The organism is Pseudomonas sp. BIOMIG1BAC, from assembly GCF_001705995.2.
In the GTDB taxonomy this organism is placed as follows: domain Bacteria; phylum Pseudomonadota; class Gammaproteobacteria; order Pseudomonadales; family Pseudomonadaceae; genus Aquipseudomonas; species Aquipseudomonas sessilinigenes.
On sequence record NZ_CP049045.1, the window covers coordinates 2,768,017 to 2,821,582 of the forward strand.

Sequence of the window (53,566 nt, forward strand, 5' to 3'; positions counted from 1 at the left end):
GAATGGATCATCTGCGGATACAACGTTGCCAGCCACTGATCCTCGCTGATCAGCACGATGCCTGGGGCTTCTGCCAGTTGTCTGGCGCGGGTCGATTTACCTGAAGCGATCTTGCCGCACAACAGGTGCAAGACGGCAGTGGAGGTGTGGTTCATGCTTCGTCTCCTTTTTTGTAGCCCCAGAAGAGTGGTCATGAGCCCCGCCTCCGAGGCGGGTTGATGCGGTCCAGCCGCTAGCCCACCTTATCGATGAAGGTGGTAATAATCGGGGTGCTATGGGGGTTGGGGCGCAGGTTCATGGAATGAAACTTACACAGCTGCCGGGAAAAAGAACAGGGCACTTGGGCAAAACAGGATGTTCAGAAACTGTGCTGCACCGCACATTTTCCTGTGTGTTTCTTGATACATGTGTAGGAATACTGTTCTAACCTGAATGGGAAAAATTCCCAGAACCCTCCACACAGGTCAGAAGGCCATGCTCTCTACTCGCGAGCTTTGTCACATACTGGAGTCCGGCTTTCTCCCGCTTTCCTGCATTTGCAGCGTTAACGCCAACGGGTCGTTGAGCATCAAGATCTACGATGCGGCTTCAGGCCGAGTGGACCTGCTGTTGAACGGTGTGTCCCAGGCCCAGCTCACTAGCGTGCGGGATGTCTCCAATCTCATTGGCGAGCTACGTACCGAGCTGCGCGCCGGGCGCAGGGCGTTTGCCGGTGCCGGCCAGTAACCAGGGCAAGCCGCGGTCCAGGTCAATTATTGCTGACAGTTGAACATCTCATGGCGAGCGCATAGCGTTGAGACGTTCGCCCGGTACCCGTGGCTCTTTACCGGTTCATGGATGGCGAGGCCATGGTGCTGGGCGAACTCTTCTGCTGAGTGCCAGGTGAATCTGCAAGGAATGTGCTGCCTGGTTGGATGGGCCACTGGCTGGCTTGGCGCTGCACTTTCTGGGTGATGCAAACTTGAAGGCCGAGTTGGCCTTGCTATAGGATTTGCCCCGGAGATGGCATTCCTCCTTGAACCGCTTCGTGCTGATGATGCCTACGCAAACCCTGGACAGGGTGCGTAGGCGTGCCTGCTTCCCTGTCCTCAATCCAGGACAGGACCATGACCCTACCGCCTTTATTGCCCTTATCTTGTCACTCCCGCTTGCAGCGCCCTAGGCCATCGCAATCACCTGGGGGCTGCCCATCATGCTGAAGTCACTGCTGGTCATCGCCATTGGCGCCTCTATCGGAGCCTGGTTGCGCTGGTTCCTGGGGCTCAAGCTCAATGTGCTGTTCCCGGCCATCCCGCCTGGCACTGTGCTGGCGAACATGCTTGGGGGCTACATCATTGGCCTGGCCATCGCCTTTTTGGCGGCCTCTCCCTCTTTGAGTCCCGAGTGGCGCTTACTGATCATTACCGGCTTCTGTGGAGGGCTGACGACCTTCTCGACCTTTTCGGCCGAGACGGTCTCCCTGATACAGGAGGGCAGGTTACTCTGGGCGCTGGGGTCGATTTCGTTGCATGTGGTCGGTTCGTTGCTGATGACGGCAGCAGGGTTGTTGTCCTTCCAGCTGCTGGGTGCCCGTTGAGGAGGGCTCTCCCTCCAGAAGTTCGCCGCTGTGCGGGGCGACGCTAGATGATGGGTGCCCATCGCAGCGGGCATGTTTCGATGAACCGGATATGATGTGTCCCGGTTTTCGTCGGGCCCACCCGCATCCAGCCCAGGTGCGGGCGGGGCTTGCTGATTCGATCATGAACAAGGATGAATTCGCCCATGGACCACTCAGCTCTGCGGATAGGGTGTGCGCTTTGCGTGCTGTGCATCGCCTCGTTCACCATGGTCACCTCCGAGTTCGCGCCCATTGGCTTGCTGTCGCAGATCGCTGGCGATCTTGGGCGGGCGCCATCCACCATCGGCTTGACGGTCACTGTGTACGCCTGGATCGGTGCTGCCAGTGGCCTGTTGTCCAATTGGCTGAATCGGTGGATAGGGCGCAAGGCGCTGCTGCTTGCATTGATGCTGATCCTGGCGCTGTCCAATGGCCTGGCGGCATTGTCTCCTGAGTTCTCGTTGCTGCTTGCCGCTCGTATCGCCGGGGCGCTGGCCCATGGGGTGTTCTGGGCAATCGTGGCGGCAACAGCCGCCCACCTGGTGCCGGTGCAGCATGTTGGACTGGCGACTTCGATCGTTCTGGGTGGCATCACGATCGCTACCGTGATGGGTGTTCCATTGGTCAATCTGGTGGGCCAGTATGCGGGGTGGCGCACGGCGTTCGCCTGCCTGGCGCTGATGTGCGCGGTCAGTGCCGCAGCCATGATGCTGGTGCTGCCCTCCATGACCATTCCCTCGCTGGCCAAGGGTGTTGGCTTTGGGGCAATCCTGCGCCGCAAGGATCTGTTGAGCACTTACTTCATCACCGGGCTGACAGCCGCTGCCCATTTCGGCGCCTATACCTTTGTCGAGCCCTTTATCGGCCAGGTACCCGGTATCACGTCATACATGATCGCGGTCCTGTTGTTCGCCTTCGGGGCTGCCGGTTTTCTGGGCAACCTGCTCAGCGCACTCTTCATCGATCGTCACTTGCGAGCCTTGATCTTGCTGGCCTTGGTCACCATGACCCTGGTGCTGGCCGTGCTGGGCATCCATGGCCCATTATTGGGCGTCGTACCTGTCGTCGTGCTGCTGGTGGCTTGGGGCGTGGCGATCTCTGCCTTGTTTACCGGCTTGCAAACCTGGGTGTTACGGATCGCTGGCAGCCATACCTTGCCAGCGACCGCCATCCATACGGCGGTATTGAACAGCGCTATCGGAGTGGGGGTGATCATCGGTGCACAAGCGTTGAAGGTGGCCGGGGTCGAAGGCGCGATGCTCGTGGCCAGTGCGGTGGTCGTTCCGGCCATTGTCTTGATGGTCGTCACTGGCTTTCGTGCCCGTGGCAACCCGCACACCCCTGGTGCTTGCCGAGCTGTTCAAGTGCGCTGATGCGCAAGCGGGAGACCTGGCAGCAGAGGTTGATCAAAGTCGGGGAAGGGGAGTGACGTGCGGGCAGGCCTATGAAGGCATCTCCAAGGGCTCGATCAGTTCCGCCCCGTGATTCCTAACGTTGCCGACGGCGGCACTTACCCTAAACCACTCGAACAGCTCGGACGGTTCGCCCTGGTGAAGAGCCATCTGTTCGGCGCGTTCCTTTGGCGTTGCTGGATTTAGCCATTCCCGGGCCAGGTCCGGGGCCAGGACAACTGGCCGGCGGTCGTGAATGTCGACCATGCCGCTCTGGGCGCAGATCGGAAATCCTTATTTTTATAGGATTTTTATCCATTCTTTAAAGATGTTTTTTTGCCTCTTTCTCTACATGCCGCTCTTCTTTGTGACGCTCTTTTTCGAGATGTTTGGCCTCCTTATCTACTTCATGATCATCGCGCTTAACATCTTTATCTGCATCACGAACATCATCTCTTACGTCTTTAGCCACATCCCCCTCGGCATTTACGAAGCCGACGTGAGGCATCAAGCCAATGGCCGTCATTGAGGCTAGGCAGATTGATTTAAGTGCTCGCATGTTTCGTCTATCCCTGTGTAATCACTGGCCCTTGATTAGGAAAGGGCTCTAATACGGTAGCCATGAAAAGTTCATAGCGCAAATTGCGCTGCATAGGTGGTAGGGCATTTTTGGCTTGCGTTGCTCCAACGTTGAACTATTCTTTCTGAAAAAATCAGTGAACGATGATATGAGAGCAATTATAGTCGTAGGTTTTTTTCTACAGCAAGCCTTACTAAAGATGATCGCCGCGAGTGTGAGGCTGTACTGAATAGTGCTAAAGGATTCAAGTGAACAGGACTTCACTAAAAGTGGCCATCATGAACATCAGCAGGCTAGGGAGGTCCACTCATCTAGGGATTATAAAAATACGCTGATCAGGCAACCAAGGCATTCAATAATTTAAAGAAAGTATAGAGCTAATTCATGAAGTATTTGCTGGTGGTTTTGTTATTCGTATTGGTGTCCGGCTGCCAGTATTTTAGCTATCAGGACAGTTGCGAGGATGATCCCGATCAGGCCAGTTGCGCCGGATTGAATACTCAGCAGCCTGCTAAGTCGCAGCACCGTCGATGATGAGTTGAGCTATTTAAATTCGATTAGTGCCTACGTGAGGAAAAATACAGATAATCTCACACCAGCTGAGGTCGCTGTATCCATCACAGGCACTGGGGCGTACTGGCACTCAAGGAGTTCTCATAAGCTGCTAATTCGTTGAGGCGTTTGCAGTGACTTTCTGCCGCAAACAGATTCAGGAAATTTAACATTTCCATCTCGCCAGTCCGAGTGTTGACTATCCGATAGTAGAAGCCGCTTGGTCCAGACTGCAGTGGTCTCTTTTGGATAATGAAAATTTCGTTCATAACGCTCTCCAGTTAATAGACTCACTTTAAATACCTCGGAGTGCTTATCAAGCAAGGAAGGCATCCGGCTCACCGTTTCCCCACGTTTCCGAATACGTTAAATCGCGGCGCAACTGAGATGTCTCGCTTGCATCGCAGGTATCGCGAAGCCGCATATGGTAAATAGCAGGCGCCAGATTCGAGCACAAAAATGCTCTGGCATTGCCAACTTCCTCAATAGTCAAGTTACGCCGCCATTGCACCATCCACTCGGCTTTCGCGTGTGCAGGGGGTGAGGATTGGTTCTTCATCGGATCAGACTACGTAACTGATACTGTGTTTATGCACAGTGTATGATGTGTAGCAAGTCCGCGATTCGAGGCGACGAGGTGTATAGGGAAGGGGATTGGTGTTCGGTCGGCACGACGTCGGGTGTATCGCTGGATGTGGAGGTGAGGGCGCTGCTGGTAGAGCGCCGGCAGCGGGTCGGGTATGAGCGGGAGCTTGTGACCAGTTCAACATCGTGCAGCTAACCACCGATGCCGGTGATCTGGGATTGATCGCTCTGGCGGCGTACCAATCCTATGTACAAGAAGTGTCCGCGACAAAGTAAAAAAGGGCGGCCAGCCTAAGGTGCATCAACATCCATGCTGGCCACCGAACGACAAACTATCCCTGGAAGTCCTGTAATGTTGATCTCTGTATATAGTCGAGTGTTATAATCCATTGATAGTTGATCATAATTATTACTCTTCTATTTCATAGCCGAATTTCATTATCACTGATAAGGTTGTGCCGCCACCGGATGTAGGTGTTTCTGGTTGCCAAACAATATTCCCATCTGGGCTCTCTGGCTTATGGTCATCGCTTGAGCTAGTGACGCACGTATTCTCTACTCCTGCTGCCCAAGGTACATTCCATGATGCTTTTACCCATCTGTCATCTTGGCCATAAATGGAATAACTAATATAACCCTCCGTGCCAGAGGATGCATTATCCCTGCCTTGAGCGACTAAGACTTGAACTGTTGTTTTTGGCGCGACTTGAGCTGCAGGATAAGAGCTAGATTCTACTCTTCCCCAATCGAAGTTTATGTCTTTGTAAATGAGGGTTTTAGTTTTTGAGTTATTAACAATGGTTAAATAGAACTTTTCAGATGCGCCCATGATAAAAATCTCCAATTGCATTAGAGTGAGTTGCTGTTGTTTTCTATTGTGCAATGCATAAGAAATACTAATGGTTACGAAGTCATGATAGGTTTCTCCTTCCTGGAGATAATATTTAATGATAGCGCTGCAATTCATTTGTTATCGTAGCAGCAGCTACCGTTTTTCCTTGGGCAAATAACAACCTATTGCACTACCTGAAGAGTTGTATTTTTTAGGCGTGTGGCTCTGGTTCTGATGGCAATATTTTAAATTTAAGAGTGTGGTTAAAGTTGTTTTGGGGGTAATTAATTGTATTTCGTTTGATTGATGGTCAATAAGGCCATCCCTGAAACTGCAGAAGGCGTCTGCTTGCGTTGGTTCTTGTTTGGAGGTTGTTGTGTGAGCGAGAGGTCAAAATAGCAGCGAAGGATAATGACAATTCGCTTAAGGTGAATTTTTTTGCGAAAGACATATTCTTACTCCTTTTGATAGGCGTTTGGCTTATGGTGAAAATCCACAACGAGGTGACTAGCTAGCTTCGTTGTTTTTTGTAACCGCCCAAACTTTGCCAGTATTACTCCATTTTATTTAAACTACATTCTGGGTTTTTCAACAGGCTTTAGCGAACTATAGATCCGAAAAATTGACTGTCAAAGCTGGCGGGTTGAAGCTGGGGAGAGATAAGACGAACGGTAGGATAGTCCTGTCTGGGGGATGATAAGCCAGAACTGAACCTCCAGGCTTGATCAGTTGTGAAGACGTCTTGTGTTTGAGGGGAAAGGTGTTCGGTCGGCAGGACGCCGGAAGGCAGGGACTTTTGCGGGGGATGGTGAAACCATGTTGAACATCGTTAGGCGTCGATTGCAGTGATCGCCTACATAATGTGCTGATATTTAAAGAATTTTATGGTTTCCGCCCGCATGTGGTGCCAGGTGCCGTGCCGCGCTCCGGATGTTGTTGTACCGCCCTGCGACTCGGCGGGCCTGCGCAAGACCGACAGCCTGGAAGTGAAGGTGCGGACGCTGCTGGCCGAGCGCCGGCAGCGGATCGGATATGAACGGCAATTGGAAGCTGTGGCTGGAGCTTGTAAGGACGAATAATTAGTTACGCGTATTCCACCTCGAGGGTCATTTTTCCGTTACTCCCCATCATCGCAGAGATGTTTACACCATCAATTGGAATATTGAGATTTGCGCCAGCCTGTTGATCAATAGTCACTTTGATTTTTTTGGCGCCACTTTCTTTTCCTTGCTTGATAATTTCAACAGCCGCTTTCCCTTGGTTTTCAACTGAAGTGCTCTCTGAGTTTGCTTTAAGCAGTTGCTCTCCTGCGAAGAGTGCAGTTGCTAGCGGATTTATGAACCAGGCAAGCACACTGCCTTCGCGGAAAAAGTCTGCGGCAGACTTAAGCCCATAGGATGTGGTGACGTCGAATTCATCTTTCATTTTTACTCCAGGCATTTTGCCATCCATTGATTTAGGGAAATTCTGAAAAAGACTTCCTGATTTTGGCAAAATGTCTGGACTTCCCCTTTCGAGCTTCCAGAGAGTTTCGATGGCGGTACCTCTCGTCCACCGTTCCAGTCAAAGGCTCGCCGAGCACAATCGATCACCATCCTTACGCCATCCGGTCCTGTCTCATGGCCACTAGGAGCCGGCCCAGACAGCCCACTACCAGATCAGTATCACCACAAAGCGAGGCCATCGGTTTTAGCCAGACGCCTTTGCGTAACCATCGGTCATAGTGAACGTACACGCGATGCCAATTGCCATAGAAATCGGGCAGATTACGCCAAGGGCTCAGGTTCGGGCCACCCAGCACAGCTTCTACAAACAGTCGATTATCACGGGTCGTGGCACCTCGGTCGCTGACTTTTCCAGGCAACAGATCCTTGATCCGTTCCCACCGATCAGCGCGCAGCCGATAGCGGCTCATCCCGCCCTCCAAAATAATTCAAGAGTATCGAGTGGCTAGATTTTCTTCAAATGAGAGTGTTCTGTAGTTTAATTTTGTAAATGCATTTACTATTATATTTCAACAACCAACACAGGATGCGGTCTATGCAATTCGAAGAGTCCATTGAAATTAGATCGAAGCCTGAGCAGGTGTTCCGGCTGTATCAGGACGCCGAATGCTGGGCCGATTGGGACCCGGAAGTGGCCAGTGCAAGCCTGCCCGACGGTCTCACGCTGGGAGCCAAGGGCTGGCTGAAGCCAAGGACTGGTCCTAAGGCCAATATACAGATCGTCGAAGTGACCGAAGGCAAGTCGTTCTCGGTCCAGAGTCGGTTGCCGTTATGCCGCATGTTGTTCGGGCACCGCCTAGCGGAGAGCGGTGGATGGACTGTGGCAACTCATTGGGTCGAATTCTCCGGACCTTTGAGCTTTCTATTTCAGTACTTGGTCGGGAAGTCCATTCAGGCATCGCTGCCCAATACAATGCGCGGCCTCAAACAATTTAGTGAAGCCCATGTAAGCACATCATGAGTACGAGCAAACCAGCCTTCGACGTGAACTGGAGTGGCTCTACTTACTCGGGACCGAGCGACAGCCCAGGATTCCGGCTATGGCGCGACTTCTTGGACTGGCAACGCCTACTCAATGCCCGCCTGAAACCCCTGGGGCTCACCCAGCCGCAGTTCGCCATCCTAGCGGTATGTGGCTGGCTAACTCGAGAATGCGAACTGGTCACTCAGCATGGCATCGCGGACTTTACCGGTATGGACCGGATGCATATTTCGCAAATCGTATCTCGTCTGGAAAGAGATGGGCTTCTCGAAAAGCGTACGAATCCTGAAGACCAGCGTGCGAATCTGGTGTCCCTCAGCACCGATGGCCACCATCAGTTGCGCATTGCCATGCCAATTGTCGAAGCGTTCGACAGAGAGTTCTTTCTGAAACGCAACGCTTGACTGTGCTAACAACAACGCATTGAAGGCCCATTCTCGACCGTAGTCTTTAATAATGGCTGGCTACAAGCTAAGAGAACCCTCAAGAAGACTCCTTGATTTTGGCAAAATACCCAGACGCCACCCGCCGAGTTTTTCCGATGAAGCAAATGACTTTCGCCGATGCCGAGTACGCGGGAAAACGCAAACAGACCCGTAAAGAGTTGTTCCTGATCGAGATGGATCGGGTGGTGCCGTGGAAGGGGCTGATTACACTGATCGAACCGCACTACCCGAAGGATGATGGTGGTCGTCAGGCCTATCCGCTGATGGCGATGCTACGTGTCCATCTGATGCAAAACTGGTTCGGCTACAGCGATCCAACGATGTAAGAGGCACTGTACGAGACTACTATTCTGCGCCAGTTTGCCGGGCTGAACCTGGAGCGCATTCCCGACGAAATCACCATCCTCAACTTCCGTCGCCTACTGGAAAAGCACGAGCTGGCGGCAGGGACTCTGGGCGTGATCAATGGCTACCTGGGTGATCACGGCCTGTCGCTGCGCCAGGGCACCGCGGCCAATGTGGCAGATGTCACGCAGGTCGATAAGCTGCTGCACGGCGGCGAAAACGTGGTCTGTGCCGATGCCGGTTATACCGGAGTGGAGAAACGCCTCGAGCATGAAGGTCGCCAAGTCATCTGGCAGATTGCCGCCCGGCGCAGCACCTACCAGAAACTTGGCAAGTGCAGCGTCCTGTGCAAAGCCAAGTGCAAAATCGAAAAAGCCAAGGCGCAGGTAAGGGCGAAGGTCGAGTATCCGTTCCGAGTGATCAAGCGCCAGTTCGGTTATGTGAAGACGCGTTTCCGTGGCCTAGCCAAGAACACGGCACAGCTGGTGACGCTGTTTGCGTTGTCGAATCTGTGGATGGCCCGCCGACATTTACTGGGCATTACAGGAGAGGTGCGCCTGTAATGTGGGGAATGGCCGCAGCGAGGTGTTCGCAGCGCCTAAAAAGACGGGAATGAGTGAGTGATCTGAGTGTTTTGGATAGGCCCGCCAACTTCCAAACCGGCGGTGACCGAAGTCAGCCAGAAATACGTGGCTACTTCAGACCATCCTTAGGTAGCTTATCGAAAGCCTCATAGGAGAGCCATGTGTCGTCCCTTGATCTCTTCAATCCGTAGGCAATGATAGTTATGCGGGCATGCTCAGGTCTGCAACGAAGTCATGAATGCCGCGGTACTGCGAGAGTCGTCCGCACATGGCGATACCCTCAGGCTGAGAAGGAAAGCATAGCTCCGCCTGTCGGCTTCTCTTCGTTGTGCGCTGAACGATGAAATACTGTATGTGTATACAAATTGATGTGATCCCCATGAATTTTCTAATCGTTCGCCGCAGGGAGCGTGGCGTAGCAATACCTGCCGAAAGGCTTAGAAAAGATCCAGCCCGTGAAAGGCGACGTTCATATTTTTGAGTCTCACAGCCAAGAGCTTGGGCGCTGCTGCATTCAGGCCTGGATCTTCAATAGTGGTCCGGGTCCTGATGTTTTCCCGAGACTACATGATGCAAAGATCAACGGTATGGCTCAGCTCGGGCTGAACATCAGTGGGCTTGAAGAAGTTGATGGAGCGCTGTACGCGCAGTCGTGGTGGTGTCGCATGAGTGATGGAGTTTGTGGCCGATCGACAGGACGCCGGAGGAGGGATGTAAATATCTAATTGCGGACCACGGTCGTTTTTGCGGACCAGAAACAACAAGGGCCTGCGAGAGGAAAACTCACGCAAGCCCTTGATTTATATGGTGCCCGAAGCCGGAATCGAACCGGCACGCCCTTACGAGCGGGGGATTTTAAGTCCCATGCGTCTACCAGTTTCGCCATTCGGGCGGTAGCGCGATAACGCGGCACTGGGGAGACAGTCACCCAGTGTTTGAAACAGGGTGTGGAATATATACATCCACTCCTCTCGAATCAAGGTCGAACTCGGCAAAAAGGCCGCTTTCCTGGCTCTGTAACCAGTAGAAAAACCAAGATAAATCAGAGAGCTACGATCATCCTTGGTTCGAAGCGACTTCAGCGTTGCCCCAACTCCGGCTGCACCAGGTGGCGCCAGGGGAATACCTGCTGGGCGAAATGGCTCACATAACCTCCCGCTGTGGCCTGGATCACCATGAACTGCAAGCCCGGGCGCATCCGCTGCAAGGTTTGCAGCTGCTCAAGGCTCAGGCAGGTATTGCGCAGGCGCAAGGCTCGCACTGAGTCGAAGGCTGGGCTGGCAAACAGCTTTTCATAGCTGGCAAAGGACGTGACGGTGCCAGGCTCGCGTTGCTCCGGCCAGGTTTGCTGCAGTTCGGTGGACTCGCTGAAGTCAAGGTTGAACAGCCGTGGCAGGTTGCTCGATGCGGCCAGGTTGTCGATAAAACCCTGGGTATCAGAGCCTGCGCCGATGTGGAGCTGTTCCAGGTACGGCAAATCGACCTCGAAGAAGTTGCCATCGGGGGCATTGGGCAGGGTCAATTCACTGAGGTAGGGCGTCTTGGCGACGAAGCGGGCGACTTCCCCGGCTTCCTCCATAATGCGGCCCGCTTTCTGCACCAGCGAGATGTTGTGGTGCTCAGGTTCGGTCGGGCGGATCACCAGTGACCTGAGCTGGCTAAAGGTCGCGTCGCTGTCCAGCAGCGCAGTGAACTCCCATTCACGGGTGCCGTTGGCCCCGGTATCGGGACCGGAGAACAGCAGCGAGCTGAGCGTACTGGCCACGGCTTGTTCGGCCAGGCACTCCAGGGTCCAGGCAAAAGGTTCGTCCCACAGTTCGCCGTGGTATTCCACATGCAATCCGCCGCGCATCGGGGCCAGGGCCAGGTAGTTGTAGTCGCTGGTCCACAGTGGGGTGGCAAGGTCATCGGGGTGGTCACCGCGCTCGGCGGCCTGGTCTTGGGTGAATTGATGAATGCGCTGCTGCAGGGCCAACAAGCGCAGATAACCAGGGGAGGACAAGGGATCGGGCATTGGGCAAATCCACAGCAAAAAAACACAGTTGGTCGTGTAGGGCGGCCGGATGATAACAAAACGGATGAGCACTGCCGCCAGGGTCGCGGGTACAGTTTTCCAACAAATAATGCCGGTTGCCAGGTCTTCGGCGGGCTAGGATCGCTCCTTCCAAATCATGCCTAGAACGTTCGGAACGGAGTCAGAACATGTCGCCGACAGTGTTGCCCCAGGTTGCCTCGATGGCACTGAGGGCCAGGGAAATCACCCTGGCCGATGAGGCTGCGTTGCAGTGTTTCTTTGTTGCCAATCCGGATTATTTCCACATTGTGCATGGCTCTGCGCCACAGCCGGACGAGGCCCGGGACGAGATCCAGGACAGCTTGCCCGCGGGCTGGAGTTTTACTCGTAAATGGAAGATCGGGTTTTTCGATGCCCGGGATGAGTTGGTGGCGTTCAGCAGTATCGTCAGCGACCTGATGGTCGTGGGGGTCTGGCACATCGGCCTGTTCATGGTAGCGACTGCCCGCCAGGGCAGCGGTATCGCCCGGCAACTGCATCGAGCACTCCAAGACTGGGCCGGCCAGCAAGGTGCGCGCTGGTTGCGGTTGGTGGTCGTGGAGGACAACCTGCGGGCCCGGGCGTTTTGGAGCGGTTGTGGTTACGTCCTGGTTCGCCGTCGCGACGATATCGAGATGGGCCTGTTGCGCCACCGTGTACATATCATGGTCAAGCCTGTGGTCCAGGCCGGGCTCGCCGACTATCTGGAACTGATGCCGTATGACCGAAGCGAGCCGGCAGAACCTGTCGCCACTACGCCACCCTCTGGAGCGGCAGGGGCGCCCGGTCGATGAAGCTGCCTGCCAGTATCGCCCGCTTCATCGGTGAAGCGACCCTGCTGCCTGATACGATCGGCGAGTCGCCGTGCCAGGTGCATGGCTTTCGCCGTGGGGGCGAGGGGTTTTTCCTCAAGTCGTCGCCCGCGATCTTCGCACCCACCACCTACAGTGTGTTGCGCGAGGCCAGGGTGCTGGAGTGGTTGGCCGGGCGCCTGAAGGTACCCGAGCTGGTGCTGGTGGCGCAGGACCAGGAGCATGAGTTCATGATCACCCGCCAGGTACCGGGAGTGCCGCTGTCCGAGTTGATCGGTGAACCGCGGGTAGCATTGGAACTGTTCCAGATGGCCTTGCAGCGGGTGCAGGCGGTGCCAACACAGGGTTGTCCATTCGACTCGGGGATCGCAGTACGCCTCGCGGAGCTGGACTACCTGTTGGCCAATGGACTGTGCGCCGTGGAGCATGACCTCGGGCAATGGCCGGGCCTGGCCAGCGCCGAGGACTTGCGGGCCCGCTTGCAGGACAACAGGCCCAGGGAAGAGCTGCTGTTCTCCCACGGCGACCTGGGCGACAGCAATGTCTTCGTCGATGGGCGCGATGAGTTGCACTTCATCGACCTTGGGCGCGGTGGCCTGGCCGATCGCTGGCTGGATATTGCCTTCGTCCATCGTGACCTGCGCGAGCAGATCGGCCTGGAGATTGCCGATCAGTACCTGCGCGAGCTGGGGGTGCCGGACCAGTCCCTGCAGCGCGAATACTTCGAGCAACTGGACGAGCTGTTCTAGGGCGGGGAATCGGCATGGCTGAACTAAAAATGGAGCTGCCAGTCCCATCAGGCGTCTTATTCTGTCTGGGGGAAACACCATGAAAAACCGTCTCGCACCGCTCTGCGCCGCTGTCCTGGCTGCGGCCCTGCCGATCCTGGGCCAGGCCGCGCAGCCTCAGCCGGAGGTCCAGGAGCCGTCCTACCAGAGCCAGGTTGCGCGCTATCAGTGCGAAGGCAAGGTTCGTGTCGATGCCGCCTACCTGAACATCGACAATGGCACCTCGTTCGCCACCCTTTATTACAAGGACCAATTGATCCCCATGCATATCGCCCGCTCGGCCTCTGGAGCCTTGTATGTGGCGGACGACGAACAGAACAGCTTCCGCTGGCACACCAAGGGCAAGGAGGCCGTGCTGTCGTTCCTGGAGGCCGACCACACCGCCAAGGAGCAGGTCCTGCTCAAGGATTGCCAGGAAGTCGAGCCCCAATGAGGCCCTGGGCCTCGGTGTTGCCGAGGCAAAAAAAAGCCCGCGGGAGAGCGGGCGAACAACGTAGTTGCTTGAATGAGCAGGGCGACTATACAAGGCTCAAGCGGGCGCCTGGGTGAAACAAGTTTCATCTTCGAGCAGGACGCCAGCGTTGTTTGGTCGGCTGACTGCGGATCGTTGCCAGATCTGTTCTAACCTGATTGGGCGACTCGAAAATCCCTTCAGGAAGAGAGGTGGGCATGGCAATACAACGGCAGCGCCCTTATGAGCATGAAAGCAGCGATGAGACGGAGCCCTGCGAGGTCGAGCACAAGGAACCGCCACCGCAGACGTGGAAGCATCCGGACGATGGCAAGAGCCTGTCGGAACTGGATGAAGAGCGTCCCCTGAAACCCTGATACCAAGCCCCGCCATCGAGCGGGGCTGTCGTTCGTGGCCATCCCTGCGGCGCTCACTGCCGCTCTGCTACCATCGCCAGCGTTGCCGTCCCGGGCTATCGGGATGGGTTGTCCGCTCAAGGGAGAAACACATGATTGTCACCACCACCGCCCACATCGAAGGTCGCGAAATTGCCGCTTACCTGGACATCGTCAGTGCCGAATCTGTCCAGGGCATCAATGTGGTGCGCGATATGTTCGCCGGTATGCGCGACTTCTTCGGTGGCCGCTCCCAGACCCTGGAGCGAGCCTTGAAGGAGGCCCGCATCCAGGCCACCGACGAAATCAAGGAGCGTGCCCGCCAATGCCACGCCGATGCGGTGGTCGGGCTGGACTTCGAGATCAGCATGCCATCCGGACGTGGTGGCATGGTGGTGGTCTTTGCCACCGGGACGGCGGTCAAGCTCAAGTAGTCTTGCCCGCCAGCTTCCAGCTTCAGGCCCCGACCGGGGTGCACAATTCCACCAGGGTTCCGTCCGGGCAGCGTACGTAGGAGACGATCTGCCCCCAAGGCTTGCTGTTGGGGGCGGCGAGCTCCTGGGCTCCATAGCGCAGGGCCCTGGCGTGGGCCGCATGAACGTCGTCGGTGACCAGGCCCAGTTCCATGCCCAGAGGTTGTGGTGAGGCATGGGCGGCAACATGGCCCGTCTTGAAGTTCATCTCGGCCAGTTGATGGTCGGCAAAAGCCAGGGCCGTGCTGCCGGTTTCCAGTTCGCCGTAGGTGCCGGATTCATGCAGGAAACGGCGTTTGAAGCCGAAGGCCTGCTCGAAGAACTGCAAGGATTTTTCGACCTCGGGTACATAGATGATGGTGTAGCCGAACTGCATGGGTTGGCGCTCCCTGTCCATTGATGAAGGGGACAAATCTAGCATGAAGGCTTGTCCCTGGCGGGTGTTGGCGGCGTGATTTCAGTTCATGGGTGCAGCTCCCTGAGGTGCCAGCCCTGGGGGGACCATTCCAGGACATGGGTGACAACCAGGGCCTGGAGAAAATCCTGATCGTGGGAAGCCACTACCAGGGCGCCGGGAAAGTCTCGCAGGGCCCGTTCGAACGCCTGCACCGATTCCAGGTCGAGGTGGTTGGTGGGTTCGTCGAGCAACAGCAGGCGGGCCGGGGTGCCGTTCCACAGAGCCAGGGCCAGGGCGGCTTTCAACCGTTCTCCACCGCTGAGCAGGGCGCAGGGTTGCTGTACCCGCAGGGCATCCAGTTGCAGACGCGCCAGGCGGGTGCGCAAGGCGCTCTCTTCAAGAGGGGTGTCGGCTGTACCCAGTTGTTCGAGCAGTGAGCGTTGTGGGTCCAGTTGCGCCAGGTGCTGGTCCAGGTAGGCGCTGCTCACCGCTACCCGGCAATCGCCGCTCACAGGAGACAACAAGCCAGCAAGCATCTTCAGTAAGGTGGACTTGCCGCAACCGTTGGGCCCCACCAGGGCGATACGGGCTGGTCCGGTGACGTTGCAGGTCAGGTATGAGGAGGGTGCCTGGCTGTCCAACCATGGCAGTTGGGCTCGTTGCAGGTTGAGCACTGCCTGGCCAGCCTGCAGGGTCGTCGCGGGCAAGGTGAGCAGGGTCGGTTGCTCCGGGCCGACCCGGGCAAAGGCTTCGCGCACCTGATCGTCAAGAGCGCCTTTGTGCCCCTGGTGGGCCTGGCGCACCTTGCCCATGATGTCTCGCGCGGCGCCAAGCATCTTGGCCCGCTCGAATCCCGAGACATTGGCGGACTTGGCGTATTTACGCGATGCCGCAGCGTGGCGCTGGATGGTGTCGTGCTCGCGTTGCAGGCGCTTGTGTTCACGGCTGCGCTGGGTGCGGGCATGCTCCAGGGCCGTCTGGGCCGCTTGGTGATGAGCTTCGCGCTGGGCCTGGAACAGTGCGTAGTTGCCACCGTAGGCCTGCACCCCCTGGGGGGTGAGTTCAACGATGCGCTGCACCTGCATCAGCAGCTGGCGATCGTGGCTGACCAGGATCAGGCCGCCGCGCCATTGTTGGAGCTGCTCCATCAGCCAGTGCCTGCCAGCGCGGTCCAGGTGGTTGCTGGGCTCGTCGAGCAGCAGGAGCTCGGCGCCGCTGAGCAGGGCTCCGATCAGCACGACCCGGGCCAGCTGGCCGCCGCTCAGGGTGGCGGCGAGGTCATGCGGCTCGACGCTCTGCAGCCCCGAGGCGTCCAGGGCTTGGCGCAGGCGTTCGGCCAGGTCCCAGCGCTCATCGACCTGTTGCAGGTCGTTCAGACTGGCGGTGCCGCCTGCCAGGCGCTCAAGAGCTTCCAGGGCCTGGGCAAGCCCCGCGACCTGGGCGACGCTCTGCTGCGGTTGTGGCGATGGGTCCTGGGGCACATAGGCCAGGCGAGCGTTGCAGTTGATGCTGCCGGACGAGGCGGGCAGTTCACCGGCGATCAGGCGCAACAGCAGGGACTTGCCCATGCCGTTGCGCCCAACGATGGCCGTTGGTTGGCGATCGAATGTCAGGTTCAGGGCGTTGAACAGGATCTCGCCATTGGCGAATTGATAAGTCAGCTGGTTCAGGGAAACCAGCGCAGGCAGCCGTGTGACGTGAGTCATCAGCACCTCCGGAAAATGTGAGAACAGATCAACGAGCGCTATCGAGGCTCGTTGCGAGTACATTTCTGGAAGGCTTAGTTGTTCACGTCGGCAATCGTCCTGGGACGGGAAAGAAGGCGCGTAGCCTAACGCCGGAATATTTCTCCTGACAAGCACTTTGCTGCAATGAGCATCGCCCTGGGGGTCAAGCCAGGACCGCCACTGCCTTGATCTGCGCCCAGAGTTGCTGGCCTGGGTGCAGTTGAAGTTGGTCGCGGGAATAGCGGGTGATGCGCGCCAGCAGGGCAGAACCCATGGCATCCAGGCGCACCAGGACATGGGCGTTGTTGTCGGCCGGTATTTCTTCGCGGACAGTAACCGGCAGGCGATTGAGGATGCTGCTGTGTTCGCTGGCCTGCAGGCTCAGGCTGACATCCCGGGCCTGGACCTTGAAGCGTACGGTCTTGCCCGGCGCTACCGGCTCGTGAGCTACGCGCACCTGCAGGTCGCTACCGGGCAATTGCAGGTTCAGTAGCTGGTAAACCGAGTCGTAGGCACTGACCTGGCCTTGCAGCACCACACCAGCATCGTCCCCCTGGGCCAGCGGCAGATCGAGACGGGCCAGGGTTTCACCAATGGGCCCGCTGGCCAGGGCCTGACCCTCGCTGAGCAGGACGATGTGGTCGGCCAGGCGCGCTACTTCATCCTGGGAGTGGCTGACGTAGAGGACGGGGATGTCCAGCTCGTCGTGCAGGCGTTCCAGGTAGGGCAGGATTTCGTTCTTGCGCTTGGAATCCAGGGCGGCCAGGGGTTCGTCCATCAGCAACAGTCGGGGGCTGGTGAGCAGGGCCCGGGCAATGCCGATGCGCTGGCGCTCGCCACCCGACAGGTGCTGGGGATGGCGTTGCAGCAAGTGGCCGATACCCAGGAGTTCCGTCGCCTGGATCATGTCGACACGGCGCTGTGGCTTGGGGATGCGCCGTAGGCCGAATTCCAGGTTGGCCTGCACCGACAGGTGCGGGAACAGGCTGGCTTCCTGGAACACATAGCCCAGGGAGCGCTTGTGGGGCGGGACGAATAGCTTGCGCTGGCTGTCTTGCCAGAGTTCATCGTTGACCTGGATGCGTCCGCGTCCAGCGCGTTCCAGGCCAGCAATGCAGCGCAGGCAGGTGGTCTTGCCCGAACCTGAGTGGCCGAAGAGCGCGGTCACGCCTCGCCCAGGCAATTGCAGGTCCAGATCCAGGGCAAATTGGCGATAGTCCAGTTGCAGTGTGAGTTGGATGCTCATGGGGTCAGCTCCAGCCGGCCTTGGTCTTGCGGCTCGAATACAAGGCCAGCAGTACCAGGAACGAAAACACCAGCATGGCTCCGGCCAACCAGTGGGCCTGGGCGTACTCCATCGCCTCTACGTGGTCGTAGATCTGCACCGAGACCACCCGGGTCTTCTCTGGAATATTGCCGCCGATCATCAACACCACGCCGAACTCGCCGACGGTATGGGCAAAACCCAGGATCGAGGCGGTGATGAAGCCCGGCCGAGCCAGGGGCAGGATCACGCTGAAAAAGGTATCCCACGGATTGGCACGCAAGGTCGCGGCCACTTCCAGGGGGCGGCTGCCAATGGCCGAGAAAGCGTTCTGCAGCGGTTGTACGACAAAGGGCATGGAGTAGATCACCGAGCCCAGCACCAGGCCGCTAAAGCTGAAGGTCAGGGTACCCAGGCCCAGGGACTGAGTGAATTGGCCGAAGAAACCGTTGGGACCCAGGGCCAGCAGCAGATAGAAGCCGATCACCGTGGGCGGCAGGACCAGGGGCAGGGCCACCACGGCACCGACAGGTCCGCGTAGCCAGGAGCGAGTACGTGATAACCACAGGGCTATCGGAGTGCCGACGACCAGCAGGATCAGGGTGGTCAGGGACGCCAGTTTCAGGGTCAGCCAGATCGCGGAAAAATCGGCACTCGATAGGTTCATTTACAGTTGGTAGCCATAGGACTTGATGATCGCTGCCGCCTTCGGCCCCTTGAGGTAGTCAACCAGGGCCTTGGCGGCCGGGTTGTCCTTGCCCTTGTTGAGGATCACTGCATCCTGCTTGATCGGGTCATGCATGTCGCCCGGTACGATCCAGGCCGAACCGCCGGTGACCTTGCCATCCTTGTAGATCTGCGACAGGGCGACGAAGCCCAGCTCGGCATTGCCGGTGGAGACGAACTGGTAGGCCTGGGTGATGTTCTGGCCTTCGACGATCTTGCCCTTGACCTTGTCGGTCAGGCCCAGTTTGGCCAGGACCTGGGTAGCGGCCAGGCCATAGGGTGCGGCCTTGGGGTTGGCAATCGACAGGTGTTGGTACTGATTGTCCTTGAGTACCTGGCCCTTGCTGTCGACGTAGCCGTCCTTGGCCGACCACAGGGCCAGCGTACCGACGGCGTAGGTGAAGCGGGAGCCCTTGACGATGTCGCCTTCGCTCTCGAGTTTTTGCGGAGTGCTGTCGTCGGCGGAAAGGAACACTTCGAACGGCGCGCCATTCTTGATCTGGGTATAGAACTGTCCAGTGGCACCATAGGCGGCTACCAGCTTGTGCCCGGTGTCTTTCTCGAAGTCGGTGGCGATGGCCTGGATCGGTGCGGTGAAATTGGCTGCGACCGCAACCTGGACTTCAGCGGCCTGGGCCGAACCGAGGGCGAAGACGGCGAGCAGGGTGGCGAGGCAAGTCGGGGCAAAACCTGGGACGCGAAGGTTCATCGAACAGCTCCATTGGGCAAGGAAAGCGTTGGGCGGTGGGTGGTTGCAAGGGGGCGTGCCAACGCGGGGGAATCGCTGTGTAGCGAAATATATAGCGATTTGCCGACGAACGGAACTGTGCCGCGACCTGGGTCGCGGCCAGGTTCCATCAACGCCTGCGCAGTTGGGCCAGGGCCTGTTCGGCCAGGCGCAGGGTCAGCTCGTAGGCTGGCAGTTCCACGCCCAGGCGCAGCGCTTGCCCGGACCAGAGGTTGGCGAAGTCCGCTTCGCCCTTGGCTCGCAGAGGCAGCAGCGCACCGCCGGCGCGAGGAAAGGCCGGGGCCAGGGGGCTGATGGGGCCGACTTCACGCATGATGCGGTTGACGATGCCGCGGGCCGGACGCCCGGTGAACAGGTTGGTCAGCGCCGTCTGGCTTTCCTTGGCGGTCCGCAGGGCCTGGTGATGAGCGGCGCTGACCTTGGCCTCTGGAGTGAACAGGTAAGCCGTGCCGATCTGTACCGCGGATGCTCCCAGGGCCAGCGCCGCGACGATGCCCCGGGCATCGCCAATGCCGCCAGCGGCAATCACTGGAACCTTCACCGCATCGGCAACCTGCGGAACCAGGGCCATGGTGCCGACCTGGGTATTGAGGTCGTCGCTGAGGAAGATCGCCCGGTGACCGCCGGCTTCATAACCCATGGCGATGATCGCATCGCAACCGCGAGCCTCCAGCCACAACGCCTCGTCCACGGTGCTGGCCGAAGACAGGATCTTCGCGCCGGTGGCCTTGACCCTGGCCAAGAGCGTGGGCTCCGGCAACCCGAAGTGGAAACTCACCACCTCGGGACGCAGCTCTTCCACCAGTCGGCAGCTGGTTTCATCGAAGGGCGCGCGATCGCTGACTGGTGTCGGCGCGTCGAAATCGACGCCCAGTTCGCGATAGTAGGGCTCCAGGGCGTTTTTCCAGCGCTCTTCACGCTCCGCATCGACCGGCTGCGGTTGATGGCAGAAAAAGTTGAGATTCAGCGGGTGATGGCTGGTCGAACGAATGACCTGCACCTCCTGGCGGATCTGCTCGGGGCTGAGCATGGCACAGGGGAGCGACCCCAGGGCTCCGGCACGGGCGGCGCCAATGACCATGGCGGAGCCGGCGGGACCGGCCATCGGTGCTTGAATGATCGGCAGGTCGATTCCCAGCAGGTCCAGGAGGCGGGTATCAGTCCATGGGCTCATTTGACGTGGTTCTCCAGCGGCGGTTTTAGACGATGCTGCGCAGGTTTTAGCAGGAGACGGCAGGCTGAGGCCAGTCGGATTTTCCTCTCGGAGGCAAGTGAGCCGTGCGGGCTGCGACTGCAAGAGGGGGGCTGGGCTGTCGAGGCCGCCAGACAGGCGCTAGACTGCGGCGATTTTTCACTCATCGCATTATCAAAGGAAGGCCGACCATGGATGTAAAACTGCGCCAAGTGCAGCCCTTCAGTGTGGCTGGATTGCAGGTACGTACCCTCAATGCCCATGAGCAACAGCCAGGCACTGCCTTGATCGGCCCGATGTGGCAGCGTTTCTACGTCGAGAATCTGTACGACAAGATTGCGCCAAGGCAGGAAGACTCGTTCGTCTATGGGGTTTATTCCAACTACGAGTCCGATGCTACGGGATACTTCGACGTGACCGCCGGTGTCGCGCTGGATGGGGCCTGCGTCGAGTATCCCGGTGTCCAGATCCAGGGCGGTGAATACCTGGTGTTCAGTGCCAAGGGGGCCATGCCGGAGTGCGTGATCCAGGCCTGGGGATTCATCTGGGCCTACTTCCAGGACAACCCCCAGGTGCGTCGTGCCTATGCCACCGATTTCGAGGTCTATACCAGCGCCGATTCGGTGGCGATCTACATCGGTGTTCAGGCCTCGGACGAGCCTTCGCGCTCCAGCAACTGACGCTTGCGCTCCACGCCCCAGCGATAGCCTGACAGGTTGCCATCACTGCGCACCACCCGGTGGCAGGGGATGGCCACTGCCAGGCTATTGGCGGCGCAGGCCTGGGCCACGGCCCGGCAGGATCGCGGGGCGCCTATGCGTCGGGCAATCTCGGTGTAGCTGACCGTGCTGCCGGCGGGGATGCTCCTCAGGGCTTGCCATACCCGCTCCTGGAACGCCGTGCCGCGCAGGTCCAGGGGCAGGTTCAGGCCAATGGCCGGCGCTTCGATGAATCCCACCACCTGGGCCACCAATCGCTCGAACGAGTCATCGGCGCCGATCAAGTTGGCCTTGGGGAACTTGTCCTGCAACTCTTCCACCAGCAGGTTGGGGTCGTCTCCCATGAGGATGGCGCAGACCCCGCGCTCGCTTTGTGCCACCAGAATCGCCCCGAGGGAGCATTGGCCCACGGCAAAGCGAATGTCGTTGTTGGGGCCGCCAGCGCGGTAGTCGCTGGGCTTCATGCCCAGGAGCTGGTCCGCAGCCTCATAGAAACGGCTGTTGGAGTTGAACCCGGCGTCGTACAGGGCATCGGTCACCGAGTGGCCGCGCTGCAGGTGCGAGCGTACCTTGCGCGAGCGCTGTGCATTGGCATAGCCCCTTGGTGTCAGGCCCGTGGCGGCCTTGAACACTCGATGGAAGTGGTAGCTGCTCATGCCGGCCTGTTGTGCCAGTTGTTCCAGGCTGGGTACCGACTCGGCGCTTTCGATCTGGCGACAGGCTGCGGCCACCACGGCCCCATGATGTGCTGCGACCTGGGTCTGGTCGCTGGCCAGTCGCTTGCTGGGACGGTAGCCCGCGGCTTCGGCCTGTTCGGCGCTGTCGAAGAACTCGACGTTCTCCGCCTTCGGCAACCGTGACAGGCTGCTGGGGCGGCAATACACGCCGGTGGTGCGCACGGCATAGACGAAGCTGGCGTCGGCGTTGGCATCGCGCCTGAGCACGGCCTGCCAGCGGGGATCCTGTTCGATGCGATGTTTACGTGACGTCGCGTTCATGGTCGATTCTCGATGGGTGATGCCGGCCAGGTTAGTCATTCGGACGCTGCCCGGCACTCCGGGTCTTGCGTTCGAATTCCTGGCCGGCCCCGGCCTGGCGAAACGTCAGGTTGATCCGCTGTTGGCCCAGCAGGGCGTGAGTCCCTTCCTTGATCGGCATCACGCCGTGGAAGCGCAGGCGGTCTACTCCACCCCAGACCACTACGTCGCCGTGCAGCAATGGCACTCGCTGGCTCTTGTCACTGCGTTGCTGGCCGCCGAATAGAAAGATCGCTGGCAAGCCCAGGGACAATGACACGATTGGGGCCCGGTAGTCGCGTTCGTTCTTGTCCTGGTGCAAGGACATCTTCGCCCCGGGCCGGTAGCAGTTGATCAGGCAGGAATCGGGAGAAAACCCGGTGAAGCCGGCCGCATCCGCCGCCGCCTGGGCCAGCTGTCGAAATACCTCGGGCATCGCTGGCCACGGGCGTGAGCTCTGCGGGTCCACCGGGCTGTAGCGATAGCCACTGGGGTCGGTGGTCCAGCCCAGCTGTCCGCAACTGCTTAGGCCGACCGACATGCTGAAGCCGCCTGGCGTCACCATGTGGCGAAAGGGCGCCTGCTCCAGAACCCGTTCCAGCTGTGGCAGCAGGTGCTCGACCCAGGGCAGGGCGAAGCCTCGCAATACACGAGACTGCGGGCCAAGTACCTGGATGTGCGCAGGCTGTTGCAGGTCCTCTTCGCTGAAGAGTCCGAGGCTTGCGGGCCCCAGGTCATCACAATGCATCGTGGAAAATCACTCCGAGGGTATGGCGCTGGCCACTGAGCACGCGGCTGACGCCGTGGCGCATGGTCACTCGATAATGGCCGCGAGAGCCTTTGACTGGTCGATGGTGCACGGCGAAGAGCAGGCCATCACCTTGCTTCAGACCAATGACCTGCGGACGCGATTGCATGCGTGGGCGCTGCTCGGTGAGCACCAGTTCACCACCGCTGAAGTCTGTTCCTGGTTGCGATAGCAGGAAGACCGCTTGCAGGGGAAATACATGCTCGCCATACACGTCCTGGTGCAGGCAGTTGTAGTCCCCGGCGCCGTATTGCAACAACAACGGCGTGGGGCGTTGCTGGCCGGCAGCGTGGCAACGCTGGAGAAAGTCCAGGTGTTCCCTGGGGTAGCGTGTATCGATGCCCAGTGTCTGGTTCCAGCGGTTGGCCAGGTCCACCAGGTAAGGGTAGATTCGCTGGCGCAACTCGGCCACGGGGTCTGGCAGTGGGTAGCGAAAGTACTGGTATTGGCCTAGCCCGAAGCCATGGCGGGCCATGAGGACCTTCGAGCGGAACCGGCCGGTGTCTTGATAGAGGCTGCTCATGGCCTGGCATTCAGCCTTGTTGAGCAAGCCTTCGAGCCGGGCGCAGCCATCCTGGTCGAGGGCCTGTTCGATGCAGGCCCAGTCAAACCGTTGCAGGCGTTCATGGAGAGGGGAGAGAGGCATGGCGAGACGGTCCTGGATGCGAATGACTCCAGCCAGTCTGCGGTTCACCTGCTCGGCAAACACTCCGATGCTTGCGCTGGAATCCGTTTACAGGGCCTTGCTCACACTGACATCGCTGATGACATCGGTACTCTGGCCATGCAGGGCCAGTAGCGCGGCATGGGCTTCTTCGGCGGTACCGTTCTGGAGTTGGGCGAATTCGAAGCGGCGCTCGCCGTTGAGCTTGTATTTGATGACGTACTTGGTGGTCTTGGACACGGGATTACCTGTTGGCGCAAGGAGCAGGCTGAGGGCTAGCGCAGTTTCGAGGTGGAGCGGCGGATGATGCGGATCGAATGCGTGAGGGTCGGCTTACGGGTGACGCTGATGGCTCGCCGACTGACGGTATCGATGGTGATGTTCCAGAATCCGGTGCTGGGCGCGGTGATCTTTGCCGGGAACTTGTCGAAGGCACCGCCGTGGTACGTATGGCGACCGCCGTTCTTGAAACTGCGGAAGTTGGCATCATTCATGAGGCGGATGTTGCAGACCTGGGAGCACTCGATGACGACAATGTCGTCCTCGTTCAGGTGCTCGCGCTGGTGGATGAATTTCATGGGCGCCTCCAGATGGGCTATTACAAAGCAAACAACGTTTGCGTGGGCGATGCTGCAGTTTATCAGGCCCAAGGGTTTATGATTCGGCCCCGCTGTCGGACTTTGACAATTTAAAACAGTTATTTGGATTTTTATCGGCGATAAAAGCCGTGCCTCCGGAGAAAAACAGCAGCTTTACTGTCGGAGGGATTTTATTGGAGATTTCATATTATGAAGCGGTGGGTATGGGTTCTGGCGTTGGCAATGGGTGGTTGCTCAACCGTTTCGGATATCAATCAGACGCCGCCGACCTTGAACGTCATTTCAGGCAAGAAGCCTGATGAGTACGCCAAGTGCTTGGCCGAGAAACTCTCCAAGAGCCGTGGAGCCTTGCAGGTGGAGCCCCACAAGGGTGGGTATCGGGTGATTGTGCCGCAAAGCCTGTCTTCGGCACCTGCAGCGGTTTTCTACATTGATGAGCGGTCCTCGGGTAGCAGCATCAAGTTGCACGAACAGATGTCCAACAACCCGTTGCGTCCTCAGGATGTGCTTACTGCTGGGGAAAAATGCATCTCGGGCTGACCTGCGCCAAGTTCAGTCCCCAAAAAAGCCAGTCGAGACTCTCATCGCTAGCGGCATGAGTCTCGACTGGCTTTTTTGTTGCTCCGAAGAACTCGGAGGGCTCATGTAGCGCGAATGGCGAAGGCTAATTTTGCGTTGTCGGTGTGGATCGATTGTCCTACTATTTGCTCGCTTATATCTACTAAGTCTAAGCATATAACTAGAATAATGGAGTTCATATGATCCCACTGGATCGAATGCTATTGAGTGGCCTGATGCTACTGTTTGTGCAAACTGCCCATGCCGTGGATGGACAGAAAATCTTCACCCAGGGAGGCTCCCAGCCAGGGGCGGCGGCTTGCATGGCTTGTCATGGTGCGGATGGAATGGGCCTGGCGCCTGCCGGGTTTCCGCGCCTTGCCGGGTTGCCGGCCAGCTACCTGAGCAAGCAACTGCATGATTTTCGCAGTGGCGCCCGCACTAGCCCGGTCATGCAGCCGCTGGCCAAGGCCCTGACTGAAGACGAAATCACCGCCATCACCAGCACCCTGGCTTCCATGCCCGCCCCGAAGACTCCCCTGAGCAATCGTGGCCAATTGGCCGAAGGTGTCGGTGAGCGCCTGGCACTGCGAGGAGCCTGGGACCGACAGGTTCCGGAGTGTGTCAGTTGCCATGGTCCTGGTGGTGTAGGTGTCGGCCAGGCTTTTCCGCCTCTTGCCGGGCAGCCTGCCACTTACCTGGTGGCGCAGCTGAACGCTTGGCGCGAAGGTGGGCGGCACAATGATCCCAACAACCTGATGGGGCATATCGCCAAGTCCCTGAGTGCCGAAGAAGTGACGGCCGTGGCGGATTACTTCGCCAGTCTGGGCCAGAAGGAGGCGCATCAATGAAGCTGTTGATTGCAGGGGGACTGATGAGCCTGCTGGCGGCCCAGGTACAGGCAGCCAATATCGCCATGGAAGATCAGTCGCAGATTCCGGCGCCGAGCGCTACTGCCCACACCGAGTATTTCAAGCCGCCAGCCGAGAGCGAATTGCCTGACAATGCCTATGGCAAGCTGGTGCGAGAGGGGCATGCGCTGTTTGTCGATACCAAGCGTCTGGCACCGCAGTATGTGGGCAATGGACTCAATTGCAGCAATTGCCACCTCGACCAGGGGCGCCTGGCCAACTCCGCGCCGTTGTGGGGCGCCTACCCGATGTATCCCGCTTATCGCAAGAAAAACGACAAGGTCAATACCTTCGCCGAGCGTCTGCAGGGGTGCTTCCAGTTCAGCATGAACGGCGGCAAGCCGCCTGCGGCGGACAGTCCGGAAATCACTGCGTTGTCGGTGTATGCCTATTGGCTGGCGAGCAAGGCCCCCTTGGGCGTCGAGTTGCCCGGTCGCGGTTATCCTGATGTGCCGCCGCCTGCCAAGGGGTATGACCTCAAGCGCGGGGCTGCGGTCTATCAGGCGCAGTGCTCGATCTGTCATGGCGACCAGGGGCAGGGCCAGAAAGCCGGTGCGGACTATGTCATGCCGCCGCTTTGGGGCAAGGACTCCTACAACTGGGGGGCGGGAATGCACCGGATCAATACCGCCGCGTCTTTCATCAAGCACAACATGCCTTTGGGTAAAGGGGGCAGCTTGAGTGATGAGCAGGCTTGGGATGTCGCCGCTTTCGTCAATAGCCATGAGCGGCCCCAGGATCCGCGGCTGGTGGAAGGCTCCATCGAGAAGACCCGCCTCAAGTTCCACGCCAATGATGGAGTGAATCTGTATGGCCAGACGGTAGATGGGGTGCTGATAGGCCAGGGCATCCGATAAACTATGCTCTATCGTCACCGATGCCGCCCGGGTCCGCGCCCGGGCGGCATCGTTTTTTTGGGAGAGAGCATGAAGCGGGAACACGTCAGGGAAAAGCATGCAGAGGGCTTGATCTCTGCCACCCATGTGATCCAGAACCCGGCCAACTCGGGAGAATGGATCGTGTTTTTCAAGAAGAGTGCCGGGCGCAGCTACTTCCTGGTAGATGACAGCGACGAAGTGGAGTCCTTTACTCGCCTGGACGACTTGATCGAGACCATCCGTGGCCTGGGTATCAAGTTCGCCGAAATCCACATGTAGCGAATTTTTCCTCTTACTTGCAGACCACCACTACGCTACGGCTCTTGTAGTTGCCGACGTCGGCACCCAGCGTCTTTTCGCTGTCGCTGGGGGCTGGAGTGCCTTGGGTACCGATGATCCGATAGCCCGTGCCGGCGCAGGAGGCTTCGGCTTTCTCATAGCAGCTGGCCCAGGAGCCGGCCTCGCCAGAGCAGTCGATGCTCAACGCCTGCTCGCCATCGGCCAGGTAGGTGTCGGTGATGCTGGCGCAACCGCTCAGGGCTAGGGCGGTGGTCATTGCGAGGATTTTTTTCATGGATACACCTGGCGGGAGCAAGCAGAGATCTGATGGCGATGCTATAGCTAATGGCCATTTCGGTATAGCGCATCCTGGGGCTTCTGGTCGGCACGAGCCGATGCATTGCGCTGGTGGCCTTGATCCTGTCGGCCATACTGTGTCGAGTGCCGAGGGGTGGCTACGGGTAGGCTGGAGTGGGGTGAACAGGCCTGATCGTGATTGTTCAGGATTGGCTGAAGGCCCCGGCCAGCGGGCCTCATCGTGTTGAGAGTGGTTCTCTTGCAAGCTATCTGGAACTCGCGGTGGAACTATCTGGCGCTTTATTTCTCTATGATGGCAGCGGATAGCCAGTGTGGGGCATTGTAAGGTGCTCGCCGCCTGATTAGACTGCGCCGAAACTTGTAAGCACAGCCTTTTTAAGGACTCATATGATCAAGAAATGCTTGTTCCCAGCAGCCGGTTACGGTACTCGCTTCCTGCCAGCGACTAAGGCCATGCCCAAAGAGATGCTGCCGGTGGTGAACAAGCCACTGATCCAGTACGGCGTAGAAGAAGCGCTGGATGCCGGATTGAATGAAATCTCCATCGTGACTGGCCGCGGCAAGCGTGCGCTCGAAGACCACTTCGACATCAGCTACGAGCTGGAAAACCAGATCAAGGGCACCGACAAGGAAAAATACCTGGTCGGTATCCGCAAGCTGTTGGACGAGTGCTCGTTCTCCTACACTCGCCAGACTGAAATGAAAGGTCTGGGTCATGCGATTCTCACTGGCCGTCCGCTGATCGGCGACGAACCTTTCGCTGTGGTGCTGGCCGACGACCTGTGCGTCAACCTCGAAGGTGACGGCGTACTGACCCAGATGGTCAAGCTGTACAAGCAGTTCCGTTGCTCGATCGTGGCCATCCAGGAAGTCGATCCGCAGGAAACCAACAAGTACGGCGTGATTGCCGGCGAGATGATTCGCGACGATATCTACCGTGTGCACAGCATGGTCGAGAAGCCGAAGCCTGAAGATGCACCTTCGAACCTGGCGATCATTGGTCGCTACATCCTGACTCCGGACATCTTCGATCTGATCGAGCAGACCGAGCCGGGCAAGGGTGGCGAGATCCAGATCACCGACGCGCTGATGAAGCAGGCGCAAAATGGCTGCGTAATGGCCTACAAGTTCAAGGGCAAGCGTTTCGACTGCGGTGGTGCCGAAGGCTACATCGATGCGACCAACTTCTGCTTCGAGAACTTCTACAAGACCGGCAAGGCTTACTGATAGCCGCTGTGCGGACCTGTCTGGAAAAGCCACCTTCGGGTGGCTTTTTCATTTATCGCCCTTATGTCCATCCTCTGCGCTGACCCGCTCGCCAACTGAGGTTATGCTTGTCAGCCTGCCTGGGAGAGTGAAATGGCCTACGATTTTGATCTTTATGTAATAGGTGCCGGTTCCGGTGGTGTACGTTGCGCGCGATTCGCCGCAGGCTTCGGAGCCAAGGTTGCGGTGGCTGAAAGCCGGTATCTGGGAGGCACCTGCGTCAATGTCGGCTGCGTGCCGAAAAAACTCTTGGTGTACGGTGCCCACTTCGCTGAAGACTTCGAGCAGGCCTCGGGTTTTGGCTGGAATCTTGGCGAAGCGAACTTCGACTGGGCGACCCTGATCGCCAACAAGGATCGTGAGATCAACCGCCTCAATGGCATCTACCGTAATTTATTGGTCAATAGCGGTGTGACCCTGCACGAGGGCCACGCCAGGCTCATCGACCCGCATCAGGTGGAAGTCAATGGCCAGCGCTACACCGCCAGGCACATCCTGATCGCCACCGGTGGCTGGCCGCAGATCCCGGATATTGCAGGGCGCGAACATGCCATCAGTTCCAATGAGGCGTTCTACCTCAAGGAGCTGCCCAAGCGCATCCTGGTCGTAGGTGGTGGTTATATTGCGGTGGAGTTCGCCGGGATCTTCCATGGCCTGGGAGCCGATACCCAATTGCTGTATCGCGGGGATCTGTTCCTGCGGGGCTTTGATGGTGCGGTACGCAAGCATTTGCAGGAAGAACTGACCAAGCGCGGCCTGGGACTGCAGTTCAATGCCGATATCGAGCGTATCGACAAGCAGGCCGACGGCAGCCTCCAGGTCACCCTCAAGGACGGTCGTACGCTGCTGACCGACTGTGTGTTCTACGCCACCGGGCGTCGGCCGATGCTCGACAACCTGGGCTTGGAAAACACTGGGGTCAAGCTCGACAAGCGCGGTTTTGTCGAGGTCGATGACCTGTACCAGACCAGCGAGCCATCAGTCTTGGCCATTGGCGACGTCATCGGGCGCGTCCAGTTGACTCCGGTCGCCTTGGCCGAAGGCATGGCGGTGGCACGCCGCCTGTTCAAGCCCGAGCAGTATCGCCCGGTGGATTACCGGATGATTCCCACTGCCGTGTTCAGCTTGCCGAATATCGGCACCGTTGGCATGAGCGAAGAGCAGGCCCGTGAAGCGGGGCATGAGGTGCAGATTTTCGAAAGCCGCTTCCGGCCGATGAAGCTGACGCTCACTGAATGCCAGGAGCGTACGCTCATGAAGCTGGTGGTCGATGCGCAGACCGATAAGGTGCTGGGCTGCCACATGGTCGGCCCGGATGCCGGTGAAATTGTCCAGGGCCTGGCGATCGCGCTGAAGGCTGGGGCGACCAAGCGCGACTTCGACGAAACCATTGGCGTGCACCCCACGGCTGCCGAAGAGTTCGTAACCATGCGTACCCCTGTCGCGGGCTGATCAGGAGCCCGCTGTAGCGCCTGGCTGTGCCTTGCTGCCAGCCAGGCGCAGCGCCTCCAGGCTGGCTTCAGCCTTGGCGGCGCGTAGCTCCATGTCCTTGCTGGCCTGGGACTGTTTGTCGTGGTTCTCCTTCAGAGCCAGGATTTCCTCCGAGGCCACGCGCAGGCGTTCCTGCAGTAGGGCGCCTTCGCTGTCCAGTCGCGCCAACTGCTCGCTGAGTTGGGATTGTCGGGTTGTGCTCTTGTTCGCCATCTCCTGGGCTTGCTTGAGTTCCTTGCCGGTTGCTCGCTGTTCGCTGAGCAGGCGTTCATTATCGCGATGCAGCTGGGTGATTTCATCCTGGCGTACCAGGGCGCTCTGTTGGGCCTGGCGCAGTTCCATCTGTACCTGTTGCATTTGCCCTTCGTGGCGACGCAGTTCCTGTTCGCGCTGCTCCTTGCTGGCGGCACGGTAGTGCTCCAGGGCATCACGGGCATGCAGGTGCTTCTCTTCCAGCGAGTGGATTCGCTGTTCTTTGTCCGCAAGGCGCAGGTCGGCGTCCTTGAGTGCCTGATTGAGCTCGGCGCTGCGGGTCTGCTCCGCATGCAGCATGGCTCGGACGTCCTGTAGCGCGGCGCTTTCACTGGCCAGGGCATTGGCTTGGGCCTGCAGTTGTCCTTGCAGTTGCTCCTGATGCTGGCGCATTTCATCCAGCTGCTGCTCAAGGGCCTGCTTCTGCGATTCGAAGTGGGAGAGGGCTTGTTCCAGAGGCTCTTGCGCCTGCTCCTGGAGGCGCTGGGCCAGCCTTCCTACCAATTCTCCCAGTTCTTCATCCAGGGGTACGGGGCCTATATCGCGACGGCCAGCACCATCATCCAGCTCTTTCAGGTAGCGATGGATGGTGGTCTTCGAGCCGGTATTACCCATTTCTATACGTACCGCATCGATGCTCGGGTGACCGCCGCGGGCAAGGATTGCCTGGCGTGCTTTTTTCACCACCGCTTTATTGATGCCTCCACGAGCCATGCTACCTCCAACGATTTAATACTGTGTTACGTGGTATGTAATTTAGCATTATTGTACAGCTTGTTTTGCTTGCTTGATAACTGGAATCTAACATGGAATATTTTAATATTATTCCTTGTGATTAGGAGTGAAGATGCCTTTCACCCCACAGCCTTGTATCTGTTAGAGCCTAGAAGCCATGAGTGAGCTGGATCGTTATCTGCAAGCCGCCACCCGCGACAACACCCGGCGCAGCTATCGGGCGGCCATCGAGCACTTCGAGGTCCAATGGGGTGGGTTTCTGCCGGCGACGGCTGAGGGGGTTGCACGTTACCTGGTGGCCTATGCCGGTGAGCTATCGCTCAATACCCTGAAATTACGCCTGTCAGCATTGGCTCAGTGGCATAACAGCCAGGGCTTTGCCGATCCCACCAAGGCGCCAGTGGTACGCCAGGTGCTCAAGGGTATTCGTGCCGTGCACCCTGCCCAGGAGAAGCAGGCCGAACCTTTGCAGCTGCGGCATCTGGAGCAGGTGGTCGCCTGGCTCGACGAGGAAATTGCAAGCGCCATCGCCGAACAGCGCCAGGCTGATCTACTGCGCGCCCGGCGTGATCGGGCGTTGATCCTGCTGGGTTTCTGGCGCGGCTTTCGCAGTGACGAGTTATGTCGCCTGCAGATCCAGCACGTAGAGGCCAATGCTGGCTCCGGTATCAGCCTGTACCTGCCCCGTAGCAAGAGCGATCGTGAAAACCTCGGGCGCACCTATCACACCCCGGCCCTGCAGCGTTTGTGTCCGGTACAGGCCTATATCGAGTGGATCAACGGCGCCGCGTTGGTGCGTGGGCCGGTGTTCCGCGCTATCGACCGTTGGGGCAACCTGGGCGAACAGGGGCTGCATGCCAATAGCGTGATTCCCTTGTTGCGCCAGGCGCTGGAACGCGCAGGCATAGCCGCCGAGCACTACACCAGCCATTCCCTGCGTCGAGGCTTCGCCACTTGGGCCCATCGCAATGGCTGGGATCTCAAGTCATTGATGACCTATGTCGGCTGGAAGGACATGAAGTCGGCCATGCGCTACATCGATGCCGAGCCTTTCATGGGCATGGCAGTCCTTCAGGACCCGCGGGCGCGCTCGTAGATTTGAGGTTCTTCTATTAATACAGCGGGCTGATAGCCAAAACCAATCGATAGCATCAGGTTTACCAATGAGCCAGATGGCGACTCATTGGCTAGGATTCTCCCCATCAAGTTTTTACCCAATGTCTTCAACCACTGATGGAGAGTCAACGATGCCTATCATCAACAGCCAAGTTAAACCGTTCAAAGCCACTGCATTCAAAAACGGTGAGTTCGTCGAAGTATCGGATGCCGACCTGAAAGGCAAGTGGTCTGTCGTATTCTTCTACCCAGCTGACTTCACCTTCGTCTGCCCGACCGAGCTGGAAGACCTGGCCGATAACTACGCCGAATTCCAGAAGCTGGGCGTTGAAATCTACAGTGTTTCCACCGATACCCACTTTGCCCACGCTGCCTGGCACAACACCTCGCCAGCCATTGGCAAGATCAAGTACACCATGATCGGCGACCCGACCCTGGCTATCTCGCGCAACTTCGACGTGCTGATCGAAGAAGCCGGCCTGGCTGACCGCGGTACCTTCGTGATCAACCCTGAAGGCCAGATCAAGATCGTTGAAATCAACGATGGCGGCGTAGGTCGCGATGCTTCCGAGCTGCTGCGCAAGATCAAGGCTGCCCAGTACGTTGCTGCCCACCCAGGCGAAGTTTGCCCAGCCAAGTGGAAAGAAGGTGAGGCCACTCTGGCTCCGTCCCTGGACCTGGTCGGCAAGATCTAAGTCCATGCGTCATCCAGGGGCGGTCATCCGCACTTAAGTAAGCCGCACCGCCCTCAAATAACGCCCGGGCGAGATTCGCCCGGGCGTTGTTTTTTTACCGAATCAAAGGAAATCGCCCGTATGTTGGACGCCAATCTTAAATCTCAGTTGAAGTCATACCTGGAGCGGGTCACACAGCCGATCGAGATCGTTGCCTCCCTCGACGACGGTGCGAAATCCCAGGAAATGCTCGCGTTACTCAAAGACATCGTCAGTCTTTCCAATCAAATTACCTTGCTCGACAACGGTACCGATGTGCGCAAACCATCGTTCTCGTTGAATCGCCCGGGGAGTGATATCAGCCTGCGTTTCGCTGGTATCCCCATGGGGCACGAGTTCACTTCCCTGGTACTGGCCCTGCTGCAAGTAGGTGGTCATCCGTCCAAGGCCAGTGCGGAAGTGATCGAGCAGGTCCGTTCGCTCAAGGGCGAATTCCACTTTGAGACTTACTTCTCGCTGTCGTGCCAGAACTGCCCGGATGTGGTCCAGGCGCTGAACCTGATGGCGGTACTCAACCCCAATATCCGCCATGTCGCTATCGATGGCGCCTTGTTCCAGGCTGAAGTGGACGAGCGCAAAGTCATGGCGGTGCCCAGCATCTACCTCAATGGTGTGAACTTCGGCCAGGGCCGCATGGGCCTGGAAGAAATCCTCGCCAAGCTCGACACCGGCGCGGTGGAGAAACAAGCGCAGAAACTCAGCGCCAAAGAAGCCTTTGATGTGCTGGTGGTCGGCGGTGGCCCGGCTGGCGCTGCAGCTGCCATCTATGCTGCCCGCAAAGGTATTCGTACGGGGGTTGCTGCCGAGCGTTTCGGTGGCCAGGTCCTGGATACCATGGCGATCGAGAACTTCATCTCGGTACAAGAAACAGAAGGCCCGAAACTGGCAGCGGCCCTGGAAGAGCATGTCCGCCAGTACGACGTCGACATCATGAACCTGCAACGTGCCAGCGCCCTGGTTCCTGCTAGCGAAGTCGGTGGGTTGCATGAAGTGCAGTTCGCCAATGGGGCCAGCCTCAAGGCCAAGGCGCTGATCCTGGCCACGGGTGCCCGCTGGCGGGAAATGGGTGTGCCGGGCGAGCAGGAGTACAAGGCCAAGGGCGTGTGCTTCTGCCCGCACTGCGATGGCCCGTTGTTCAAGGGCAAGCGCGTGGCGGTGATCGGTGGTGGCAACTCCGGTGTCGAAGCGGCTATCGACCTGGCCGGTATTGTCAGCCACGTCACCCTGCTGGAGTTCGATAGCAAGCTGCGCGCCGATGCGGTGTTGCAGCGCAAGCTGTTCAGCTTGCCGAACGTCAAGGTCATCACCAGTGCCTTGACCAGCGAAGTGAAGGGAGATGGCCAGAAGGTCACCGGCCTGGTCTATAAGGACCGCGACACGGGAGAGTTCAATACCGTCGACCTGGAAGGCATCTTCGTACAGATTGGCTTGTTGCCTAACACTGATTGGCTCAAGGGGACGGTCGAGCTGTCGCCGCGGGGCGAGATCATTGTCGACGCACGTGGTGAGACTTCGCTGCCGGGGGTCTTCGCAGCAGGTGACGTGACCACGGTGCCGTACAAACAGATCGTGATTGCGGTGGGCGAGGGGGCCAAGGCATCCCTGAGTGCCTTCGACCACCTGATCCGGACCTCTGCGCCGGCCTGATAGCCAGCCCAGGTAAAACAAAACCCCATGAGCCAGGCTCATGGGGTTTTTTATTGTCCCTGGAAAGGGCGGGGTGCTTACAGCTCAGCAGGCTGGATGATCTCGACCCAGTAGCCATCCGGGTCCTTGATGAAGGCCAGGCTCTTCATGCGACCGTCGGTCAGTCGTTTCTGGAAGTCGCAGCCCAGTGCTTCGAAACGTTCACAGGCAGCGACGACATCCGGTACCGAGATGCAGATGTGGCCGAAACCGCGTGGGTCGGTGTTGCCGTTATGGTAGGCGAACTCAGGATCGTTCTCGGTACCGTGGTTGTGAGTCAGTTCGAGAATGCCGGGGATCGACTTCATCCACTCGGTGCGCGCAGCGGCCTCTGTCGGAATCTGTGCCTTGTCCACCAGCGCAAGGAAATACAGGCTGAATTCGGCCTCAGGGAAGTCACGTTTTTCTACCAGGGAAAACCCCAGGACACGGGTGTAGAAATCCAAGGAGCGAGTGATGTCCTTGACTCGCAGCATGGTGTGGTTGAAGACGAAGCGGGCAGTAGCGGCATCGGGCTGGGCTGTCACGCCGGGAAAGGTATTGAGTTCGTTGAGGCTCATGGGCCCTCCTGAAAAAAGTGCAAGGAGTTGCTCGGGCTCGGGCAACTGCTTGCCAGGCAATGGTTCGGACATCCTTGGGATGGGGCAATGATACGCAACTGCCTGGGATGGCGCCAAACCCAAAGCTCCTGATGTATTGCCCATTCCTGGCGCCAGGCTCAGACTTCCAGGTTCGTTCCCTTGGTGTGCGTTCACATGATCAAGTCGTTTAAATGCCGGATCGCTTCGCTGTTCCTGGTCATGCTGGCCACTGGAGTGCAAGCCGATCCAGAGATCGCCTGGCCCCAGGGTTGGATCGTGGAGCCGATACCTTCCCAGGGTGAGGACCCGACGACCAAGGTTTCCCGGCAGCGGGCGGTGAAGAATGACGCAGCAGGCAATCCGCAAATGGTCATGGAGTTGACCATGACTCAGGTCGCTAGTGGGCATGTGGTCAATCTTCAGGGGGTGTTGTTGGAGATGCGCAAATCGGTGCAAAAGGATTTTGCCCAAGGTGGTTATCAGAGTGTGTGCAACAAGATCCACGCTGCGCAGTTGAGTCGCCTCGATGGATTGGAGACCACTTGCACCATTACCCAGAACGGCCGGCATGTACTGTCGCAAACATTGGTGGCGGCGTTGGATGGAGATAAGGCCTATGTACTTTCATACGCCGGCCAGGCGACTGCTTATACCGATAGTCGGGAAGAAATACTCGCGATACGAAATAACCTGAAACTTTAAATGGGTTTCCAAGGTCAGGGCTTTGATTTTCGCGTGTTACAGGTTCGTTATCGAAAAGGTACTAAGCAAGAAGTTGCTCGCCGCCTGGCCTTATTGCAGGCCGCTTGTAGCGCGGCCTCGAGGCAGTAGGGCGGGGTGATGTGCAGCCGATATTTCCTTAGATGCAGATAGCAATAAGAATATTCTGATGAATGTAAAAAGCCCCGCATATGCGGGGCCTTTGACAGAGTGCGGCTTTGTTCAAGCGCGCAGCCAGGAGTCCACAGTGGCGGCGCCGTACTGCTCTTTCCAGGCTTTCAGGCCGCGATGATTGCCACCCTTGGTTTCAATCAGTTCACCGGTGTGCGGGTTCTGGTAGACCTTGACCACACGGGCGCGGCGCTGTTTAGGCGCATTGGCCTGCGGCAAGCCGGCCTTGCCCAGGTTTGGATCGAGGATCGCGATGATGTCACGCAGGTTCTTGTCGTAGGACTTCATCAGGGCCTGGAGTTTTTCCTCGAACTCGATTTCCTTCTTGAGGCCGGCGTCGTTCTTCAGCGACTCAAGCTGGGCGAGCTGTTCTTGAAGTGCTTTTTCAGCAGCACGAAATTCAGCAAGTCTGGACAATATCTTCACTCCAATAGTCTAGGCGGCGGCAAAAACTGAGTGCAACACCTGACCTTTCCGGTACGGTGCTGCCCCTATGTCATATACCGAACTCAGCGTTGAAGAACGCGCCACCATCCAAATCGGCCACGCCCAGGGCTTCAGCCTGCGCAGGATTGCTCGCCTGATCAATAGGTCTCCTTCGACCATCAGTCGAGAGCTGCGCCGCAATCGAGATGTCTGTGGCAGCTACTCGGCCCGCGCGGCCCAGGAGCAGATGAAGGCCCGCCGCCAAGTCTGTCGACCGAGCCGAAAGCTGCTGCCGGGGAGCGAGCGCTTCGAACTGGTGGTTCATATGCTGCGTGAGCGTTTGTCTCCCGAACAGATTGCCGGCAAGCTGCGCCACATGAACATACCTAGCCTCAGAGATGCCTACGTCTGTCGCGAGACGATCTACAACGCGATCTATGCCCTGCCAGTGGGTGAGCTGCGTAAGGAGCTGATCATCTGTCTGCGCCAAGGCAAGACGACGCGCCGGCCGCGCTCTGGTGGCGTGGATCGGCGCGGCCAGATCCCCGAGATGGTCAGTATTCATGTGCGCCCGCCGGAGATTGAAGACAGGCTGATGCCGGGGCATTGGGAAGGCGACCTCATCAAGGGTAAGGCCAACGCCTCGTCCGTCGGTACGCTGGTGGAACGCACCAGTGGGTACCTGATGTTGGTGAAGATGAACGACGCGACGGCGACTTCGGCGCTGGAAGGCTTCAGCGCCGCGCTCAATAGCATGCCGCTGGAGATGCGCAAGAGCATGACTTACGACCAGGGCCGGGAGATGGCGCGACACGCCGAGATCACCCAAAGAACCGGCGTGGCGATCTACTTCTGCGACCCGCACAGCCCCTGGCAGCGCGGCAGCAACGAAAACATCAACGGCCTGATTCGCCAGTACTTGCCCAAGGGCACAGACCTGTCGGTACATAGCCAGGAGGAGCTGGACGCCATTGCGCTGCAACTGAACATGCGACCGCGTAAGCGCTTCGACTTCAAATGCCCAATCGAAGTTATGGACGAGGTGATGCAGAAGGCCATGGCTATGCGGCATGATGCTCCAGTTTCAATTCAATGACCGTGTTGCACTCAGCTCCTGCAACCGCCCTATTTTTGGCTGATACAAACCACAAACAAAGCTATAAGCCATGAACTGGTTAAGGTTCGATTAAGTGGCCTACCTGTGAATTTTGTACAGGCATGAAAAATTGTAGTAGTTAATGCGCCGAGAGTAAATCATGTTGTTCTTGCTCATCGACTATTTGCCAGTTGATACAAATCGGTGCAGGTCTTGAGTTGTGTGTCGAGCGTTATTTTCAGGTATGGCTATTTAATGGCGCGCGATGCTCCTAACAAACTCCTTGCTGGGCATTGGCCGTCCAAACAAGTAGCCCTGGAGAAAATGCACGCCTTTGTCCAGCAGATAGTCACGCTGTTCGGGAGTTTCAACTCCTTCGGCGACTATACCTAGATCGAGTTTGATCGAGAGTTCGATAATGCTGTCCAGTATATGCAGCGACAGCGCGTCGGCGCCGATCATGGCAACGAAGCTCTGGTCGATCTTCAAATAATCGACATTGAACTTGCGCAGATAGCCCAGGCTGGAGTGCCCGGTGCCGAAATCGTCGATGGCAATCATCACCCCCAGTTCGTGCAGCGCGCTGAACAATTGCTGGGTGACGGGAGTGGGCTCGATCAGCTCGCGTTCGGTCAGCTCCAGCACCAGGATCACCTTGCCCGGCGCGAACGCGGCGAGAAACTCCCGGCAATCCTCCAGTAATTGCAAATCCTGGCAATGGCGGGCGGTGATGTTGATATTGATATGGAAACCATCGATGAAGTCGGCGGCGCAGGGCACCAGGGCCTCCCGAGTCTGTTGCAGCAACGAGCGCGTCATGGGCACGATCAGCCCTGTGTGCTCGGCGAAGGGAATGAACAGGTCCGGACGCACCAATCCCTCCCTGGGATGCTGCCAGCGCATCAACACTTCGATACCCGCCCATTGCAGGCTATCGCTACGCACCACCGGCTGGAAGTACGGGATGAACTCCCGGGCCCCCAGCGCCCTGCGCAGTTCATGGCTAGGGGAGACGGCACGTTTTTGCAGCCAATGGGCGAGGGCGCCTGCGGCGGTTCCGAGAAAGATCAGCAAGCTGAACAGCGCCGGGTACTGGCTCCTCATGTAGTGCCAGACACTGCCTTCGGCAAAGCCGGCGTCGACACTATAGGGGTAGCGCGACGACTCCAGGTATTGATTGGCCACGGCGGCCCGGGGCGCAATGCCATCGCGCACCTGACCGTCGCTGGACAGCCAATGCTGGCCCACTTGCAAATGCAATTGGGCGAAGCGGTTGAGCATGCGCAGGGTATTGGTCGGGTGATAACCGTTGATGGCCGCCAGCGCAGCACCTTCCCCGTCACTCAAGCGATAGACCAGTAGCGGGGTGTCGGGAGTGAGATGGTTGCCGTCCATCAGTTGTAGCCGGCCATCCACATAGTTCCCGGGGTCGAGGGACGCGGCGTAGTTGCCCAGGTAGGAACTGCAATAGTTGTTGTTGCGCCATACCAGGTTGGTAGAGCGCACCCACGGCAGACGGGTGACTTGTTCGCGCAGCGCCAGTTGCTGCGCAGCGTTGCAATCTTGCCCGGCCAGGGGCAGCAACGCGCGGGTGGCGCTGTCGGTGTGGTCCAGCATCTGGTCGAACTGCTCGATGGCCTCCTCGGCGGTTTCCAGGCTGGAGCGCAGCAGCGTACGTTGCGCCTGGAAATAGAGAATGACGGCACCGAGCACGATTGGCAGGAGTATCGCCATCAGGGTCCAGAAACTGCGGGTGGCGTGTGTAAGTGGACCTTTGGCGGTCAGCGGCATGGGTCGGACCTGTGGCAGGAGAGGGGCGCGACGCGATGCCGCTTGGGAGCCGGTATTGCAATCATCGCAGGATAGACGGCTTTGCCTGGCCATAGAGACGTTGGGCAAGGTCGATGAAGGCCAGCGTTGCAGGTGAGGACTGGCGTCGGTCCAGCACCGCGATGGCGATCCTGCGTTGCACTGTCGGTTCCAGTGGCCGGTTTGTATAACGTGGATCTGTCCCTTGGGGCAATGACAACTGGGCGACGATGCTCAAAGCGTCGCCTCGTGCCACGGTTTCCAGGGTGCTGAGCAATTGTGAGCAGCGATAGCGGATATTGGGTTTGAGCCCGGCACCGATGAACAATCGCGAAACCAGCTCTGAGGACCCCGCCTCGGTCAGCACGAATGGATCGTTGCACAACTGTTCCAGACGTACCTGAGGTTCCTGGGCCAGCGGGTGCTCGGCTGGAAGCAGTGCCACCAACTGGTCCTCCGCCAGGGCAAAGGTATCGAAGCGTTCCTGGGGCTGCACGACGAAACCCAGATCGATGCGCCGCTCCTCCAGCCACTGCAGGACCTGTCGATCCGGCCCCTCGTCGATGTGCACCTCGATGCCCGGGTACTGGCTGCGAAATTGCGCGAGGATCGGGGGTAGCAGCCGGATGGAAGAGCTAGGGCCGAACGAACCGATGCGCAAGGTGCCACGCTTCATGCCCCGGGCATCGGCTGCCTCCTGTTCCAACGTCGCTGCCAGGCCGAGCATGCCCCGGGCACGTGTCAGCAATTGCTGGCCAATATCGGTGAGTTCGACCTGGGCCTGGTGCCGGTGGAACAGCTCGACCCCCAGCTCCTGTTCCAGGGCGCGAATGGCATGGGACACGGCCGACTGGCTGATGCCCAGGCGCGTTGCAGCGCTGGTGAACCCTTGGAGTTCGGCTACCCGGGAGAAGATTTCCAACTGGGTCAGGGTCATGAGTAAAAGCTCATTTTACGATGATTGGATATTAGACAAAGAATGCGCTGGCAATACAAACCCTTCTCCCGAGTGCGATGAATATGAGTGAAAGCAGCGTTCATGATTCCCTGGTGGCCAGGCATAGCGACCTGACGGTGTACTGCAAGCTGGCGGCGGTCACCATGATTTGGGGCGGCACCTTTGTGGCGGGACGTTACCTGGCCTCGGGGCTATCGCCGTTGCTGGCCGCCAGCCTGCGGTTTCTCCTGGCCAGCCTGGCCCTGCTTGGCTTCATGGCCATTGCACGCATCCCGCTGGCCCGCCCGAGCCTTCGGCAACTGGGCCAGTTGGCGGTGCTGGGCTTTTTCGGAATCTTCTTCTACAACCTGTGTTTCTTCCTGGGCCTGCAGCAGATCAACGCCTCGCGGGCCTCGTTGATCGTCGCGCTGAACCCGGCGGTGATCGCCCTGGCGTCCTGGGCGTTGTTCAAGGAGCGCTTGAGTCGACGCAAGCTGCTGGGGGTCTCCCTGTGCCTGGGGGGCGCGGCCCTGGTGATCTGCAGCCGTGATCCCTCGGCCTTGATCAGCCAGGCAGGGAGCTGGCGGGGCGACCTGCTGATCCTTGGCTGTGTCTTGGGCTGGGGAGTGTACTCGCTGTTTTCCAAGGGCTTGAACCAGAGCCTGGGGCCCTTGCAGACGGTGACCTACTCGGTGGTGATGGGCACCTTGATGTTGTGCGCCGCGACCCTGGCCCGCGGCGAGTTCGACCTGCAGGCAGTGCTTGGCCTGGACCTGGCCCAGGGCTTGAGCCTGCTGTACCTGGGCGTATTGGGTTCAGCGCTGGCCTACATCTGGTACTACGACGGTTTGCGGCGAATCGGAGCAACCCGCTCTGGGGTGTTCATCGCCCTCAATCCACTGACAGCGGTGATCCTCGGTGCCGTGCTGCTCGGGGAGCAACTGAGCCTGGTGATGGCGTTCGGCGCAGCGTTGATCCTGGGAGGCATCTACCAGTGCAACAAACCCCTTGCGAGCGGGGCAAGAAAGGCGATTTTATAAAGAGTGCGGACAAAGGCTTTTACGCTGTGTAGAATCTGGTTACGCATACAATAATAAAGTCTTCTGGCAGCAGAAGCCTGGCCAGCCGGCAAGACAGGACCGATATGAAGATTCTCGGATTCCAACTCATCTATGGTGACTTCCTCGCGCGCAGCGTGCGGGGCATTTCCTGCGCACCACCTGCCTTCCTCAGCATTGATAGCAACTAACGTTCCGTTAATTCTAAAAATATGATGAGGCGCCAACCATGGCAGATATCTTTGAAAACCCGATGGGCCTGATGGGCTTTGAATTCATCGAATTCGCATCGCCCACCCCCAATACCCTCGAGCCGATCTTCGAGATCATGGGTTTCACCAAAGTCGCGACCCATCGTTCAAAAGACGTGCACCTGTATCGCCAAGGCGCGATCAACCTGATCCTCAACAACGAACCCCACAGCATCGCTTCCTACTTCGCCGCAGAACACGGCCCGTCGGTATGCGGCATGGCGTTCCGCGTCAAGAACGCCCAGCAGGCCTACGCCCGTGCCCTGGAACTGGGGGCGCAGCCGATCCACGTCGCCACCGGCCCGATGGAGCTGAACCTGCCGGCGATCAAGGGCATCGGCGGCGCGCCGCTGTACCTGATCGATCGCTACGGCGAAGGCAGCTCGATCTATGACATCGACTTCGTGTTCCTCGAAGGCGTGGACCGCAACCCACCAGGTGCGGGCCTGAAGATCATCGACCACCTGACCCACAACGTGTATCGCGGGCGCATGGCCTACTGGGCCGGTTTCTACGAGAAGCTGTTCAACTTCCGCGAGATCCGCTACTTCGACATCAAGGGCGAGTACACCGGCCTGACTTCCAAGGCCATGACCGCTCCGGACGGCATGATCCGCATCCCGCTGAACGAGGAATCGTCCAAGGGCGCAGGCCAGATCGAAGAGTTCCTGATGCAGTTCAACGGCGAAGGCATCCAGCACGTGGCGTTCCTCACCGACGACCTGGTCAAGACCTGGGACGCCCTGAAGAAGATCGGCATGCGCTTCATGACCGCACCGCCTGATACCTACTACGAAATGCTCGAAGGTCGCCTGCCAAACCACGGCGAGCCGGTTGATCAACTGCAATCGCGCGGCATCCTGCTCGACGGTGCGTCGGATAAAGAAGACAAGCGCCTGCTGCTGCAGATCTTCTCGGAAACCCTGATGGGCCCGGTGTTCTTCGAATTCATCCAGCGTAAAGGCGACGATGGCTTCGGCGAGGGCAACTTCAAGGCGCTGTTCGAATCGATCGAACGCGACCAGGTACGTCGTGGTGTGCTCGCTACCGAGTAATCCCCACAAGGCCTGAATCCAGAGCCCGGCCAGGTCTTTCCTGGCCGGGCTTTGTTTTGCCTGTCGGTTGGCGATTGTGAATGTGTTAATGTTCTCGCCTTTGTTTCCCAGCCCTGACCTGTGCCGCGATGAAAACACCCAGACCTTCCCTGACCCTGACCCTGCTACAGGCCCGTGAGGCCGCCATGGCGTTTTTCCGTCCTTCCCTGAACCAGCACGACCTGACCGAGCAGCAATGGCGGGTGATTCGCATCCTGCGCCAGAACGGCGAACTGGAGAGTCACCAGTTGGCGAAGATGGCCTGCATCCTGCCGCCGAGCATGACCGGAGTGCTGACCCGCCTGGAGCGTGACGAATACGTCAGTCGGCGCAAATCCCCGGAAGACCAGCGCCGCCTGTTCATTACCCTGACCGAGAGGGGCCACACCTGCTTCGAGTCGATGAGCGACGACATGGAGGTCAACTACCAGAGGATCCAGCAGCAGTTCGGCGAAGACAAGATGCAGGCCCTGCTGGCCCTGCTCAACGAACTGAAGCAGATCAAACCCTGACGAAGCTTGGCACGGCCGTGGCCGTGCTTCAGTCAGGGGGCGGCTGCACTCAGGCCCTCGGGGCCTTGCCCCAGGCTCTTTTACCCACCTTCAAGAGCATCACCTGCGACGCTGGCGCAGCAGATGGCGTGCGCCCTCGATGATCAGCACCACTACCGCCAGCCAGATCGGCACGTACGTCAGCCATTGCCCATCCTTGATGCTTTCTCCCAGCAGCAGCGCCACGCACAGCAGGAGCACCGGCTCCACGTAGCTGAGCAGGCCGAACAGGCTGAAGGCCAGCTGGCGGCTGGCGATGATGTAGCACACCAGGGCCGAGGCGCTGATCAGGCCCAACAAGGGAATCAACAGGTACAGGCGGGGGTAGGCCTCCAGCACGGCGAAGCCTTGTTCACCGCTTTGCACGAACCACAGCGCCACCGGTATCAACAACGCCATGTCCAGCCACAGGCCGCCCAAATGATCGCTTTGCAAGCGCCGGCGCAAGACGAAATACAGTGGGTAACCCACTGCCACCACCAGGGTCGCCCAGGAGAAACTGCCCACCTGGTACAGCTCGTTGAGTACGCCGACGCACGCCAGGAACGCGGCGACCTTCTGCAACCAGGACAGGTGTTCGCCGTAGACGATGCGTCCGGTGAGGATCATCGTCAGCGGCAGCAGGAAGTAGCCTTGGGACACATCCAGGCTGTAGCCGTTGAGCGGTGCCCACATGAACAACCACAACTGCACACCCACCAGGGCCGAGGACAACAGCAGCGCCAGGGCCATGACTGGAGTGTCGCGTACCCGGCGCAACACTTCGCCGACCCGTCGCCATTCACCGGTCAACAGCATGAACACGGTCATGCAGGGGAGGGTGAGGAGCATTCGCCAACCAAAGATCTCCACCCCGGTGAGGGGAGCCAGCAGCGACGTATAGAAATACATGACGGCAAACAGCACCGACGCCAAGACCGATAACGCAATACCTTTCGACACACTGTCCTCGTAAGACCCGGATGCGCAGCGCGCACGGAGTAGGGGAAATAAGCGAGGGCAATATAGAGGGTTTGGCGCGAAATTTTTGCTCTGTTTGCGACATCCCCGAGGGATATTGTTTCGTTTGTGCCACAGGCAGCGCTCGGAAGCCGCCGGTGGCGACCCTTGCGCTGCCACTGGCGCGGCTCAGTCCAGGCGGGCGAAGCGTCCCGGGACGAAGTGGCTGACATCGTTGAACCCCGGGGTCGAAGCGTGCCCCGGAGTGACCAGGGAATCGATGAAGACCTCGTCCTCGGCACTGATCTGTACGGCCAGGGCCTGGGTATAGGTATCCCACTGGGCCTCGGTGCGAGGGCCGACGATGGCTGAGCTCACGGCCTGGTTGTTCAGCACCCAGGCAATGGCGAACTCGACGATCCCGACCCCTCGGCCCTGGGCGTATTGCTGGATCTGCTGGGCAATGCGCAGGGATTCCACGCGCCATTCGGTCTCCAGGATGCGCTTGTCCTGGCGCCCGGCCCGGCTGCCGCTGTCCGGGGCCGCATCGGGTGCGTACTTGCCACTGAGCACGCCGCGGGCCAGCGGGCTGTAGGGCACCACCCCCAGGCCATAGGCACGGGCTGCTGTGATCTGCTCGGCCTCGGCCTGGCGATTGACGATGTTGTACAAGGGTTGGCTGACGATCGGGCGCTCCACACCCAACTGGTCGGCAATGCGTACCGCGTCGGCGATCCGCCAGCCCCGATAGTTGGACAGCCCCCAGTGGCGGATCTTGCCCTGGCGCAGCAGGTCGCCAATGGCCGCGATGCTCACCTCCAGCGGCGTGCCGTGGTCCTCGCGGTGCAGGTAGTAGATATCCAGGTAATCGGTACCCAGTCGCGTCAGGCTGGCTTCGATGGCATTGAAGATGTGCTTGCGGCTCAGGCCGCTGCGGTTGGGCACGCCGTCCGTGGGGCCGAAGCCGACCTTGGAGGCCAGGACCCACTCATGGCGATGCCTGGCGATGGCTTCACCGACGATTTCCTCGGAGCGGCCCTGGGTATAGACGTCAGCGGTATCGATGAAGTTGATCCCTTGGTCCCAGGCCTTGTCGATGATGCGCAGCGAGTCTTCGGTGCTGGTCTGCTCACCGAACATCATGGTGCCCAGGGTCAGGCTGGAAACCTTGAGGCCGGAGTGGCCGAGGAGGCGATAGCTCATGGTGCGAAGTCCTTGTGCTAGAGAGGTGGCCGGAGTTTTGGCCGTTGGGACCGAGCATCAAATACCAGAACCACCTACCAGGGCAATGCCTGTCATGGACACAGTTCACGACAGCGCTGGACCAGGAACCCGTGCAGCAGGCGCACCCGCTCGGACACCTGCAAGCGATGCGGGCACAGCAGGTTGAAGGGCAGTGGCTCCCCTTGCCAGTCCGTGAGCAGCGGCACCAGGCGCCCGGCGCGAAGGTCCTCGGCCACATCCAGTCGGGCCTTGTAGACCAGGCCATGGCCGGCGAGGGCCCAGCGACGGGCCACCTCGCCGTCGTCGCACGCGTAGTCGCCGCCCACCTGGATCTCTCGCACCTGGTCGTCCCGGCTGAAGCGCCAGAGGTCGTAGCGCTGGCCATCGCGCAGGTAGAGCAGGGCGCTGTGCCCGGCCAGGTCCTCGGGCACTTGCGGTGTGCCATGGCGGGCCAGGTACTGCGGGCTGGCGCAGACCACCCGGTGATGCACGGCCAGGATCGGCAGGGCCACCAGGCTGGAATCCCCGGGCACGCCAAAGCGCAGGGCCACATCCACGCTCTCGCGGAACAGGTCGGCATGGCGGTCGTTGAGCTGCAGTTGCAGGCGCAGTTGCGGGTGCTGGTTCTTGAACTCGTCGAGCCAGGGCAGCAACGCGTTGCGCCCGAAATCCGAAGGGGCCGATAGCTGCAGCACGCCGCATAGGCCCTGGCCCTGCTGCCTGAGCGCCTGTTCGCCATCCTCCAGGGTGGCCAGGGCCAGGCGCACGCTGTCCAGGTAGCGGCGGCCCTCCGGGGTCAGGCGCAGGCTGCGGGTGGAACGGGCCAGCAGGCGACTGCCCAGGCGGGTTTCCAAGCGCTTCAAGGCAATGCTGGCGGCCGCCGCGGTGATGCCGAGGCTGCGCGCCGCTGCGGAAATACTGCCTTCGTCGGCGATGCGAACGAAGGTTTCCAGGTCGAGGATCGAGCTCATTGATAAAAATCCTTTAAAGATCTTTGCGTTTTAAGCGGATTTTTCTCCGATTGGCAAGCTGTGAAGATGTAATTCCTTTCCTTCACAACAGGTGATCGCAATGACTCTTTCCAATCCAGGCTTGCACCAACAGACCGTCGTGGTCATCGGGGCCGGCAGTGGCATCGGCGCCGCCGTGGCGCACCAGGCCGCCGCCCGTGGCGCCCGGGTAGTGCTGGCCGGGCGCGATCTTAAGGCCTTGCAGCGCCAGCAGGCACGCCTGCCGGAGTCGGCCCGGGCGCTGAGCGTGGACATCACCGACAGCGCCAGCCTGGAGGCCTTGTTCCAGGCCGTGGGCGGCTTCGAGCACCTGGTGATCAGCGCCGGCCCGGCCATCGTTCCCAACCCCTTGGCCGACACCGACCTGCACGATGCCCAGCGGGCTTTCGAGGTCAAGTTCTGGGGCGTATGGCGGGCCGTGCAGGCTGCACTGCCGTACCTGGCGGCCCGGGGCAGCATCAGCCTGACCTCGGGCATGTTGTCGCGCAAGATGGTCCCCGGGCAGGTACTCAAGACCACCCTCAATGCCGCCCTCGATGCCCTGGGCAAGCACCTGGCCAAGGAGCTGGCGCCACGGCGGGTGAACGTCATCAGCCCGGGGATCACCGATACCGAGGCCTACGCTGGCATGTCCGCCGATGCCCGCGCGGCGATGTTCGCCAAGGCGGCCGCGAGCTTGCCGGTCGGCCGGGTCGGGGAGCCGGGGGAGGTGGCGGCGGCTTTCATCCTGGCCATGGAGAACGGCTTCATCAACGGCAGCCTGATCGATGTCGACGGCGGAGGCCTGTTGTGAACTGGCGCTTCGACCACCTGGCCTTCAACACCGATGGTGGCTCGACGCTGCCTGAGGCCTTTGCCGAACTACTGGGGCTGCATGCGGGCCGCCGTCCGCCGTTTCCGTTCCCCGGGCGCTGGCTGTACCAGGATGATCAGGCGCTGGTGCATGTCATCGAGCAGAACGCTTGCCCCACGCCACAGCTGAGCCATATCGCCTTCAGCACCCAGGAGGCCGCCGCAGCGGTCTTGCTGCGGGTGCAAGCCAGCGGTCTTGAGCACCAGGTGGCGCAGGTGCCGGAAGATGGTCTCTGGCAGATCTTCGTGCGCCTGCCCGGGGGCCTGGTGCTGGAACTGGATGCCCCGGCATCGGGGGCGTTGGCCAGCAGTCATGATTACGCCCTGCACCCTGGCGCACCGGACTGACCCCCACCACGAAAAAAGCCCGTTCCAGCCGATGCTCGAACGGGCTTTTGCCGCAGCCGGGGCTCAGCGATGCAAGGTACGGGTCATGCGCAGGGCCAACAGGGCGCCGGCGACGATCACGGCCGCCAGCAGGTACAAGGCGGCATCGGTGGAACCAGTGCTGTCCTTGACCCAGCCGACGATGTAGGGGCTGAGGAAACCGGCCATCTGGCCCATGGAGTTGATCAATGCCAGGCCACCGGCAGCCGCCCCGGCGCTGAGCAGCGCCGTAGGCACTGGCCAGAACATCGGCAGGCCGGTGAGGGCACCCATGGTGGCGATGCTCAGGCCGAGGATGGCGATGGCCGGGTTGGCGGCGAAGTTCACCGCGATCAGCAGCCCCACGGCGCCCATCAGCATCGGCACCACCAGGTGCCAGCGGCGCTCCTTGTTCAGGTCCGCCGAACGTCCCACCAGCAGCATGAACACGGCCGCCAGCAGGTAGGGAATCGCGCTGAGCCAGCCGATCACCAGGTTATCGGCAAAACCCAGGTTCTTGATGATTGACGGCAGCCAGAAGTTGATGGCGTAGACCCCGCTCTGGATGCAGAAGTAGACCAGGCCGAAGGCCCAGATCGCCGGGTTCTTGAACACCTGGGCCAGGGAGTCGCTGGCAGTCTTGGGCTGGTTGGCGGCGTCTACGGCCTGGTCGGCCTCCAGCACCGCACGCTCGGCCGGGCTCAGCCACTTGGCGTGGGCGAAGCCGTCGCTGAGCAGGAAGTACGCCAGGGCACCCAGCACCACCGTCGGAATGCCTTGCAGCAGGAACATCCACTGCCAGCCGGCGAGGCCGCCCTGGCCTGCGGCGAAGTGGTTGAGGATCCAGCCGGAGAACGGGCTGCCCAAAAGGCCCGAGACCGGGATCGCCGACATGAACAGGGCCATGATCCGGCCACGGCGGAAGGTCGGGAACCACTGCGACAGGTACAGCACCACGCCAGGGAAGAAGCCGGCTTCGGCAGCGCCGGTGAACAGGCGCAGGGTGTAGAACTGGGTCGGCGTAGTGACGAACAGCAGGCAGGTGGACAGCGTGCCCCAGACAATCATCATCAGGGCGATCCAGCGCCGCGGACCGAAGCGGGTCAGCGCCAGGTTGCTGGGCACGCCGCACAGCACGTAGCCGATGAAGAAGATCCCGGCGCCCAGGCCGTAGACCGTTTCACTGAACTTCAGGGCGTCGAGCATCTGCAACTTGGCGAAGCCAACGTTGACCCGGTCCAGGTAGTTGAACAGGTAGCAGATGAAGATGAAGGGGATCAGGCGCAGGGTGATGCGCTTGTAGACGGCATTCTTGTCGTCAGCCTGGGCCAGTGCGGCAGCGGCTCTGTGTGACATGGTGTGTCTCTCTTTATTATGATTTTTCACGGTGCAAGGGTAACGTTGACCGCCCTGAGAGTCTCGGCCACCCCGGTGCCGCTGTCTTTGTGCCGGCGCACAGCGAATGGTTTCAGGGCCTGTGCCAGCGAACAACGCCGTACGGTTTGCAGTCCCGTCTTAGTCGCATCAGCCTCAAGGATCATCCCCCTATGTTCGAACTCGATCATGACCTGGCCCAGGACATCGTCGACCGCACGATGGCCATCCTGCCTTATAACGTCAATGTCATGGACAGCCAGGGCCTGATCCTCGGCAGCGGCGAGCCGGAACGTATCAACACCCGCCACGAAGGTGCACAACTGGTGCTGGCCAACGGCCGCGTGGTGGAGATCGACGAACCTACCGCATGCCGGCTCAAGGGCGTGCAGCCGGGGATCAACCTGCCGTTGCTGCACGACCAGCGCCTGATCGGCGTGCTGGGCATCACCGGCGATCCAGCGCTGTTGCGTACCTATGCCGAGCTGGTGCGCATGACCGCCGAGATGCTGGTGAGCCAGCGCCATCAGCAGGCCGAGCAGCAATGGCGGCGCCAACGTTGCGACGATCTGCTGGCATTGCTGCTGGGCGAGGGGGGCGACTCGCCGCGCCTGGTGGATGAGGCCCGGCAAATGGGACTCAAGCCACAACTGGCGCGTACGCCTTATCTGTTCGAGCTCGCCCCGGGGCAGAACGTCGAAGCCCTCAGTGCCTGGCTGCTGTCGCGTTACCCGGACAGCTGGTGCGTCAGCGCGGCGCAGACCTCGCTGCTCTGGTGTCGACCGGCGACCCTGAGCCTGGACAACCCGCGGTTGCTGGAAAAGCTCGCCAGCCAGGGTTGGAGCATCGTGCGGGTGGCCGTGGGCGGGCAGGCCGATGGCCTGCCCGGGCTGCGTCGCTGCTATCGCCGGGTGGGCGACCTGCTGGCCTACGGTCGCGACATCCTGCCGGATACCCGGGTGTTGACCCTGGATCGCTACCGCTTGCCGGTCATGCTCTGGCGCCATCGCAACGACGATGCCCTGGACGAGCTGCTCAGCCCTTTGCGCAAGGTCCTGGCCAAGGACAGCAATGGCCAGTTGATCGCGACCCTGCGCAGTTGGTGCGACCACGACGGCCAGAGCCAGGCCTGTGCCGATGCCTTGGGCATCCACCGTAACAGCCTGCGCTATCGCATGGAGCGCATCACCGAACTCAGTGGCGTCGACCCTTTACGCCTGGACGGCATGCTCTCGCTGTACCTGGCCGTGCAACTGCTGCCCCAGCAACCCGCCTCCCAATTCCCTCCTGAATAACGGCGGTGCCGGTGTTACGGGTGCTGCGTCCCCGGTCGCAGCCCTATCATCCCGACTGCGCGGGTTGTAGCAATGAACAATAAAGTGCCTGCGTCCTTGTGCAGCGGACTGGCGTCAGCCGCTGCGGCAAATGGCAGCATGGCGCCACAAGAACCGGAGATAGCCCCATGAAGATCATCATCGCCCCCGACTCGTTCAAGGACAGCCTGAGTGCCGAAGGCGTGGCCCAGGCCATCGCCCAGGGGCTGGCCGAGGCCTGGCCCGAAGCCCAGGTACTGCAGTGCCCGATGGCCGATGGTGGCGAGGGCACGGTGGAGTCGGTACTCGCCGCATGCCAGGGGCAACTGCGCAGCACCCGGGTCCAGGGCCCGCTGGGTAGCGAAGTGCAGGCTCGCTGGGGCTGGCTGGCATCGAGCCACACGGCGATCATCGAAATGGCCGAGGCCAGTGGCCTGCAACTGGTGCCGCCAGGCCAGCGCGATGCCTGCCACAGCAGCACCTTCGGTACCGGTGAATTGATCCAGGCGGCCCTGGACGCCGGCGCCCGGCGCATCATCCTGGCCATCGGCGGCAGCGCCACCAACGACGGCGGGGCTGGAGCCCTGCAAGCCCTGGGGCTCAAGCTGCTGGACCGTCGGGGCCAGGTGCTGCCCCGGGGTGGCCTGGCCCTGGCCGACCTGGCCAGCATCGAGCTAGACGCCATGGACCCGCGCCTGGCCCAGGTGCGTTTCGAGATCGCCGCCGATGTCAACAACCCACTGTGTGGCGAGCAGGGGGCCTCGGCCATCTTCGGCCCGCAAAAGGGCGCCTCGGCGCAGCAGGTCCAGGCCCTGGACCAGGCACTGGGGCACTTTGCCGATCTCTGCGCCCAGGTGCTGCCCAGGGACGTGCGTGACGAACCCGGCAGTGGCGCCGCCGGTGGCCTGGGATTCGCCGCCAAGGCGTTTCTCGGCGCGAGGTTCCGCCCCGGGGTGGAAGTGGTTGCCGAGCTGGTAGGGCTGGAACAGGCGGTGCGTGGCGCCGACCTGGTGATCACTGGCGAAGGGCGCTTCGATGCCCAGACCCTGCGTGGCAAGACGCCCTTCGGCGTGGCACGGATCGCTCGCCAGCAGGGGGTGCCGGTGATCGTCATCGCCGGCACCCTCGGCGAGGGCTACCAGCAGATGTATGCCCATGGCGTGGACGCGGCCTTCGCCCTGACCTCCGGGCCCATGAGCCTGGAACAGGCCTGCGCCGAGGCCCCGCGATTGTTGCGCGAGCGGGCGGCGGACATCGCCCGGCTCTGGCGCCTGGCCGCTACCCGCCAGGCCAGTGTCTAACAGGCCGTTGAAAAATGTAGGCGAGGCAGCCAGCGCAAGGCGAAAACAGGCGAAAAAGCGCAATTTACATGTGGTAAATGAGCATTTTGACCGGGCTGGCGCACCAGCCTGTTTTCAACGCAGCGATGGCAACGCAGGTAGATTTTCAACGGTCTGCTAGCGCAAGCCCCGCTCAGTAGACCCCACCCTCGCTGCTGGGGGCGTCCTGGGCCTTGTACTGCCCGGCCAGGTTCTGCAAGCCCTTCATCAGCACCGTGGTATCGACCCCCACCGCGACGAAGTTGGCCCCCAGCTCGATGCAGCGCCGGGCCAGGCCCTGGTCGGCACTGAGGATGCCCGCGGCCTTGCCGGCCTGGCGCACCCGCAGGATGGCGTCCTCGATCGCCGCGACCACCTGGGGATGTCCGGGATTGCCGCGATGACCCATGGCCGCCGACAGGTCGGCCGGGCCGATGAAGACCCCGTCGACCCCCTCCACCCGGACGATCTCGTCCAGGTTGCGCAAGCCCTCCAGGTTCTCGATCTGCACCAGCAGGCACATGTGTTCGTCGGCCTGGTCCAGGTAGCCGGGGATGCTGTTCCAGCGTGAGGCCCGGGCCAGGGCGCTGCCGACCCCGCGAATGCCCTGGGGCGGATAACGCATGGCGCTGACCAGCTGGCGCGCCTGGGCCGCGCTTTCGAGCATGGGCACCAACAGGGTCTGGGCACCGATATCCAGCAACTGCTTGATCAGCGCGGTATCGCCGATCGGCGGGCGGACGATGCCGTGGGCGCCGTAGGGGGCGATGGCCTGCAATTGCCCCAGCAAGCTGCGCAGGTCGTTGGGGGCGTGCTCGCCGTCCAGCAGCAGCCAGTCGAAACCGGCATTGGCCGCCAGCTCGGCGCAGTAGGCATTGGCCAGACCCAGCCACAGGCCGATCTGTGGCTCGCTGCCTTGCAGGCGTTGCTTGAACAGGTTCTGCGGCATGTCCATGGCGTTCTCCTCAGACGAAACGGCAGGCGATGCTGCCCAGTTGGTCGTAGTCGACGTGGAATACATCCCCCGGGCGTGCGGCCACCGGACGGGTGAACGAGCCGCCAAGGATGATCTGCCCGGCTTCCAGGCCGACGTCGTAGGCTGCCAGCTTGTTGGCCAGCCAGGCCACGCCCTTGGCCGGGTGGTTGAGCACCGCGGCCGAGACCCCGGACTCTTCGATCACACCGTTGCGGTACAGCACCGCCGGCACCTTGCGCAGGTCCACGTCGCCGGGGCGCACGGCCCGGCCACCCATCACCACCCCGGCGTTGGCGGCGTTGTCGGAAATGGTATCGAAGACCTTGCGCGTGGCCTGGGTCTGCGGGTCTACCTGCTGGATGCGCGCGTCGATGATCTCCAGCGCCGGGATCACCCAGTCGGTGGCTTCCAGTACATCGAACAGGGTGCAGCCGGGGCCCTTGAGGGGCTTGCCGAGGATGAACGCCAGCTCCACCTCGACCCGCGGCACGATGAAGCGCTGGAAGGGAATGTCACTGCCTTCCTCGAACAGCATGTCGTCCAGCAGGGCGCCGAAGTCCGGCTCGCTGATGTTCGACGACACTTGCATTGCCCGGGAGGTGAGGCCGATCTTGTGGCCCACCAGCCGGCGGCCGTCGCGGATCTTGCGTTCCACCCAGCTGCGCTGGATCGCATAGGCATCCTCGATGCGGATGTCCGGGTATTCCAGGGACAGCTGGCCGATCTGTTCGCGGCTGCGTTCGGCGGCGTCGAGGCGCGCCGCGGCCTGTTGGATGTCGGAGGGGCTGAGCATGTTCATTTCTCTTGTGGATTGACGATAGGGGCCGGTACCCAGAGCACCAGCCAGGCGCCCAGGGCGATCAGCAGAGCCAGGGCATACAGCGCCAGGCTGGCGCTTTGGGTGGCGTCACGCACCACGCCGATCAGGTAAGGCGCGAGGAAGGCCGCGACGCTGCCGAAGGAACTGATCAGGGCGATGCCCGCCGCCTGGGTATTGCTGGCCAGAAAGGCCGGTGGCAGTTGCCAGAACATCGGCAATGCGGC

60 protein-coding genes, 1 tRNA gene, 3 pseudogenes and 1 riboswitch (2 of these 65 running past the window's edge) are annotated in these 53,566 nt (G+C 60.0%); of the genes and pseudogenes, 32 read left to right on the forward strand and 32 right to left on the reverse strand.

Annotated elements, in window-relative coordinates:
• Positions 1-155: the start of an AAA family ATPase gene (locus tag ATY02_RS13240; RefSeq protein WP_068580687.1), read on the reverse strand. 334 nt of this gene lie to the left of the window's left edge; only the first 155 of its 489 coding nucleotides appear in the window; the start codon lies at positions 153-155; its stop codon lies off the left edge, out of view.
• A gap of 319 nt (positions 156-474) precedes the next feature.
• On the opposite strand from ATY02_RS13240, the gene ATY02_RS13245 reads away from it, so the two are divergent.
• The 3 genes from ATY02_RS13245 to ATY02_RS13255 all read left to right on the forward strand — a co-directional run bounded on the left by ATY02_RS13245 (position 475) and on the right by ATY02_RS13255 (position 2,970).
• Positions 475-726, forward strand: coding sequence for a DUF1652 domain-containing protein (locus tag ATY02_RS13245; RefSeq protein ID WP_068580778.1), 252 nt, complete (start codon positions 475-477; stop codon positions 724-726).
• A gap of 263 nt (positions 727-989) precedes the next feature.
• Positions 990-1,050: riboswitch (Fluoride riboswitch) on the forward strand.
• 142 nt (positions 1,051-1,192) lie between these two features.
• Positions 1,193-1,576 (forward strand): fluoride efflux transporter CrcB, encoded by a 384-nt coding sequence (crcB, locus tag ATY02_RS13250; protein ID WP_068580689.1) that lies wholly within the window; start codon positions 1,193-1,195, stop codon positions 1,574-1,576.
• Between the two features lie 185 nt (positions 1,577-1,761).
• On the forward strand, positions 1,762-2,970 hold the full coding sequence (locus ATY02_RS13255) for an MFS transporter (protein ID WP_068580691.1): 1,209 nt from the start codon (positions 1,762-1,764) through the stop codon (positions 2,968-2,970).
• A 69-nt stretch (positions 2,971-3,039) separates the two neighbouring features.
• Here the strand turns inward: ATY02_RS13255 and ATY02_RS13265 are convergent.
• Positions 3,040-3,267: pseudogene (locus ATY02_RS13265) on the reverse strand (SOS response-associated peptidase family protein); the annotation flags it as partial.
• A 43-nt stretch (positions 3,268-3,310) separates the two neighbouring features.
• Positions 3,311-3,547, reverse strand: coding sequence for a hypothetical protein (locus tag ATY02_RS13270; protein ID WP_141698166.1), 237 nt, complete (start codon positions 3,545-3,547; stop codon positions 3,311-3,313).
• A 405-nt stretch (positions 3,548-3,952) separates the two neighbouring features.
• Between ATY02_RS13270 and ATY02_RS13275 the strand changes: the two genes are divergently transcribed.
• Positions 3,953-4,102, forward strand: a complete 150-nt coding sequence (locus ATY02_RS13275) for a hypothetical protein (RefSeq protein WP_164823658.1) — start codon at positions 3,953-3,955, stop codon at positions 4,100-4,102.
• 1,012 nt (positions 4,103-5,114) lie between these two features.
• Here ATY02_RS13275 and ATY02_RS13280 read toward each other — a convergent pair.
• The 3 genes from ATY02_RS13280 to ATY02_RS13290 form a co-directional block, all read right to left on the reverse strand.
• Positions 5,115-5,672, reverse strand: a complete 558-nt coding sequence (locus ATY02_RS13280) for an aegerolysin family protein (protein WP_083235719.1) — start codon at positions 5,670-5,672, stop codon at positions 5,115-5,117.
• A 948-nt stretch (positions 5,673-6,620) separates the two neighbouring features.
• Positions 6,621-6,962: a hypothetical protein gene (locus tag ATY02_RS13285; protein WP_068580700.1), complete on the reverse strand. Its 342-nt coding sequence runs from the start codon at positions 6,960-6,962 to the stop codon at positions 6,621-6,623.
• Between the two features lie 172 nt (positions 6,963-7,134).
• The gene (locus tag ATY02_RS13290; RefSeq protein ID WP_083235722.1) at positions 7,135-7,452 is read right to left on the reverse strand and encodes a transposase; all 318 of its coding nucleotides are present in this window, start codon (positions 7,450-7,452) and stop codon (positions 7,135-7,137) included.
• A 125-nt stretch (positions 7,453-7,577) separates the two neighbouring features.
• On the opposite strand from ATY02_RS13290, the gene ATY02_RS13295 reads away from it, so the two are divergent.
• From ATY02_RS13295 to ATY02_RS36050, 4 genes and pseudogenes are all read left to right on the forward strand, one after another.
• The gene (locus tag ATY02_RS13295; protein ID WP_068580702.1) at positions 7,578-8,003 is read left to right on the forward strand and encodes an SRPBCC family protein; all 426 of its coding nucleotides are present in this window, start codon (positions 7,578-7,580) and stop codon (positions 8,001-8,003) included.
• On the forward strand, positions 8,000-8,428 hold the full coding sequence (locus ATY02_RS13300) for a MarR family winged helix-turn-helix transcriptional regulator (RefSeq protein WP_068580706.1): 429 nt from the start codon (positions 8,000-8,002) through the stop codon (positions 8,426-8,428). The genes ATY02_RS13295 and ATY02_RS13300 overlap by 4 nt, the downstream gene beginning before the upstream one ends.
• A gap of 137 nt (positions 8,429-8,565) precedes the next feature.
• A pseudogene (locus tag ATY02_RS13305) lies at positions 8,566-9,378 on the forward strand (IS5 family transposase).
• 400 nt (positions 9,379-9,778) lie between these two features.
• A pseudogene (locus ATY02_RS36050) lies at positions 9,779-10,124 on the forward strand (hypothetical protein).
• Between the two features lie 80 nt (positions 10,125-10,204).
• On the opposite strand, the gene ATY02_RS13310 reads toward ATY02_RS36050, so the two are convergent.
• Together ATY02_RS13310 and ATY02_RS13315 are read right to left on the reverse strand one after the other, a co-directional pair.
• A tRNA-Leu gene (locus ATY02_RS13310) sits at positions 10,205-10,291 on the reverse strand.
• A gap of 186 nt (positions 10,292-10,477) precedes the next feature.
• Positions 10,478-11,413, reverse strand: a complete 936-nt coding sequence (locus ATY02_RS13315) for a hypothetical protein (protein WP_068580708.1) — start codon at positions 11,411-11,413, stop codon at positions 10,478-10,480.
• A 188-nt stretch (positions 11,414-11,601) separates the two neighbouring features.
• Here ATY02_RS13315 and ATY02_RS13320 point away from each other — a divergent pair, with 188 nt between their 5' ends.
• The 5 genes from ATY02_RS13320 (at position 11,602) to ATY02_RS13340 (ending at position 14,332) form a co-directional block, all read left to right on the forward strand.
• Positions 11,602-12,246: a GNAT family N-acetyltransferase gene (locus ATY02_RS13320; protein ID WP_068580710.1), complete on the forward strand. Its 645-nt coding sequence runs from the start codon at positions 11,602-11,604 to the stop codon at positions 12,244-12,246.
• Positions 12,243-13,013 (forward strand): APH(3') family aminoglycoside O-phosphotransferase, encoded by a 771-nt coding sequence (locus ATY02_RS13325; RefSeq protein WP_068580712.1) that lies wholly within the window; start codon positions 12,243-12,245, stop codon positions 13,011-13,013. The genes ATY02_RS13320 and ATY02_RS13325 overlap by 4 nt, the downstream gene beginning before the upstream one ends.
• A 79-nt stretch (positions 13,014-13,092) precedes the next feature.
• The gene (locus ATY02_RS13330; RefSeq protein WP_068580714.1) at positions 13,093-13,485 is read left to right on the forward strand and encodes an MliC family protein; all 393 of its coding nucleotides are present in this window, start codon (positions 13,093-13,095) and stop codon (positions 13,483-13,485) included.
• Between the two features lie 236 nt (positions 13,486-13,721).
• Positions 13,722-13,880 (forward strand): hypothetical protein, encoded by a 159-nt coding sequence (locus ATY02_RS13335; RefSeq protein WP_164487329.1) that lies wholly within the window; start codon positions 13,722-13,724, stop codon positions 13,878-13,880.
• A 131-nt stretch (positions 13,881-14,011) separates the two neighbouring features.
• Positions 14,012-14,332, forward strand: coding sequence for a YbjQ family protein (locus tag ATY02_RS13340; protein WP_068580716.1), 321 nt, complete (start codon positions 14,012-14,014; stop codon positions 14,330-14,332).
• Between the two features lie 22 nt (positions 14,333-14,354).
• On the opposite strand, the gene ATY02_RS13345 is transcribed toward ATY02_RS13340, so the two are convergent.
• The 6 genes from ATY02_RS13345 to ATY02_RS13370 all read right to left on the reverse strand — a co-directional run bounded on the left by ATY02_RS13345 (position 14,355) and on the right by ATY02_RS13370 (position 20,407).
• A complete protein-coding gene (locus ATY02_RS13345; protein WP_068580718.1) occupies positions 14,355-14,747 on the reverse strand; it encodes a VOC family protein in 393 nt (130 codons plus the stop codon).
• Between the two features lie 86 nt (positions 14,748-14,833).
• Positions 14,834-16,474: an ATP-binding cassette domain-containing protein gene (locus ATY02_RS13350; protein WP_068580720.1), complete on the reverse strand. Its 1,641-nt coding sequence runs from the start codon at positions 16,472-16,474 to the stop codon at positions 14,834-14,836.
• A gap of 184 nt (positions 16,475-16,658) precedes the next feature.
• Entirely contained in the window at positions 16,659-17,741 is a 1,083-nt protein-coding gene (gene modC, locus ATY02_RS13355; RefSeq protein WP_068580722.1) for a molybdenum ABC transporter ATP-binding protein, read from the reverse strand.
• Positions 17,742-17,745: 4 nt separating this feature from the next.
• Complete coding sequence (gene modB, locus ATY02_RS13360) at positions 17,746-18,426, reverse strand: molybdate ABC transporter permease subunit (protein ID WP_068580724.1); 681 nt, start codon at positions 18,424-18,426, stop codon at positions 17,746-17,748.
• Complete coding sequence (modA, locus tag ATY02_RS13365; RefSeq protein WP_068580726.1) at positions 18,427-19,194, reverse strand: molybdate ABC transporter substrate-binding protein; 768 nt, start codon at positions 19,192-19,194, stop codon at positions 18,427-18,429.
• A 148-nt stretch (positions 19,195-19,342) separates the two neighbouring features.
• Positions 19,343-20,407, reverse strand: coding sequence for an NAD(P)H-dependent flavin oxidoreductase (locus ATY02_RS13370; RefSeq protein WP_068580728.1), 1,065 nt, complete (start codon positions 20,405-20,407; stop codon positions 19,343-19,345).
• A 209-nt stretch (positions 20,408-20,616) separates the two neighbouring features.
• Between ATY02_RS13370 and ATY02_RS13375 the strand changes: the two genes are divergently transcribed.
• A complete protein-coding gene (locus ATY02_RS13375; protein WP_068580730.1) occupies positions 20,617-21,105 on the forward strand; it encodes a GyrI-like domain-containing protein in 489 nt (162 codons plus the stop codon).
• Here ATY02_RS13375 and ada read toward each other — a convergent pair.
• From ada to ATY02_RS13400, 5 genes are all read right to left on the reverse strand, one after another.
• A complete protein-coding gene (gene ada, locus ATY02_RS13380) occupies positions 21,069-22,142 on the reverse strand; it encodes a bifunctional DNA-binding transcriptional regulator/O6-methylguanine-DNA methyltransferase Ada (RefSeq protein ID WP_068580780.1) in 1,074 nt (357 codons plus the stop codon). The genes ATY02_RS13375 and ada overlap by 37 nt on opposite strands.
• 31 nt (positions 22,143-22,173) lie before the next feature.
• A complete protein-coding gene (alkB, locus tag ATY02_RS13385) occupies positions 22,174-22,908 on the reverse strand; it encodes a DNA oxidative demethylase AlkB (RefSeq protein ID WP_068580732.1) in 735 nt (244 codons plus the stop codon).
• On the reverse strand, positions 22,898-23,614 hold the full coding sequence (locus ATY02_RS13390) for a 2OG-Fe(II) oxygenase (protein WP_068580735.1): 717 nt from the start codon (positions 23,612-23,614) through the stop codon (positions 22,898-22,900). The genes alkB and ATY02_RS13390 overlap by 11 nt, the downstream gene beginning before the upstream one ends.
• A gap of 87 nt (positions 23,615-23,701) precedes the next feature.
• The gene (locus tag ATY02_RS13395) at positions 23,702-23,872 is read right to left on the reverse strand and encodes a hypothetical protein (protein ID WP_164487328.1); all 171 of its coding nucleotides are present in this window, start codon (positions 23,870-23,872) and stop codon (positions 23,702-23,704) included.
• A 35-nt stretch (positions 23,873-23,907) separates the two neighbouring features.
• Positions 23,908-24,210 carry a DUF1883 domain-containing protein gene (locus ATY02_RS13400; protein ID WP_068580737.1) on the reverse strand — a complete coding sequence of 101 codons (303 nt, stop codon included), beginning with the start codon at positions 24,208-24,210 and terminating at the stop codon, positions 23,908-23,910.
• A gap of 210 nt (positions 24,211-24,420) precedes the next feature.
• On the opposite strand from ATY02_RS13400, the gene ATY02_RS13405 reads away from it, so the two are divergent.
• From ATY02_RS13405 to ATY02_RS13420, 4 genes are all read left to right on the forward strand, one after another.
• On the forward strand, positions 24,421-24,771 hold the full coding sequence (locus tag ATY02_RS13405; protein WP_068580739.1) for a hypothetical protein: 351 nt from the start codon (positions 24,421-24,423) through the stop codon (positions 24,769-24,771).
• A 218-nt stretch (positions 24,772-24,989) separates the two neighbouring features.
• A complete protein-coding gene (locus ATY02_RS13410; RefSeq protein ID WP_068580741.1) occupies positions 24,990-25,640 on the forward strand; it encodes a c-type cytochrome in 651 nt (216 codons plus the stop codon).
• A gap of 65 nt (positions 25,641-25,705) precedes the next feature.
• Positions 25,706-26,557: a c-type cytochrome gene (locus ATY02_RS13415; protein WP_164487365.1), complete on the forward strand. Its 852-nt coding sequence runs from the start codon at positions 25,706-25,708 to the stop codon at positions 26,555-26,557.
• 69 nt (positions 26,558-26,626) lie between these two features.
• Positions 26,627-26,857: a hypothetical protein gene (locus ATY02_RS13420; RefSeq protein WP_068580745.1), complete on the forward strand. Its 231-nt coding sequence runs from the start codon at positions 26,627-26,629 to the stop codon at positions 26,855-26,857.
• A 13-nt stretch (positions 26,858-26,870) separates the two neighbouring features.
• Here the strand turns inward: ATY02_RS13420 and ATY02_RS13425 are convergent, their stop codons facing one another.
• Positions 26,871-27,152 (reverse strand): hypothetical protein, encoded by a 282-nt coding sequence (locus tag ATY02_RS13425; protein ID WP_068580747.1) that lies wholly within the window; start codon positions 27,150-27,152, stop codon positions 26,871-26,873.
• Positions 27,153-27,562: 410 nt separating this feature from the next.
• Between ATY02_RS13425 and galU the strand changes: the two genes are divergently transcribed.
• The gene (gene galU, locus ATY02_RS13430) at positions 27,563-28,402 is read left to right on the forward strand and encodes a UTP--glucose-1-phosphate uridylyltransferase GalU (RefSeq protein WP_011061681.1); all 840 of its coding nucleotides are present in this window, start codon (positions 27,563-27,565) and stop codon (positions 28,400-28,402) included.
• 132 nt (positions 28,403-28,534) lie between these two features.
• A complete protein-coding gene (gorA, locus tag ATY02_RS13435) occupies positions 28,535-29,893 on the forward strand; it encodes a glutathione-disulfide reductase (protein ID WP_068580749.1) in 1,359 nt (452 codons plus the stop codon).
• On the opposite strand, the gene ATY02_RS13440 is transcribed toward gorA, so the two are convergent.
• Complete coding sequence (locus ATY02_RS13440) at positions 29,894-30,898, reverse strand: DNA-binding protein (protein ID WP_068580751.1); 1,005 nt, start codon at positions 30,896-30,898, stop codon at positions 29,894-29,896.
• Between the two features lie 178 nt (positions 30,899-31,076).
• Here ATY02_RS13440 and ATY02_RS13445 point away from each other — a divergent pair, with 178 nt between their 5' ends.
• The 3 genes from ATY02_RS13445 to ahpF all read left to right on the forward strand — a co-directional run bounded on the left by ATY02_RS13445 (position 31,077) and on the right by ahpF (position 34,416).
• On the forward strand, positions 31,077-32,015 hold the full coding sequence (locus tag ATY02_RS13445; protein WP_068580754.1) for a site-specific integrase: 939 nt from the start codon (positions 31,077-31,079) through the stop codon (positions 32,013-32,015).
• Between the two features lie 151 nt (positions 32,016-32,166).
• Positions 32,167-32,730: an alkyl hydroperoxide reductase subunit C gene (gene ahpC / locus ATY02_RS13450; protein WP_017907017.1), complete on the forward strand. Its 564-nt coding sequence runs from the start codon at positions 32,167-32,169 to the stop codon at positions 32,728-32,730.
• A gap of 120 nt (positions 32,731-32,850) precedes the next feature.
• On the forward strand, positions 32,851-34,416 hold the full coding sequence (gene ahpF / locus ATY02_RS13455; protein ID WP_068580757.1) for an alkyl hydroperoxide reductase subunit F: 1,566 nt from the start codon (positions 32,851-32,853) through the stop codon (positions 34,414-34,416).
• Positions 34,417-34,493: 77 nt separating this feature from the next.
• Here the strand turns inward: ahpF and gloA are convergent, their stop codons facing one another.
• Complete coding sequence (gloA, locus tag ATY02_RS13460) at positions 34,494-35,015, reverse strand: lactoylglutathione lyase (protein WP_068580758.1); 522 nt, start codon at positions 35,013-35,015, stop codon at positions 34,494-34,496.
• Positions 35,016-35,210: 195 nt separating this feature from the next.
• Between gloA and ATY02_RS13465 the strand changes: the two genes are divergently transcribed.
• A complete protein-coding gene (locus ATY02_RS13465) occupies positions 35,211-35,738 on the forward strand; it encodes a DUF4946 domain-containing protein (RefSeq protein WP_068580762.1) in 528 nt (175 codons plus the stop codon).
• Positions 35,739-35,978: 240 nt separating this feature from the next.
• On the opposite strand, the gene ATY02_RS13470 is transcribed toward ATY02_RS13465, so the two are convergent.
• On the reverse strand, positions 35,979-36,344 hold the full coding sequence (locus tag ATY02_RS13470; protein ID WP_068580765.1) for a histone-like nucleoid-structuring protein, MvaT/MvaU family: 366 nt from the start codon (positions 36,342-36,344) through the stop codon (positions 35,979-35,981).
• A gap of 76 nt (positions 36,345-36,420) precedes the next feature.
• On the opposite strand from ATY02_RS13470, the gene ATY02_RS13475 reads away from it, so the two are divergent.
• Complete coding sequence (locus tag ATY02_RS13475; protein WP_058182715.1) at positions 36,421-37,449, forward strand: IS30-like element ISPsp8 family transposase; 1,029 nt, start codon at positions 36,421-36,423, stop codon at positions 37,447-37,449.
• Between the two features lie 252 nt (positions 37,450-37,701).
• Here the strand turns inward: ATY02_RS13475 and ATY02_RS13480 are convergent, their stop codons facing one another.
• The gene (locus ATY02_RS13480; protein WP_068588141.1) at positions 37,702-39,240 is read right to left on the reverse strand and encodes an EAL domain-containing protein; all 1,539 of its coding nucleotides are present in this window, start codon (positions 39,238-39,240) and stop codon (positions 37,702-37,704) included.
• A 61-nt stretch (positions 39,241-39,301) separates the two neighbouring features.
• The gene (locus ATY02_RS13485; protein WP_068588144.1) at positions 39,302-40,195 is read right to left on the reverse strand and encodes a LysR family transcriptional regulator; all 894 of its coding nucleotides are present in this window, start codon (positions 40,193-40,195) and stop codon (positions 39,302-39,304) included.
• 83 nt (positions 40,196-40,278) lie between these two features.
• On the opposite strand from ATY02_RS13485, the gene ATY02_RS13490 reads away from it, so the two are divergent.
• The 3 genes from ATY02_RS13490 (at position 40,279) to hpaR (ending at position 43,110) form a co-directional block, all read left to right on the forward strand.
• The gene (locus tag ATY02_RS13490; protein ID WP_068588204.1) at positions 40,279-41,235 is read left to right on the forward strand and encodes a DMT family transporter; all 957 of its coding nucleotides are present in this window, start codon (positions 40,279-40,281) and stop codon (positions 41,233-41,235) included.
• Positions 41,236-41,482: 247 nt separating this feature from the next.
• Complete coding sequence (gene hppD, locus ATY02_RS13495; protein ID WP_022639100.1) at positions 41,483-42,559, forward strand: 4-hydroxyphenylpyruvate dioxygenase; 1,077 nt, start codon at positions 41,483-41,485, stop codon at positions 42,557-42,559.
• Positions 42,560-42,687: 128 nt separating this feature from the next.
• Positions 42,688-43,110 (forward strand): homoprotocatechuate degradation operon regulator HpaR, encoded by a 423-nt coding sequence (gene hpaR / locus ATY02_RS13500; protein ID WP_068588147.1) that lies wholly within the window; start codon positions 42,688-42,690, stop codon positions 43,108-43,110.
• 99 nt (positions 43,111-43,209) lie between these two features.
• Here the strand turns inward: hpaR and rarD are convergent, their stop codons facing one another.
• The 3 genes from rarD to ATY02_RS13515 all read right to left on the reverse strand — a co-directional run bounded on the left by rarD (position 43,210) and on the right by ATY02_RS13515 (position 46,283).
• The gene (rarD, locus tag ATY02_RS13505; RefSeq protein WP_068588151.1) at positions 43,210-44,091 is read right to left on the reverse strand and encodes an EamA family transporter RarD; all 882 of its coding nucleotides are present in this window, start codon (positions 44,089-44,091) and stop codon (positions 43,210-43,212) included.
• Between the two features lie 186 nt (positions 44,092-44,277).
• Entirely contained in the window at positions 44,278-45,291 is a 1,014-nt protein-coding gene (locus ATY02_RS13510; RefSeq protein WP_068588153.1) for an aldo/keto reductase, read from the reverse strand.
• Between the two features lie 92 nt (positions 45,292-45,383).
• Positions 45,384-46,283 (reverse strand): LysR family transcriptional regulator, encoded by a 900-nt coding sequence (locus tag ATY02_RS13515; protein WP_068588156.1) that lies wholly within the window; start codon positions 46,281-46,283, stop codon positions 45,384-45,386.
• Between the two features lie 100 nt (positions 46,284-46,383).
• Between ATY02_RS13515 and ATY02_RS13520 the strand changes: the two genes are divergently transcribed.
• Both ATY02_RS13520 and ATY02_RS13525 read left to right on the forward strand, forming a co-directional pair.
• Positions 46,384-47,115: an SDR family oxidoreductase gene (locus tag ATY02_RS13520; RefSeq protein ID WP_068588159.1), complete on the forward strand. Its 732-nt coding sequence runs from the start codon at positions 46,384-46,386 to the stop codon at positions 47,113-47,115.
• A complete protein-coding gene (locus ATY02_RS13525; protein WP_068588161.1) occupies positions 47,112-47,522 on the forward strand; it encodes a hypothetical protein in 411 nt (136 codons plus the stop codon). The genes ATY02_RS13520 and ATY02_RS13525 overlap by 4 nt, the downstream gene beginning before the upstream one ends.
• Positions 47,523-47,585: 63 nt before the next feature.
• On the opposite strand, the gene ATY02_RS13530 is transcribed toward ATY02_RS13525, so the two are convergent.
• The gene (locus ATY02_RS13530; RefSeq protein ID WP_068588164.1) at positions 47,586-48,896 is read right to left on the reverse strand and encodes an MFS transporter; all 1,311 of its coding nucleotides are present in this window, start codon (positions 48,894-48,896) and stop codon (positions 47,586-47,588) included.
• A gap of 191 nt (positions 48,897-49,087) precedes the next feature.
• Between ATY02_RS13530 and ATY02_RS13535 the strand changes: the two genes are divergently transcribed.
• Complete coding sequence (locus ATY02_RS13535) at positions 49,088-50,209, forward strand: sugar diacid recognition domain-containing protein (protein ID WP_068588167.1); 1,122 nt, start codon at positions 49,088-49,090, stop codon at positions 50,207-50,209.
• 167 nt (positions 50,210-50,376) lie between these two features.
• Complete coding sequence (locus ATY02_RS13540; protein ID WP_068588170.1) at positions 50,377-51,528, forward strand: glycerate kinase; 1,152 nt, start codon at positions 50,377-50,379, stop codon at positions 51,526-51,528.
• A gap of 172 nt (positions 51,529-51,700) precedes the next feature.
• On the opposite strand, the gene hpaI is transcribed toward ATY02_RS13540, so the two are convergent.
• The 3 genes in view from hpaI to ATY02_RS13555 are tightly spaced (at most 10 nt apart) and all read right to left on the reverse strand, a layout consistent with a single transcriptional unit that may run on beyond the window.
• Positions 51,701-52,501, reverse strand: coding sequence for a 4-hydroxy-2-oxoheptanedioate aldolase (gene hpaI / locus ATY02_RS13545; RefSeq protein WP_068588172.1), 801 nt, complete (start codon positions 52,499-52,501; stop codon positions 51,701-51,703).
• Positions 52,502-52,511: 10 nt separating this feature from the next.
• Positions 52,512-53,315 carry a 2-oxo-hept-4-ene-1,7-dioate hydratase gene (gene hpaH, locus ATY02_RS13550; protein WP_068588175.1) on the reverse strand — a complete coding sequence of 268 codons (804 nt, stop codon included), beginning with the start codon at positions 53,313-53,315 and terminating at the stop codon, positions 52,512-52,514.
• 2 nt (positions 53,316-53,317) lie between these two features.
• Positions 53,318-53,566: the 3' end of an MFS transporter gene (locus ATY02_RS13555; protein WP_068588178.1), read on the reverse strand. Its footprint extends 1,059 nt past the window's final position; only the last 249 of its 1,308 coding nucleotides appear in the window; its start codon lies beyond the right edge, outside the window; it ends in the stop codon at positions 53,318-53,320.

Excerpts from the sequence above, each read along its gene's own strand:
- ATY02_RS13475 (WP_058182715.1), top strand. The coding sequence starts at position 36,421 with ATGTCATATACCGAACTCAGCGTTGAAGAACGCGCCACCATCCAAATC.
- ATY02_RS13290 (WP_083235722.1), bottom strand. The coding sequence starts at position 7,452 with ATGAGCCGCTATCGGCTGCGCGCTGATCGGTGGGAACGGATCAAGGAT.
- ATY02_RS13480 (WP_068588141.1), bottom strand. The coding sequence starts at position 39,240 with ATGCCGCTGACCGCCAAAGGTCCACTTACACACGCCACCCGCAGTTTC.
- ada (WP_068580780.1), bottom strand. The coding sequence starts at position 22,142 with ATGAACGCGACGTCACGTAAACATCGCATCGAACAGGATCCCCGCTGG.
- ATY02_RS13490 (WP_068588204.1), top strand. The coding sequence starts at position 40,279 with ATGAGTGAAAGCAGCGTTCATGATTCCCTGGTGGCCAGGCATAGCGAC.
- ATY02_RS13245 (WP_068580778.1), top strand. The coding sequence starts at position 475 with ATGCTCTCTACTCGCGAGCTTTGTCACATACTGGAGTCCGGCTTTCTC.
- ATY02_RS13275 (WP_164823658.1), top strand. The coding sequence starts at position 3,953 with ATGAAGTATTTGCTGGTGGTTTTGTTATTCGTATTGGTGTCCGGCTGC.
- ATY02_RS13375 (WP_068580730.1), top strand. The coding sequence starts at position 20,617 with ATGGATGTAAAACTGCGCCAAGTGCAGCCCTTCAGTGTGGCTGGATTG.
- modC (WP_068580722.1), bottom strand. The coding sequence starts at position 17,741 with ATGAGCATCCAACTCACACTGCAACTGGACTATCGCCAATTTGCCCTG.
- ATY02_RS13255 (WP_068580691.1), top strand. The coding sequence starts at position 1,762 with ATGGACCACTCAGCTCTGCGGATAGGGTGTGCGCTTTGCGTGCTGTGC.
- ATY02_RS13400 (WP_068580737.1), bottom strand. The coding sequence starts at position 24,210 with ATGAAATTCATCCACCAGCGCGAGCACCTGAACGAGGACGACATTGTC.
- galU (WP_011061681.1), top strand. The coding sequence starts at position 27,563 with ATGATCAAGAAATGCTTGTTCCCAGCAGCCGGTTACGGTACTCGCTTC.
- ATY02_RS13425 (WP_068580747.1), bottom strand. The coding sequence starts at position 27,152 with ATGAAAAAAATCCTCGCAATGACCACCGCCCTAGCCCTGAGCGGTTGC.
- ATY02_RS13390 (WP_068580735.1), bottom strand. The coding sequence starts at position 23,614 with ATGCCTCTCTCCCCTCTCCATGAACGCCTGCAACGGTTTGACTGGGCC.
- ATY02_RS13410 (WP_068580741.1), top strand. The coding sequence starts at position 24,990 with ATGATCCCACTGGATCGAATGCTATTGAGTGGCCTGATGCTACTGTTT.
- ATY02_RS13270 (WP_141698166.1), bottom strand. The coding sequence starts at position 3,547 with ATGCGAGCACTTAAATCAATCTGCCTAGCCTCAATGACGGCCATTGGC.
- ATY02_RS13520 (WP_068588159.1), top strand. The coding sequence starts at position 46,384 with ATGACTCTTTCCAATCCAGGCTTGCACCAACAGACCGTCGTGGTCATC.
- gorA (WP_068580749.1), top strand. The coding sequence starts at position 28,535 with ATGGCCTACGATTTTGATCTTTATGTAATAGGTGCCGGTTCCGGTGGT.
- ATY02_RS13405 (WP_068580739.1), top strand. The coding sequence starts at position 24,421 with ATGAAGCGGTGGGTATGGGTTCTGGCGTTGGCAATGGGTGGTTGCTCA.
- ATY02_RS13540 (WP_068588170.1), top strand. The coding sequence starts at position 50,377 with ATGAAGATCATCATCGCCCCCGACTCGTTCAAGGACAGCCTGAGTGCC.
- modB (WP_068580724.1), bottom strand. The coding sequence starts at position 18,426 with ATGAACCTATCGAGTGCCGATTTTTCCGCGATCTGGCTGACCCTGAAA.
- ATY02_RS13295 (WP_068580702.1), top strand. The coding sequence starts at position 7,578 with ATGCAATTCGAAGAGTCCATTGAAATTAGATCGAAGCCTGAGCAGGTG.
- ATY02_RS13280 (WP_083235719.1), bottom strand. The coding sequence starts at position 5,672 with ATGAATTGCAGCGCTATCATTAAATATTATCTCCAGGAAGGAGAAACC.
- ATY02_RS13515 (WP_068588156.1), bottom strand. The coding sequence starts at position 46,283 with ATGAGCTCGATCCTCGACCTGGAAACCTTCGTTCGCATCGCCGACGAA.
- hpaH (WP_068588175.1), bottom strand. The coding sequence starts at position 53,315 with ATGCTCAGCCCCTCCGACATCCAACAGGCCGCGGCGCGCCTCGACGCC.
- hpaI (WP_068588172.1), bottom strand. The coding sequence starts at position 52,501 with ATGGACATGCCGCAGAACCTGTTCAAGCAACGCCTGCAAGGCAGCGAG.
- hpaR (WP_068588147.1), top strand. The coding sequence starts at position 42,688 with ATGAAAACACCCAGACCTTCCCTGACCCTGACCCTGCTACAGGCCCGT.
- ATY02_RS13300 (WP_068580706.1), top strand. The coding sequence starts at position 8,000 with ATGAGTACGAGCAAACCAGCCTTCGACGTGAACTGGAGTGGCTCTACT.
- hppD (WP_022639100.1), top strand. The coding sequence starts at position 41,483 with ATGGCAGATATCTTTGAAAACCCGATGGGCCTGATGGGCTTTGAATTC.
- ATY02_RS13325 (WP_068580712.1), top strand. The coding sequence starts at position 12,243 with ATGAAGCTGCCTGCCAGTATCGCCCGCTTCATCGGTGAAGCGACCCTG.
- ATY02_RS13420 (WP_068580745.1), top strand. The coding sequence starts at position 26,627 with ATGAAGCGGGAACACGTCAGGGAAAAGCATGCAGAGGGCTTGATCTCT.
- ATY02_RS13345 (WP_068580718.1), bottom strand. The coding sequence starts at position 14,747 with ATGCAGTTCGGCTACACCATCATCTATGTACCCGAGGTCGAAAAATCC.
- gloA (WP_068580758.1), bottom strand. The coding sequence starts at position 35,015 with ATGAGCCTCAACGAACTCAATACCTTTCCCGGCGTGACAGCCCAGCCC.
- ATY02_RS13330 (WP_068580714.1), top strand. The coding sequence starts at position 13,093 with ATGAAAAACCGTCTCGCACCGCTCTGCGCCGCTGTCCTGGCTGCGGCC.
- ATY02_RS13350 (WP_068580720.1), bottom strand. The coding sequence starts at position 16,474 with ATGACTCACGTCACACGGCTGCCTGCGCTGGTTTCCCTGAACCAGCTG.
- ATY02_RS13445 (WP_068580754.1), top strand. The coding sequence starts at position 31,077 with ATGAGTGAGCTGGATCGTTATCTGCAAGCCGCCACCCGCGACAACACC.
- ahpF (WP_068580757.1), top strand. The coding sequence starts at position 32,851 with ATGTTGGACGCCAATCTTAAATCTCAGTTGAAGTCATACCTGGAGCGG.
- ahpC (WP_017907017.1), top strand. The coding sequence starts at position 32,167 with ATGCCTATCATCAACAGCCAAGTTAAACCGTTCAAAGCCACTGCATTC.
- ATY02_RS13285 (WP_068580700.1), bottom strand. The coding sequence starts at position 6,962 with ATGAAAGATGAATTCGACGTCACCACATCCTATGGGCTTAAGTCTGCC.
- crcB (WP_068580689.1), top strand. The coding sequence starts at position 1,193 with ATGCTGAAGTCACTGCTGGTCATCGCCATTGGCGCCTCTATCGGAGCC.
- ATY02_RS13415 (WP_164487365.1), top strand. The coding sequence starts at position 25,706 with ATGGAAGATCAGTCGCAGATTCCGGCGCCGAGCGCTACTGCCCACACC.
- ATY02_RS13335 (WP_164487329.1), top strand. The coding sequence starts at position 13,722 with ATGGCAATACAACGGCAGCGCCCTTATGAGCATGAAAGCAGCGATGAG.
- ATY02_RS13510 (WP_068588153.1), bottom strand. The coding sequence starts at position 45,291 with ATGAGCTATCGCCTCCTCGGCCACTCCGGCCTCAAGGTTTCCAGCCTG.
- modA (WP_068580726.1), bottom strand. The coding sequence starts at position 19,194 with ATGAACCTTCGCGTCCCAGGTTTTGCCCCGACTTGCCTCGCCACCCTG.
- alkB (WP_068580732.1), bottom strand. The coding sequence starts at position 22,908 with ATGCATTGTGATGACCTGGGGCCCGCAAGCCTCGGACTCTTCAGCGAA.
- ATY02_RS13465 (WP_068580762.1), top strand. The coding sequence starts at position 35,211 with ATGATCAAGTCGTTTAAATGCCGGATCGCTTCGCTGTTCCTGGTCATG.
- ATY02_RS13485 (WP_068588144.1), bottom strand. The coding sequence starts at position 40,195 with ATGACCCTGACCCAGTTGGAAATCTTCTCCCGGGTAGCCGAACTCCAA.
- ATY02_RS13315 (WP_068580708.1), bottom strand. The coding sequence starts at position 11,413 with ATGCCCGATCCCTTGTCCTCCCCTGGTTATCTGCGCTTGTTGGCCCTG.
- ATY02_RS13370 (WP_068580728.1), bottom strand. The coding sequence starts at position 20,407 with ATGAGCCCATGGACTGATACCCGCCTCCTGGACCTGCTGGGAATCGAC.
- ATY02_RS13530 (WP_068588164.1), bottom strand. The coding sequence starts at position 48,896 with ATGTCACACAGAGCCGCTGCCGCACTGGCCCAGGCTGACGACAAGAAT.
- ATY02_RS13340 (WP_068580716.1), top strand. The coding sequence starts at position 14,012 with ATGATTGTCACCACCACCGCCCACATCGAAGGTCGCGAAATTGCCGCT.
- ATY02_RS13535 (WP_068588167.1), top strand. The coding sequence starts at position 49,088 with ATGTTCGAACTCGATCATGACCTGGCCCAGGACATCGTCGACCGCACG.
- ATY02_RS13440 (WP_068580751.1), bottom strand. The coding sequence starts at position 30,898 with ATGGCTCGTGGAGGCATCAATAAAGCGGTGGTGAAAAAAGCACGCCAG.
- ATY02_RS13320 (WP_068580710.1), top strand. The coding sequence starts at position 11,602 with ATGTCGCCGACAGTGTTGCCCCAGGTTGCCTCGATGGCACTGAGGGCC.